The following is a 54,839-nucleotide window of genomic DNA, read 5'->3' on the forward strand; positions in this document are numbered from 1 at the left end:
ATGCCGGCCAGCGGCCCCTCGGCGGCGGCTTTGAACAGGGCGTTCACCTCCTCGGCGGAGGTTTCGCGGTCCAGCTCGAAGACGCAATCGGTGATCGAGGCGTTCAGCAGCGGCACCCGCACGGCATGGCCGTTCAGCTTTCCGGTCAGCTCCGGATAGATCAGCGTGATCGCGGTGGCACTGCCCGTGGTGGTCGGGATCAGCGAGTTCAGCGCCGAGCGCGCCCGGCGCAGATCCTTGGCAGGCCGGTCCACGATGGTCTGTGTGTTGGTCACATCATGGATGGTGGTGATCGAGCCGTGCTTGATGCCAAAACCTTCGTGCAGGACCTTGACCACCGGCGCCAGGCAGTTGGTGGTGCAGCTGGCGGCAGTCACGATGCGGTGGCGCCGCGGCTCATAGGTCTCATGGTTTACGCCATAAACGATATTCGCCGCATCGCCGTCCTTCACAGGCGCCGACACGACCACTTTTTTTACGCCCGCCTCGAAATAGGGCGCCAGTTTGGCTTCGGTCTTGAACACGCCAGTGCAGTCGATCACCACATCCACGCCGTCCAGCGGCAGGTCTTCTATCCGGCGGCTGCAATGCACCGGCAGGCGGGTGCCGTCGATGGTGATGCTTTCGTCGTCAAAGCTGAAATCGGCTGACCAGCGGCCATGGACGGTGTCGAACTCCAGCAGATGCGCGTGCATCTCGGGTGAGCCGACAGCGTCATTGATCCAGGCGATCTGAACGCCGCTTTCCAACAGCGGTTTCAGTGCCAGCTTGCCCATCCGGCCCAGGCCGTTCAACGCGTATACAGTCATGATCTTTCCTTCGTTTTCCAAGTGGCCCGTCAGAGCGGCCCGTCAGAGGGTCAGCGCGATGTCGTCCACCGCCTTTTGCAAAGACACCCGGTCCAGCTCGGCAATCGGCAGCGCGGCAAAGGCCTGGATCCGGTTCTTCAGCGTGCCGTAGGCCTGCTGAAAGGCGAGGCTCCGTTCCGCATCGCTGCCCTCGGCCTTGACCGGGTCCGGCATACCCCAATGCCCTGAAAGCGGCTGCCCCTCCCAGGTCGGACATTCCTCGTTTGCGGCTTGGTCGCAGACGGTGAAGACAAAATCGAACTTGGGCGCGCCGTCGACCATGAACTCGCTGACATTCTTGGACCGGAGCGGCGCCACATCGTGCCCCTTGGCACGCAGCGTCTCGACCGCAATGGGGTTCAGCTCGGACGACGGTTTGGTGCCTGCCGAAAAGACATTGAAGCGATCCCCGCCAATGCTGCGCAGCAGCGTTTCGGCAAAGATCGAGCGGGCAGAATTGCCAGTGCAGATAAACAGTACGTTGTAACGCGGGTCCGGCATGGTGGGGTCCTCTGGTTTCAGATCGGGCTGGACAGGCAGGCACAACTCCGGGCGACCCCGGCAGCAGTCAAAGAACAGCGCGTCCATGGTCTCGCGGATGCCACCCAGATCCGCCTGATAGTACAGCCAGGTTCCTTCGCGGGCCTGTGTGACCAGCCCTGCCTGCATCAAAGCAGAGAGATATGACGACAATGTGCTGGATTTCACATCCAGCGCTGCGCCGATCTCCCCGGCGGGAACACGGTCTGGATAACGGCGCATCAGCAGCCGGAACACGGACAGGCGCTGGGGGTGCCCCAGAACGGACAGACGGAGGGGAATCGTTTTTTCCATATTTCGGGTTTTATCGAAATATTGAGGTCAGGCAAGAGAGAAATGGCCGGTTGCCCCGCCCACAGTTTCGGTCGAGCGGTTGCCATCGGGCGCGAACACGGCTCTACTCCCCAAAGTTACCTGCCGGCCGAACCGCCGGGAGAGGCTACGGAGCGCATGATGACGAACACCCCCACCTTGACCGGTCTTTTGAACCAGCCGTTTGGCGCCGCGCCGCCGCCCCTGCCGCACGGGCCGTTCCGGTTCTTTGCGCTGGACGTGGAGACGGCCAATCATGATCGCGGCAGCATTTGCCAAGTGGGCGTGGCCTGCGTCCGGCAGGACGATACGATCGAAACCTGGTCAACGCTGGTCAACCCTCTCACGAACCGATGGGTTTTCAGCGGCTTGCACGGCATCACGGCGGCCATGGTGCGGGCAGCGCCGACCATTTGCCGCGTCCTGGATCTGTTGGAGCCGGCGCTGAGCGGTCGCACCGTTTACCAGCACTCGGGGTTCGACCGCAGCGCCATCCGGGCCGCCTGCGCCGGGTTGCAGCGCGCCGAGCCGCAGTGGGGCTGGCAGAACAGCGTCAGCGTCGCGCGCCGGGCCTGGCCCGAGCTGAAGGGCAACGGCGGTCACGGGCTCGCATCCCTCAAGACCTATCTGGGCTTGGATTTCGAACACCATGACGCGGGCGAGGATGCCCGCGCAGCCGCCGAGGTGGTCCTGCACGCCGAAGCTTGCAGGCGCTAGGGTCTCACAGAACCCCGTGACGTCCGATCGGCAGCATCATCGGTCGCCCCGACACCGGATCCGGCACCACCCGGCAATCGAGGCCAAAGACCTCTGCCACCATGGCCGGGGTCAGGATCTCTTCGGGTGGGCCGGCGCGGTGCAGCTTCCCCCCCGCCATGGCCGCAAGCCAGTCGCAATAGCGCGCGGCCAGGTTCAGATCGTGCAGCACCATCACCACCGTCGTGCCGCGGTCGTGGTTCAGGTCGCGCAGCAGGTCCAGCACTTCGATCTGGTGGTTGATGTCCAGAAAGGTGGTCGGCTCGTCCAGCAACAGAATCCCGGTCTCCTGCGCCAGCGCCATGGCGATCCATACCCGCTGACGTTGCCCGCCCGACAGCTCATCCACGTCCCGGTCCGCCAGATCGGCGGTGCCAGTGGCCTCCAGCGCGGCCAGAACGGCGCGCTCGTCCGCTGCACTCCAGCGCGCGAACAGCCCCTGATGCGGGTGGCGACCACGCCCGACCAGATCCAGAACGGTGATCCCGTCTGGCGCAATCGGCGTCTGCGGCAGCAGGCCCAGATTTCGGGCCAGACTGCGCGGGGCTATGCGATGAATGTCCGCGCCATCCAACAGCACCCGTCCCCGCTCCGGCGGCAGCAGCCGCGACAGCGCGCGCAAGAAGGTCGATTTGCCGCAGGCGTTGGCGCCAACAATGCCGGTTATCCGCCCCTTCGGCACCTCGAAATTTACGCCGCGCAGCACGCTGCGGCCACCATATCCGGCGTGCAGGTTTTCGGCGCTTAGCTGTTTCAGGTTCGGGCGCATCAGGCGGTTCCTTTCCGGTGCATGTGGACAATCAGGTAGAGCAGATAGGGCGCGCCCAGCACACCTGTGACGATGCCCACCGGATAGCGCGCGGGCAGCAGGATCTGCCCGGTGAAATCGGCCAGCACCACCAGCAGCGCCCCCACCAGCGCCGACAGGATCAGCAGCGGCCCGCCCGCGCGGGTCAGGCGGCTGGCGATGGGGCGTGCCAGAAAGGCAACGAAGGAAATCGGCCCGCAGACCGCAGTTGCAACGGCGATCACGCCCACGGCCGACAGCACCACCAGCAGGCGGCTGCGCGCTACCGCAACCCCGATGGCGGCGGCGGTGTCATCCCCCATCTGCAACGCCGCCAGGGCGCGGCTCTGCGTCAGCAGCAGCCCCCCCAACAGCAGCAAGGCCACCGCCAGCGGCACGGACTGGTCCAGCGTGGCACCGTTGAGGGTGCCGCTCAGCCAGCGCAGCGCCTCCTGCAGGCTCCAGCTCGGCGCCTTGGACAGGGCATAGGCGACAAAGCTGTTGAGCATGGCGGCGATGCCGATCCCCACCAGGATCAGCCGCCCGCCAGCCACCCCGTCACGCCAGGCCAGCAGATAGATCGCCGCGGCCACCACCAATGCTGCCAGCACCGCGAAGACCGCGATCCAGACACCGCTCACCCCCAGGAACACGATACCGCCCACCGCGGCGGCACTGGCCCCGGCCGAAATGCCGATGATGTCGGGGCTGGCCAGCGGATTGCGCAGCAGCACCTGAAAAGCGGCCCCCGCCAGTCCAAAACCCACCCCCGCAAGCGCCCCCACCAGCGCGCGCGGCATCCGCAGCTCGCGCACGGTAAAGGTCTCGCCCGGCACCGTGCCGCCTGCCAGCACGCGCAGCACGTCCAGCGGCGCGGTGACCGACTGGCCCACGGTCAGGGTCAGCGCAATTCCGGCCAGCACCAAGCCCGCGATCAGCCAGGTGACCCGCAGCAGCCCGCGCCTGCGGGCCAGGCGCATGCGGCGGAACGTCTGCAGCGGCGGCAGGTCAGGCGGCGCAACGCCTGCTTGGACAGAAGAGTGCATCACAGCTCACGGATCCTTTTGCGGCGGACAATGGCAATGAAGACAGGGGCGCCGACAAAGGCGGTGACGACCCCGGCCTCCAGCTCTGACGGGCGGACCAACATGCGGCCGACAACATCCGCCAGCAGCAGCAGGATAGCGCCGCCCAGCGCGCTCAGCGGCAGCAGGGTCCGGTGGTCCACCCCTGCCAGCAGACGGCAGGCATGTGGCACCACCAGCCCGACAAAGCCGATCGGCCCGCACACCGCGGTCGCCGCGCCGCACAGGATGACCGCCCCCAGCGCCGCCGCCATGCGGGCCACGGCGACCCGTTCGCCCAACGCCGCTGCGGCCTCGTCCCCCAGTGCCAGCAGGTTGAGGTTGCGCGCTGACAGCAGTGACAGCAGCGTTCCGACTGCCAGGAATGGCAGCATCGGCAGGATGGCATCATAGGTCGCACCGCCCACGCCACCGATCTGCCAACTTTGGACACCCTCAGCGATATCGCCGCGCGGCAGGATGATCGCCACCGTGAAGGAAGCCAACGCCACGGAGGCTGCAGCCCCCGCCAGCGCCAGTTTCAGCGGCGAGGCCCCGCCGCGCCCCAGGCTGGCGACCGCATAGACAAAGCAGGCCGCCACCGAGGCGCCGCCGATCCCCGCCCACAGGAACCCGACGCGCGACTGCATGTCGAACCAGGCGACGCCGATGACCACCGCCATGGCCGCACCCGCGTTGCCCCCCAGGATACCCGGATCAGCCAATGGGTTGCGGGTCACCCCTTGCATCACTGCACCAGCCAGCCCCAGACCGGCCCCGGCCAGTGCCGCCAGCAGGGTGCGCGGCATGCGCATCTGCACCACCGCCTGCTCCAGCGTCTCGGCCTGCCCGTGCAGGCCCGCCCATACGTCCTGCCAAGCCACCGGCCGTGCCCCCCAGGCCAGAGAGGCCAGACCGGCCAGCCCCAACACCAGCAACAACAGCGCACCACTCCAGCCGGCGCCGAGCCAGCCCAGGCGCGACCTCGGCTGGCGTGCGGCAGCCGCGCCGCGGGTACGGGCGCCTGCAATGCTCATTCGGCCTGCCGTGCAGCTTTGGCCAGGCGGCTGACGTAGCTGTCCAGAACCCATTCGATTGCCAGCGGCGTCGGGTTGGCGCCGGTGCCTAACGGGTCATTGTTCATCAGCACCAGGGCGTCATTGCGGATCACCGGCATGCGCGCCGTCAACGGGTTGCTGCGCAGGCTATCCAACAGATCGTCATTACCATAGGTCACGGCGATGTCGACATCGGTGAACTCGTCGATCCGCTCGACGCTGATCTCCCCCGCGTACCGCCCCGGTTTGCTGGCCTCGCGCACGCTTTGCGGCGAGACCATGCCCAGATCCTCAAAGAACTGCACCCGCGGGTCATTGGCGGAATAGAAACGGATTACGCTCAGATCGCGTGCCCGCAGGTGGGTGATGAACATTGCTCGTTTGCCCTTGATCTCGGGATGTTTGGCAACCGCATCAGCGATGCGGCGTTCGATGCGGGCGATCAACGCCTCTCCATCCGCCGCCCGGCCCATGGCGGTGGCATTCAGGCGGATCGTTTCGCGCCAGGTGATCGCCCAGGGGCCGACGGTGTAGGCCACGACCGGTGCAATCTTGCTCAGCGTGGCATAGTCGGACGGGCTGATGCCGGAATAGGCCGCAAGGATCAGGTCCGGTTTGGTCGCCGCCACCGCTTCGAAATCAATGCCGTCCCCCTCGTCGAACAGCGCGGGCATCTCTGCGCCGAGGTCTGCCAATCGTGCCTCTACCCAGGGAAAGACGCCGTTGCTGTCGTCATCACCGAAGTTGACCTTGGCAAACCCCACCGGCACCACCCCAAGCGCCAACGGCACCTCGTGGTTGCTCCAGCCCACGGCGGCGATGCGTGTGGGTTTCTCTGGCACTATGGTGGTGCCCAGCGCGTGTTCGATCCGAACTGGAAAATCATCGGCCCGCAAGGATGTTGCCATCGTCAGCGCAATGGACAAAACCGCCAGGACCGTCGGCAAAATCGCCAGCCGCACCGGCACCCGCATCGTCTTTCGCATCGTCACTCTCCTGTGTTCAGATCAGCCCTTGGCGGTGCCGGTAACCGCCGCGCAGGCCGCCGGTCAACCGATGCCGGCGGAGCGCAGGTCAGTTTCCCGACAAAAACACTAAACAAACCGCAGGAACCAACCAAAAAAGTGGATTCCTACAATACCGGCCTGCCCCCGGCTGCGTAGAGAGCGCCGCGAACGAAGGGAAAGCCACGTCCCGGCTGTCGGCAGACAGAGCCGCGGCACCAGCGCCACCGACTTCACCTTCCGGTCCAGCCCGCAGCCGCGCGCAGGCCGCCTCAAACCGCATCTGCGGACAACCACTCACACTCCTACGGGTACAGTAGAATGCAATCTGACTTTTCGACCCTTTCCGGCGACGGCAGCAGCAAGGCCCGCCGTCTGACAACGGTCCTTCTGGGCTGTTCCGCCCTCACCTGCGCCCCGGCACTGGCGCTGGCGCAAGACAGCACGGCCGCCAGCGTGACGCTGGAAACAATCACCGTGCAGTCAGGGGACGACAGCACCACCTTCGTCGCCGAGGAAACCGCTGCGGGATCAGGCCTGTCTGCCGATATTCTGGACACGGCGGCGACGGTGTCGGTGGTAACTGCCCGCGAAATCAAGGCCCGCGGTGCCGAGACCATCGAACAGGTGGTGAACTATACGCCTGGGGTGGTGACGGACTACTACGGCGCCGACCACCGCTTCGACTATTTCCGGGTACGCGGCTTTGACGCCTATACCTACCGCGACGGGTTGCGCATCGGCAGCAACTTTGGCGGTGTGCGCGAGGAACCTTATGCCTTTGACCGGGTGGAAGTGGTGAAGGGCGCCAACTCCACCACCTTCGGCGTCTCTGACCCCGGCGGTGCCGTGAACTTTGTCAGCAAGACGCCAAAGTCCGGCCGCTATGGCGAGGCCTACCTGTCCTTTGGCAGTTTCAACAAGGCAGAAGTCGGCTTTGATTTTGGTGACGACCTGAACGACACCGGCACGCTGGCCTATCGTCTGGTCGGAGTGCTGCGCGATGCGGATGCCGAATGGGATTACTCGCAGGACGATGAGAGCTATCTGGCCGCCAGCCTCGCCTGGCGCCCCTCGGACACCACCAGCCTGGTGTTCAGCCTCGACCACCTGAACCGCGACTCCGTGCCCGGTGGCGGCGGCCATCCAGTAAACACCGATTTCGACGCCAGCCGCTACTTCGGTGAGCCGGATTTCAATTACCGCGGCATCGACCGCACCACCGCCACGCTGATGTTCGATCATGAATTCGGCAGCGGTCTGCAACTGGGCGTCTCTGCCCGCTACACCGACCTGGAGTCGGACTTCGGCTATGTCTACCTGGATGACCGCGGCAGCCCCGGAGATGGCTCCACCGACCGGGCGCTTTTCGCCAGCGACAGCGCGGGCGAGGATTTTGTGCTGAATGCCAACCTGCAATACAACGCAATGATCGGCTCGGTGCGCAGCCGGACCCTGGCCGGGATCGAATACACAGACGCCAGCACAGACAGCATGAACTGGTGGACACCCGCGGATCCGATCACCGACCCTGACACCTTTACCTACACCGGCGGCTACAGCCTGGACGGGCTGGCCCCTTACCGCAACCGCCGGACCGAAACCACGACCAAGAGCGTGTACCTGCAACAGGAATTGACCTTCAGCGACCGTCTGATCACCAACCTTGGCCTGCGCTATGACGACGGCGAAACCATCCAGACCAATCTGTTCAACGGCGCGGTCAGCCGCGGCGAATACGACGACACCACGGCGCGCCTTGGCCTGACCTACAAGATCACGCCTGATCTGTCCGTCTACGGCAACTACGCCGAATCCATCGTTCCGGCAGGGCTGACGGTGGAACCAGAGCGCGGCGAGCAGCTGGAAGCGGGCGTGAAGTACCGCCCGGCCGGCGGGCGCGCTTTGCTGACAGCCTCGGTTTATGATCTGACCAAGTTCAACATGACCGTGACCAATCCCAACACCATGCTGGAAGAAACCATCGGCGAATCCCGTGTGCGCGGCATCGATCTGGAAGCCAAGGTCGACCTGTTTCGGAACGTCTCGGTCATCGCGGGCTATTCCCATATGGATTCGGAGATCGTCAACGATGGCGATGGCGGCAATGGTGGCAACGCGTTGCAGTTCGTGCCCGACAACATGGCCTCGGTCTGGGTGAACTATACGCTGCCGGGTCAGGGCGCGCGCGGCGATATGACCTTTGGCCTGGGCGCGCGCTACACCGGGGCGATGTGGTTCGACAATGCCAACACCCGCGAAGGAGAGTCCTTCACCGTGGTCGATGCGGCGTTTTCCTATGACCTGGCAGCGGACACCAGCCTGCAGCTGAATGTGACCAACCTGCTGGACGAAAAGCATGTGACCGGCGGCATCGGGGCCAATTGGTATTCCCCCGCCCGCACCGTCAGCGCCACGCTGACCCGCCGCTGGTAAACGTCATGGCGCCCGCACAGGCATTTGTCCGGGCGCCATACCGCTCACCGCAACGCGATCACCCGCTGAGCGAGCGACGCCAGTTGGCGGGGGTCTGCCCCGCCACCGTGCGAAACACCTTGGTGAAATGCGATTGATCGGCGAAGCCGAGACGCCCGGCGATCTCCGCGACGCTCAGCCCGGTTTCCCGCAGCAGTTCCTGAGCGCTGCGCACCCGCTGCTCTTTTTGCCATTGCAGGGGCGACATGCCAGTTGTGCTTTTGAAGGCATGCGAGAACCAGCTTTCCGACAGCCCCACGACCGCCGCCATGTCAGACACCGGCATCCGCCGCCCGCCGCGTTTGGCAAAGGCGGAGTTCAGCTTTTGCATCTGATAGGATGTCAGCCGCCCCGCGCAGCGTTGCGGTGCCGCCAGTTCCGGCGACAGGGCCGCCATCAGCGCGGCGCGGGCGAGGCTTTCGAAGTAGAGATCATCATGCGCGGCGTTGGAAATCTCGTGGATCAGAAGCGTTGCCAGGCTGTGGATCTGCGGCGTGCTGGCGCGCTCCAACATCCGGCTCATCAGCGATTCGGCCAGGTTCTCGCCCAATGCGGGCACCAGGTCATTTCGCAGCCAAGTTGGGTCAAAATGCAGATCCAGATGCCGAAACTCCAGCCCTGCAGTGAAATAGCTGCGCAGCGTGAACCCCGCTGGCACATAGACGATGCCCGAAACCGGCCGTCCCGCCCACTTGGGATCCGCGCCGCCTTCGCAGACCTGCACGCTGGACATGTCATCCGTGAACAGCATCAGTCGCGGCACATCCGACCAATAGGTGCCGCTTGCCCCGCGACCGGCTTTGGCCTGCCAATGCAGCCCAAGCACCCCATTGCAAAACCGCGAAACCGCGGGATCTGTGACCTCGACTCCGGCCGTTCGCCCCCGAAAATTCTGAAGCAGCGTCATCTTCGTATTCCTTGCCTGACACGAATGGATGAACTGCTGGCGGGTGACCCTGGCGCCGCGAAATGCTGACGCAGCGGCCCATGCTGGCTGGCAAGTTTCCGGCAGCCACCATACAGCGATCGCATCAGGATTTCCAAGGGCCCCGCGACAGGTCCGTCCTGCCCCCTGATATCTGCCCTGCCACTGCCCTGCATCTGCCCCTCACCCGGCCCTGCGCGGCCCGTCGCGACGGACCTGGGACGCGGCGGAGCTCAGGCGCAGTACAGGTCCTTGCGGTTCTGGCGGTGGCGGCTGACCAGTTTTTTCTGCTGTTCGCGCGACGGGACTTTGCGCGCCGGTGTCGGGTCCGACCGGCCATGGGCCGCGTCTGGGAAGATGGCCATGAACTCCTGACGCGCCGCTTTGCTCAGCGCAGCAATCGTTTTTCGGTTCGCTAGAAAACTCTCGGTCGGGGCACCGTCGGCAAAGACAATTTCGTGCGCGCCTAGAACCAGGTGGAAGTATTCGACCTCCTCCAACGCGTCACACACATCGACCCCCGACAGGCTGGTCAGCCGTATCGCGGCGACCATGACCGTGTCGCAGTCAAACATGCGTCGCACGATGCTGGAGCGCACCACCATCCGATGCTGACGCGACACCAGCAGGTCTTTGACCGGCACACCATCCCCCAAAGCGTCGGCGGCAATGCGCACCGGATACAGCTTATGGTTCCGCGCCAGCTCCTGCCGCGTGATCCGGCGGCGCAGAACCAGCCGCACACGCTGAAACCCATTGTCCAGTGTCTGCACCATGTCGCCCTGGCGCAGTTCTTCCACCGGAACCGCGCCTGCCTGCGTGGTCACCAGTGTTCCGCGGGTCAGGCAGGCCACCGCGGTCGGGACCAGATCGCCGTCAACCTTCATCGAGTCGATATCGGAATTCCACTTCAGGTCGCCCAGAAACCCGCCTTCGGGCAATCCGGTAAAGTCGACGACCATGGTGGTGAACAGATCCCCCTGCGCGGGGCTGCCTTGCAGATTGACGATACCGGAGTACGTGACGGCGAGCTCACCGGTCATCGTGTCGTGTTCCGGGGCAAGGTGAAACGGGAAACCGTTTTTCGACCCTGCCGTGGACCCGCCCGCCGGGTCGTCATCGGTGGTAAAGGTCGTATCAAACACTGAGCTGGCGGGTTGCAGGTCAATTTCCAGCGACGTCAGCATCTTGGTCGCCGACAGCTCGTGCCATTCGTTGCCATAGAACAGGTCCACCCCCTGCCCATTCGCCCCCCCATTGGTATAGGGGTCAAGCGCCTCCCAAGTCAGGACCTCGGTCGTGCCGTCAGCATAGGTGGCCACGATTCTTGCCCCGTCCAGATCGACGCCGCGGGACATCGTATCCTCTCGGATGCCATGCACGCTTTCATGCGGGCTTTCCTCGGTTCTGAGGATATCAATGCCTGGCACGTCACATATCTCCCAATGTCTGCATACCGTGTGCGACCACTCAGGGCCATCGGAACGGCGCAGCGGGCACGCCCCCCCAGTTATGGCAAGGCTGTGCCCCAAATACCCGGAACGCGGTAGACCTTGCGTATCAAGGCGACATTAATAAGGCATATTTGGCCCCTGCCTGTGACAAGCCAGACCTCCGGCGGCCTTGGCCCGGCAGCGCCTGACAGCCACGGCGCGGTGGCGTTGCGGCCTGAGGCCTGAGGCCAGGTTTAAGGCGGGATGCGACTGCCATCCCACGCCATGCAGCTGCCGCTGTCGGCGGGCGTCAGCTGTTCGATCACGGCGATCATCCGGCTGACGGAGACCTGCGGCGAGAACAACTGTCCTTGGGCGAGGTTCCTTTGAAATGGCTGGGACAATGCGCTGTCGACGGTGCCCGGGTGCAATCCCACGGCGATAGCCTCCGGGTTGCGACGGCGGATCTCTATCGCGGCCGTGCGAATAATCATGTTCAGCGCCGCCTTGGACGCCCGATAGGAATACCAACCGCCAAGGTGATTGTCCGAAATGCTGCCAACCCGGGCGGAGAGGGCCGCGAAAACCGCACGCCTGTCACGAGGCAGCAAAGGCAGAAAATGCTTGGCGATCAGGGTCGGGGCAACCGTATTGGCCGAATACAGCGTCAGCAGTTTTTCGGCGCTCAGCTCCCGCAGCGACTTTTCCGGCATCACACCGTCCTGATGCAGGATCCCTCCCGCCACGATGACCAGATCCACCGGGCCGATGCGGGCAACCTGTTCCGCCGCGTTTTGCAGGCTGTCTTCCTTTAGATAATCCACCTCAACCGCGCGTACGCCAGCCATGGTGGTATCTTTCGGGCTGCGGGACATGCTGTGAATGCAGGCCTCCGGGTATCTCCCGGCCAGTTCACCAACAAAGGCGGAGCCGATCGCGCCGGACGCGCCGCTGACAACGATATTGTGCATGGCTGACCACTTTCCTGCTGAGGGTTGCGTTTTATACGGCGCGCAATTGCAGCTGGATCAGTTTTTCTCACCGCGCCGCCCACCCGCGCCATTGCTGCTGCGATAAAATCGTCGCGCGCCATGATCCAACTTCCACACCACCCCGTATCCGGACTATGCTGACACTAAACATGGACAGGTCACCCGATAAAAATGTCGTGCTTCGGGCATCCCCTGGGGGCAAAGCAGCAGTGTCAAAAGACAACTCGTACTCGCAGCTGACAGTCTGGCTTCTGTCGGTGCGCGATCACCGCGACCGCGCGGCTTTTGGAGCAATGTTCGACTATCTCGCGCCGCGGCTGAAAGGGTTTGTCATTCGCTGCGGTGCCCGACCCGTACTGGCCGAAGAGATCGTGCAGGACGTCATGCTGACAATCTGGCGCAAGGCGGCGATGTTTGACCCGCACAAGGCACAGGCGTCTGCCTGGATTTACCAGATTGCCCGCAATCGTCATATCGATATTGTCCGCAAGGAAAGCCGCCCGTTGCCTGACGAATTGGCCGAAGACCCCGAACGCGAACCCGATGCCAGCCAGATCCTCGCGCTCGAACAGGAGACCCTGAAGCTGAAACAGGCCATCGCGCAGCTGCACCCCGATCAGAAAGAGATGATCGAAAAGGCCTATATTGGCGATCTGACCCATCAGGAAATCAGCACCCAGACCGGCTTGCCGCTGGGCACAGTGAAGTCGCGCATACGCCTTGGACTTGGGCGGTTGCGCAAGGAACTAAAAGGATTGCGTTGAATGTCTGCAATCACTCATCACATCCCCGACCCGATGATCGCAGCCTATGCGGCGGGTCAGCTGCCGCATGCCTTTTCCATGGTTGTCGCCAGCCATCTGTCGCTGTGCCGCGATTGCCGGGCAGCCCTTGGTGCGCATCAGGCAGTCGGCGGCGCGCTGTTGGAAGAAGCCACCTGCGTGGCGATGTCACAGGGTGCCAAATCGGAACTCATCGCGCGGCTTGACCAACCCGCCCCGCCAGAGCCGATCTATGACGCCCAGGGCATCTATCCGGGTCCGGTGATGCAGTCGCTGAAAGGGCAGTCGCCACGTTGGAGAACACTGGGCATGGGGGTTCGGCAGAACATCCTGTTCGAAGATGAGGCCGGTTCTGCCCGTCTGCTGTATATTCCGGCGGGCCAGGCGGTGCCGGATCACAGTCACAACGGGCTGGAACTCACACTGGTGTTGCAAGGCAGTTTCAGCGACGAGACCGGGCGCTTTGGTGTCGGGGATGTCGAAATCGGCGATGAAACGCTGGATCATACGCCGGTTGCGGATGCGGGCGATCCCTGCATCTGCCTTGCGGCGACCGATGCGCCGCTGAGGTTCAGGGCCTTCATGCCACGCCTGCTGCAACCCTTGTTCCGGATCTGACAGCAGCCGTCACTTGCCGCGATAGACCAGCCAGTCGGGCAAAAGGTCGAACGCCTTGATCGCATAAGAAAAGGGGCGTGGAAAATCCGTCCGGAACCGGCGGGACCGCATGGCGGCAACGACATGTTTGGCTGCGTCCTCCGGTTTCATCATCTGTGGCATCTTGAAGCTGTTCTTCTCCGTAAGCCGGGTCTTGATAAAGCCTGGATTGACGACGCGCACGGTGACGCCGCTGCCTTTCAGATCATGGCGCATGGTCTCTGCCAGGCTGATCACGGCCGCTTTGCTGGCACCATAACCGATGGAGGCAGGCAGCCCCCGGTATCCGGCCAAAGAACCGATCAGCGTGATGTCACCCTGTCCGGCCTTCACGAAACCCGGGATCACCTGCCCCAGCACCCGCAGCGCCCCGATGAAGTTCACGTCGCTCATCGTCAGAACCGCGTCGCTGTCCCAGTCTTGGGTGCGCATCGGCTCATAGTCGCCTGCGTTGTAGACGAGACCATCCAACGCCCCCGCCTTCTTTGCGGCCTCCGCAACAGAGGTCATGTCGGTTACATCCAGCACCACCGGCTGTGCCTGACGCAGCTCCCCGGCCAGGGTCTCCAGCGCGTCCGCGGATCGCGCCGACAGGATCAGCCGCGCCCCGGCCCGGTCCAACTGACGCGCCACCTCGCGGCCCAGGCCGTGGCTGGCTCCGACAAGCCAGATCGTCTTGCCTGAAAACTGCGTCATAGCTTTCCTCCCGAAAAAGTCGAACTGTCGGACACCAACGGCTCCGGCGGTTCCGGTTTGCGCAGGAACGGCGCGCGCTTCAGCCACAGCTTGAAAGCCTGCCAGTAGATCAACGCCACCACGCGCACTGGCCCCAGCGGCCTGCGCAGGGCGGCACCAAGCAGGCGACCACTGGTCATGGGGCGGCGCGGGCCAACCAGCGTCGCCAACACGCCTTCGCTTCCATTGGTATACCAGATACGGATATCAAAGGCCTGCGCCGTCATCCCGAAGCTGAACCGATAGCGTCCGGCCACCTGCTGGAACGGTGAGACATGCATCAGCTTCTGCGCCTCGATCACTTCGCGGCGGCGGATCGGACGGAAATCGGGGTGCGCCGCGAAATAGCAGTGACGGTGACCAAAGGTGTTGTTCACCTCGGCAACAAAGGCGCGCGGGCTGCCGTCCTTGAGCGCAATCCAGAAGCTGACAGGGTTGAAGTGAAACCACAGGAAGCTCGGTTGCGTCAGCAGCAACAGCTGCGCCCCGTCCAGCGGAAACCCGCGCCGTGTCAGTTCGGCGCGAAACCACGCCACGCCGCGCCCAGCCCCACGCGGGCCACCGTGATGGCGGTCGTGGATCGCGAACAGGTTGAACCGGTTGCGCGACAAAAGCGGCGGCGCGCCATCGGTCATATCGGTCAGAACGTAGTCCACCCCGTAGCGAAAGGCGTTCTTCAATCGCCCCCGGCGCCCATGAAACGTTTGTGCTGCAACATGTTCGATCATGCATCCAATACGCAGTCACAGCAGCCCCGGATCACCAACTGGGGTCGATTTTTCACAGCTCGGGTGATCCGCCTCCCCGTTCGGCGCGTAAACAGTCCAAACAACCGCAAGGGAAAACCGACGCATGCTGGATCAAACACAGGGACCACGCCGCAAGATTGCCATCGTCGGGGCCGGCATATCCGGGATGTCTGCAGCCTATTACCTGGCAGCTCACCATGATGTAACCTTGTTCGAAGCCGCCCCGCGGCTAGGCGGGCACGCGCGCACTGTCCTGGCGGGAAAGCACGGCGATCAGCCGGTGGATACCGGCTTCATCGTTTTCAACTATGCCACCTACCCCTATCTCACCCGATTGTTCCGTGAACTGGATGTGCCGGTCATCAAGAGCGAAATGAGCTTTTGCGCCAGCATCGACGATGGGCGGCTGGAATACGGGCTGAACAGCCTGCGGATGCTGACGGCGCAAAGACGCAACTTGCTGCGGCCGCGGTTCCACAAGATGGTCGCGGACATCGTGCGCTTCGGCAAACGTGCTGAGGCCGCCGCCACGGATGATGACAAAACCATCGGGGAGTTGGTGGAGGAACTGAACCTCGGCACGTGGTTTCGCGATCACTATCTGTTGCCGATGTGCGGCGCGATCTGGTCGACACCGGTCGAGGATGTGGATGCCTTTCCGGCAAAATCTCTCGTTCGCTTCTTTCGCAACCATGCACTGCTGGCCGGGACCGGCAAGCATCAGTGGTGGACCATCAGCGGAGGCAGCATCGAATATGTCCGCCGTCTGGAGCGAGCACTGATCGCGCGCGGCTGTGACATCCGCACCGGCAGTCCTGTTCGCCATGTCAGCCGTCAGACAACAGGCGTTGTGCTGCAGGCCGAAGGGGCGGATCCGCGCCTGTTCGACGATATCATCCTGGCCTGTCATTCTGACCAGGCGCTGGCGATCCTCGGCACAGAGGCCACGGCGGGCGAGGCCGCCGCGCTGGGGGCAATCCGCTATCAACCCAACACGGCCGTGCTGCACTGCGACGAGGGGCAGATGCCGAAACGCCGCAACTGCTGGTCCAGCTGGGCCTACCGCAGTCAGGACGGCGGGGTTGGCGTCACCTATTGGATGAACCGGCTACAGAACATTCCCGAAAGCGACCCGCTGTTCGTGACGCTGAACCCCACCCGGCCCATTCCCGCCGAAAAGGTCTACGATCGGGTAGAGTTCTCTCACCCCGTCTTCGACAAGGCCGCCTTGCGCGCGCAGCAGCAGATCCGGGCGATGCAGGGCCAGAACAACACCTGGTTTGCAGGCGCCTACAACCGCCACGGTTTTCACGAAGACGGCATCGCCAGCGCCATGCGGATCGTCCGCATGATCAACTCACGCACATCGCACCCGGCCACAGGAGCAGAACATGGCATTCACGGACAAGGCCCTTCAATCGCAATTCCTGGCGACCTGCGCACGCCTGCGTGACGGGCGGCTGACGCTGCGCACCCCGGACGGTGCGCGGTATGAATTCGGCGACCGCGGCCCCGAGGCTGAAATGCAGATCCATGACTGGGCTGCGGTGTCGGCAATGGCGGCGCATGGCCAGGTCGGCCTGGGCGAGGCCTATGTGCAGGGGCTGTGGGACACGCCCTCCGTCGACGGTCTGATGCAGCTGGCGATGCGCAATCGCGCCCAGATGGGCAGCTACGATCAGGCAAGCCCCCTGAACCGGGCCAAATTCCGTATTGTCGACACTCTGCTGCGCGCCAATTCCAGACGCGGCGCGCGCAAGAACATCCGCGCGCATTATGATGTCGGAAATGAATTCTATCAGCTGTGGCTGGACGACGGCATGACCTACTCTTCCGGTCTGTTCGGACCTGATGGGGATGATCTGGCACAGGCGCAAACCCGCAAGAACGCCCGCATACTGTCGCGACTGGGGAGCGGCGAACGGTTGCTGGAAATCGGCTGCGGCTGGGGTGGCTTTGCCGAACAGGCCAGTGCCGAGGGGCGCGAGGTTACCGGCGTCACCATCTCGCGCAACCAGCACAGCTACGCCGAAAGCCGCCTTGACGGCCGCGCTGACATTCAACTGCGCGACTACCGCGACATCGATGGCAAATTCAGCAGCATCGTCTCGATCGAGATGATCGAAGCTGTTGGCGAACGCTACTGGCCCAGCTATTTTGCCAAGCTCAAGAGCAGCCTCGCCGAAGGCGGTCGCGTGCTGTTGCAGGCAATCACCGTTGGGGACGACTTCTTCCCGACCTACCGGAGCTCATCCGACTACATTCGCCAGTATGTCTTTCCCGGTGGCATGCTTCTGTCGGATCGGGTGATCGCAGAGCAGGCGAAAGCGGCCGGACTGAAAGTCGCGGACAGTTTTGCGTTTGGCCAGGACTATGCCCGCACCTGCCGGATCTGGGCCCAGCGGCTGACCGATCAGAAGCGGCGGATCGCGCAGCTGGGTCACGGGGAGACCTTCTTTCGCAACTGGCAGTATTATCTGGAGATCTGCGCGGCCTCCTTTGCGATCGGCCACACCAATGTCGTTCAGGTGGAGCTGACCCATGCGTAGGCTGGCGCTGACCCTCTGCCTTTTGGCGGCTCCGACGGTTGGCTTCGCGTCCTCAGTCCACAACCTGCTGCCCGGGGCGGAGCAGCGCGGCGCGGCGACCTTCCGCCTCCTTGGCCTGCCGGTGTATCAGGCAAGGCTGTTCACCAGGGGCGCGGCGCCATTGGACTGGACCCAGGATTTCGGAATTGAGCTGACCTATCAGCGACGGCTGAGTCAGGATGATCTGATCGTGGCGACCTTGCGGGAAGTGCGGCGTCTGGGCTACCCGGCGCCAGACCGGGCCCGGCTTCAGCCCTGTTTTCAGAGCGTCGCGCCCGGTGACCGCTATCTCGCCGTCAGCCGCGGACCGGACAGGATCCTGTTCCTGCGCAACGGGCGCACCGTTTGCACGCTGGCCCAGACGGGCATTACACGCGGCTTCATGTCAATTTTTGTCGGCGAGAACACCCGCTCTGCCCGCTTCACCGGCGCTCTTCTGGGGTGATGATGCTTTACCCGCGGGTCAGCCTTTATGCCATGATGCTCGCCGCGGCGGGGATCCCGCTTTATATCCACCTGCCGCAGTTCGCCTCGCTGGAATTGGGCATCGGTCTGGGAGCGCTTGGCGGTATCCTGTTGGGGATACGGCTGTTCGACCTCGTTCAGGATCCACTTATCGGCTGGGCGATCGATCGCTGGCCGCAGGCGCAGCTTTGGTTCGCGCTGGCTGCTGCGGCCGGGCTGGCCATCGGCTTTCCGCTGCTGTTCGGCCTGACCGAAGGACCATTGGTGACGCTCCGGCTGGTGCTGGTGCTGTTGCTGCTGTTTTCGGCCTATAGCCTCGGGATGATCCTGCTTTATGGCCGCAGTGCCACCCTGGCCAAACGCACAGGGCCGCAGGAGCTGCTGACGCTAGCGGCCTTCCGCGAAGCGGGAATGCTGAGCGGGGTCATTTTGGCGGCCGTGGCACCGGCGGTTCTGGTCGGGCTTGGTGCCTCGGGCCGGGGGTATGCAGCGTTCGGTGCCCTGCTGGGCGGTTTCGCCCTGTTCACCGCGATTGCGACCTGGCCGGTCTGGCGTCGCCCGGCTGTCACCGGGCAGCCTTTGACAGCTATGGCGCTGACCGAGGCTGGAGCCGCGCGCCTTCTGGCCCTCGCGGTGCTCAACAGCCTGCCGGTGGCGCTGACTTCCACCCTGTTTCTGTTCTTCGTCGAGGACCGGCTGCAACTACCCGGATACGCCGGGGCGCTGCTGGTTCTGTTTTTCTTGTGCGCCGGGCTCAGCGTGCCGCTGTGGGCGCGTGTCAGCCGCCGGGTCGGGCCAAAGCGGACCCTGCTTGTGGCCATGCCGCTGGCCATTGCCAGCTTTGCCGGTGCCGCGCTGCTGGGGCCTGGCGGCCTGCTCGGTTTTGCGCTGATCTGCGCGGCCTCAGGCGCCGCGCTGGGCGCCGACATGGTTTTGCTGCCCGCCATGTTCAGCATCGCGCTGACACAGGCTGGGCTCAATGCCTCCGCCGCTTTCGGCATCTGGTCCTTCGCGGGCAAGCTGGCACTGGCGCTGGCCGCCGCCCTTGCCCTGCCCCTGCTGCAAATGCAGGGTTTCCAGCCCGGCACGGACAACAGCGCACAGGCGCTGGATGCGTTGACCATCGCCTACGCCATCCTCCCCTGCATTCTGAAAATGGCTGCCTTCGCCCTCGCCCTGACCCTCCCCTCAGAAAGAGCCACCGCATGAAACTTCTGACCATATGCCTTACGCTTCTGCTCATCGCGATGATCGCGAGACACTACCTGTTCAGCTTTCGCGCCCAATCGCCCGAGGATTATTCCGAAACCACCCCGCAATTCGTTCTGACCGAGCACCTGTCTGGTACCTTCCTGTCGGAAGGTGTGATCTTTGGCCCCGACGGTAAGATGGCCAACAGGTTTACCGCCAAAATGGTCGGCGACTGGCAGGGCGACACCGGAACGCTGAGCGAAGAATTCACCTATTCCAACGGCACCACGCAAAGCCGCAAATGGCACCTGACGCTTGGCCCCGGCAACAGCTTCACCGCATCTGCGGATGACATCGTCGGTACGGCACAGGGCACAGTCTCCGGCTCGACCGTGCGTCTCAGCTATGAAATCATCCTGCCGGAACGCTCTGGCGGGCATCGCCTGAAGGCAACCGACTGGCTGTACCTGACCGCCGATGGGGTCATCATGAACCGGGCCGAGATGCGCAAGTTCGGTGTTCGGGTTGCCGAACTGGTCGCCACCATGCGGCCGCAATAGGCTGCGAGGAGAGCCCAAGATGACCGCTGACCAGTCACCGGACTGCACCCGCAATCTGATCGTCATCCTTGGCGACCAGCTGAGCCGCAACATCTCGTCTCTGCAAGACGCTGACCGGGCTCGGGACGTCGTCCTGATGGCCGAAGTCTCGCAAGAGGCGCGTTATGTTCACCACCACAAGAAAAAGATCGCATTCCTGTTCTCGGCCATGCGCCATTTCGCGCAGGAGTTGGAGTCAGGCGGCTGGCAGCTGCGCTATGTGGAACTGGACGATCCTGACAACGCAGGCTGCTTGACCGCTGAGATCGACCGCGCCTGCATCGCGCACCGCATTGCGCAGGTCGTGATCACCGAACCTGGCGAATACAGGCTGAAATCTGCGTTTCTTAACTGGGCGGAGGCGACGGACACCCCGCTCGACATGCGCCTGGACAGCCGGTTTCTGTGCAGCCATGACCAGTTCCAAAAATGGGCAGAGGGGCGCAAGCAGCTGCGGATGGAATATTTCTACCGCGAGATGCGCCGCGGGACCGGGCTGCTGATGCAGGGAGACAAACCTGAAGGTGGCAAATGGAACTACGACCACGACAATCGTAAACCCGCCGCGGGTGACTTGTTCCTGCCCCGCCCAGCGCAAACGCCCCCGGATGCCATCACGCAGCAAGTGCTCGACCTCGTGGAGACCCGCTTTGGCGACCACTTCGGCGACCTGCACCCGTTCTGGTTCGCCGTCACGCGGGACGGCGCCCTGGAGGCGCTCGAAAGTTTCGTGGCCGAAGCGTTGCCCAGTTTTGGCGACTATCAGGACGCGATGCTGGAGGGGGAACGGTTCCTCTATCATTCCGTGCTGTCACATTACATCAACGCAGGGCTGTTGGAGCCGTTGGAGGTCTGCCGCCGGGTGGAGCGCGCCTATTACGAAGGCCATGCGCCGCTCAATGCGGTCGAAGGCTTCATCCGCCAGATCATCGGCTGGCGCGAATACATGCGCGGGGTCTACTGGCTTCATATGCCGGGCTATACCGAACAAAACTTCTTTGAGGCGTCGCGCCCGTTGCCGGAGTTCTACTGGACCGGCGAGACCGACATGGCCTGTCTGGCGGACGCCATCACTCAGACGCGACAGGAGGCCTACGCCCATCACATTCAGCGTCTGATGGTGACGGGGAATTTTGCCATGCTGGCCGGCGTCGACCCGCATGAAGTGCATGAATGGTACCTGGCCGTTTATGCCGACGCATATGAGTGGGTCGAGGCACCAAATGTGATCGGGATGAGCCAGTTTGCCGATGGCGGCCTTCTGGGATCGAAACCCTATGCCGCCAGCGGCAACTACATCAACAAGATGTCGGATCACTGCGCCGCCTGCCGCTACGACGTGAAACAAAAGACAGGTGACGATGCGTGCCCGTTCAATCCGCTCTACTGGGACTTTCTGAACCGCAACGCGGACAAGCTGCGCGACAATCCCCGCCTGCGCCAGGTCTACCGCACCTGGGACAGGATGAGCGCCGAACGGCAGGACGAATATCTGGACAGCGCTCGACAGGTGGTGGAACGCCACTTGGCATCCTGAGCGTCAGGGCAGCGCCGCGCCGGTCAAGAAGCACCTGCTTTGTTGTCTCCCTTCTTTGTGATGATCACGCACCGCGATCAAAAAGCTGCCCGAACTGGTCGAAGGCGTCATCCACCCCCGCCATGCGCAGCATGTGCCAGGCCAGCACAGTGTTGCTCGACAAGACCGGAACGCCAGTCTGCGCTTCGGCCAGCGGGATGATCTCCAGACAGCGCAGGTTGGTGCAGGAGACGAACACCGCGTCACAGGGCGCTTCGGCCGCCACTGTTTCGATCGCCCCGAGAATCGAAGCCGGGGTGATCCGGGCGACGACACTATCTCTGCTTTCTTCGAATGAGCCAAAACCCGCGACCATCAGCCCGGCCTCCTCGAGCTTGGCCCGCATACGTGCGGACACCTCAGGGATATAGGGCGTGACAAACCCCAGCCGTCGCACAGGCAGCGCCCGGCAGGCCGCGATCAGGGCTGCAAGCGGGTCGGTGACCTGTGCCCCTGGACAGACGGTGCGGACAGCGGCCGCAACCCGGTCAGAGCCGATCACGGTCGAAGCCGAGGTGCAGCCAAACCCAATCGCATCGAATTTGAGCGATGGCGGCAGCAGACGCGCAGAGGCCGGCAGATCCTTTTCCATCAGAATCAACGTCTCGGGCCGGATTTCTGGCGCCATGGCGATCCGGCTGTGATACAGCGCAACCCCCGCACGGTCCATGATACGGGCAAATTCCGGCTCCATCGTCTCGTCGGTTTCGAGCACGATCAGGCCCAGGTTCGCCCGCGTTCCAATTCCACGGTCGGTCTGAAAGTCGAGTTTCATGTCCAGTCCTCAGATAACGGGCAGGTCAGGCGCAGCGCGGTCGGTCAGAAGCTCCGCCCCTGACGCGCGCACCACGACGACTTCTTCATGCACCATGATGCGGCCAGCGCCGTAGTTGAGCGAGGGCTCCAGCGTCAGCACCATGTTCTCGGTGATTTCGGTGGTATCCCATGCCGCGTGCGAGGGCCATTCGGTCAGCTGCATGCCCAGCCCATGGCCCAGACGGCCAACCTCCCCGCCCTTGGGGTCAAGCTCGGCGATCACCTGGTGCATGGCGCTGAACAGGTCGCGGCAGGTTGCACCGGGCCGTGCTGCGGCGATCCCCGCTTCGGTCGCGCGCCACAGCACGTCATATGCCCGGCGCGAGGCATCATCAGCGCTGCCAATGGCATAATTTCTGTCGAAGTCGCAGAAATACCCATCCCAGGTGGCACCGGTGTCGAGCATCAGAATGTCCCCCTGCGCCAAGGGGCGGCACGAGGGCGGCGAAATCACATCTGTGTAGCCGCCGGTGTCAGCGCCGCCGACGAGATACGGCACGTCATCGGCCCCTTGCGCCAGCGCCTCGCGCCGGAAGGCGCGGAACAGCTCTTCGAGCGGCATGCCATCCCGCGCGATTTCAGGGACCCGCGCGAATGTTTGCGCGCCGATGGCGCAGATATGCGCGATTTTGTCGATCTCGGCGGCGGTTTTCACCATCCGCAAGTCACGCAGGATCCCGGTTGCATCGGTAACGTGCACCCCGTCCAGCGCCCCCACGAGCCGCTCATAATCATTCAGCGGCATTCTCAGGTGGGTCTCGTGGCCCTTCATCACCCCGATGATTTCCCCCCGCTTTGCATGGGGGGACAGGAGGTCGATCAGCAGGCTGATACCATCATCCTGTGGCGCGGGCGCGCTCCAGGTCCGGATGTCGTCGATCCAGGTGCGCCGCATCAGCTCGGCCCCGATTTCCGGGATGACCGCAACGGGTTTTCCCGCGCCTGGCACAAACAGGAACCAGGGCCGCGTCGGGCTTTGCCAGAACAGCGTGTGATAGCCACTGAAGTAGCGCACCTCCGGTTCGGTGGTCAGCAACAGGCCCGCGATACCGGCCTCAGCCATCCTTGCCTGCGCACGCGCGGTTCGGGCGGCGAAATCCTCTTGGGGAAAACCACGCTTTGGAGCCTTCATGATGCAATGCTTTCGTGCGACGGCAGCCGGTCCTTCACCAGCTGGACCCAGAACGCCACCCCGATGGGCAGCAGCGCGTCGTTGAAATCATAGTCCGAGGCGTGAAGCGGGCGGCCATGTACCCCGGCGTCGCCGTTGCCCAGCAACAGGAAGCCACCCGGCACAACGGAGGCGAACTGCGCAAAATCCTCTGAAAAGCTCATCGGCGCGCGGTCGCGCAGCACTGGGCATCCGACCGCCTCGGCGGCGAGATAGACGGCATCGACGGGTGCCTGTGCATTGATCGTTTCAGCAAACTGGGTATCGAAAGTGACCGCGGCGCTGATCCCATGCGCCGCGCCGATGCCTTCTGCGATCTGGCGCATGAAGGTCTCAATTGACTTGCGATCGTCGGACGAACGGGCGCGAAAATCCCCCTTGAGGGTGGCGTTTCCCGGCAGCACGTTGCGCTGACCGTCGGTCAGAATTTCGGTAACCGAAACCACGGCTCCCGAGGTCGGCGCAAGCTTGCGCGCGACGATGGTTTGCAGGGAAAGCACGATCTCGGCACCGACCGTGATCACATCGACACCGGCCTGCGGCATAGAAGCATGGCCCCCCCGGCCCTTCAGCGTGATCTCGAACAGGGTTTCGCTGTTGCAGATAATGCCTGCCCGGGTCGACACTTGGCCCAGCGGTGCACCCGGAAGATTGTGAATCTCATAAATCTCGTCGATCGGAAAGCGGTCCAGAACGCCTTCGTCAATCATCGCGCGGGCCCCCAGACCGTGCTCTTCATTGGGTTGGAACAGAAAGACGACGGTGCCATCAAAGTCCCTGCCCCGTGCCAGTTCCTCGGCCGCACCAAGCAGCATGGTGGTGTGGCCGTCATGGCCGCAGGCGTGCATCACGCCTGGGATTCTTGACACGTAATCGTGACTGGATGTCTCCGTGATCGGCAAGGCGTCCATGTCGGCGCGCAGCCCGATCGTCTTGGAACCATCGCCAGCGCGCAGCACGCCGACCACACCTGCGCCTTCGTGCACCTCAATCCCCAGGGCGCGAAGATGATTGGCGACAAAGGCCTTGGTCCGGCTCTCCTGAAAGCCCAGCTCGGGGTGCTGGTGCAGGTCCCGCCGGATGGCTGTCAGTCTCGTCCCAAGGTCTGTCATGTTTGCACCTGCCGCAGAGTTTACCCGGTGATACACAAGGAGCTTGCGCAAGAGACATCGAGTTTCGGCCTGAACGCGAGAATTTTTCTCATCCTTCAGGTTAGTTCAGACCAATATCGACAATCGCCCTGTACCAGGCCCCGGTCCGTGGCGCGAATCCACCCAGCGCCGCCCTCAGATAGGCAAACTGAGTCCGACCTTGGCGCGGTCCATCGTGACAGAGGTGCGAAACCGGCGAACGTTGGAGTTTTCAAAGAACAGCCTGTGGGTCAGGGCTTCGAAATCCTGCATGTCCTTGGCCGTGCAAATCAGGATGAAATCCGCCTCTCCAGTCACGTAGTAGCACTGCTGCACCTGTGGCTCCGCCTTGGCGCGTTTGCGAAACAGGTCGAGCTGCTGCAACGTCTCCCGGTCCAGTTCGACCAGCACGATAAAAGTCATCTTGTAGTCGAAATACGCCGGATCGAGGATGGCCACTTCTTCGCGGATCAGCTTGGACTCCCGCAGCCGTTTCAGCCGTCGCTGCACCGAAGGAACCGAAAGGTTGCAGGCCTGCGACAGACGCTCAAGCCCGACCCGGCAATCGCTCTGAAGAACCCGCAGAATGGTCAGATCTGCATCATCGAGCGTCAGACTCATGACATTTCCCCGCAGTCTCAGCGTCCAAAGTGAAAGAATTTCTCGATAGTACCGCCCAGAATGAAATCTGCATAGTGCCCGGCTGAGCTAAAAACGCTCCATGCCCAACGGAGAACCAGACATGCCCGAGACCAAGAGCCTCAGCTTCCAACCAGACGTGGAACGCGCGATGGCGTTCTTTCTCGCCCAGGACCGCTACTCGGCGTCCCCCCTGACGGAGATCGCAGGCCCCGACGGTCTGACGGTTCTGACCAAGGACGAGACCGGGCGCATGGGGCTGGGTGCGTTCAAGGCGCTCGGTGCGCCTTATGCCGTGGCCTGTCTCTTGGCGCAGGCCTGGAAGGCCAAGACTGGCGAGACACTGGCGCCCGCCCGGATGGGCCACGCGGACATGCGGACCTTTGCCGCAACACACACCTTTGTCTGCGCCAGTGCCGGCAACCATGGCATGGGCGTGGCGGCAGGCGCGCGCGACATGGGCGCCAAGGCCCGCATTCACCTGGCCGCAACGGTACCGGCAGGCTTTGCCGCCCGGCTGGAGGCACTGGGCGCTGAGGTCGTGCGCTCTGGCGACGTCTACGAAGACAGCGTGGCCGCAGCCCTTGCCGATGCAGAGCGCACCGGTGCCACGCTGCTGGCTGACGGAACATGGCAAGGCTATACCGAGATCCCGAAGTGGGTGATGGAGGGCTACTGCATCATCGCCGAGGAGTTGCGCACCGCGTTTGAAGCAGCGGGTCGCTGGCCCACCCATGTCTACCTGCAGGCGGGTGTCGGCGGGTTGGCTGCCGCCATGGCGCATATGATCCGCGCAAACTGGGCCGAACAACCTGAGCTGATCGTCGTCGAACCCGAAGCCGCCGCCTGTCTCCGGGCGAGCCACAAGGCGGGCAGACCGGTCCGCGGCGACGGGCCGCAATCCAACATGGGGCGTCTTGACTGCAAGGACCCCTCAATCGTGGCCTGGCACGTGCTAGAACGCTGCGACGTGCAGTATGAAACCCTGTCCGAAGCGGAGGGTCAGGCCGCTGCCGACGCGTTGGCCACGCGCGGCGTTGCGACCACACCATCCGGCGCGGCTGGATACGCGGCACTTTGCAGACATTCTGTCGGCTCCAGGGGCGCGGCTGACTTTCGACCGCTCATCATCGTCTCTGAAGGCGTCGCCTAGGCGGCGCAGCGGCGGACCTTCGCGCAAACCAGACCGACGATGCAACCTATCGCGCACTGAAGCGTTGTCACCCCGACTCGAATTGGGCGATCAGGAAGGTATCAGACATGAAGACCGGAACATTCAAATCCACCACCGCAATTGCCGTGATGCTGTCACTCGCAGCGCCGATGCCGACGCTGGCCCAGGGAAAACGGGCCGAAATCGACCTCGACACGATGACCGCCGCAGAGATTTCGCAGGTGGTTTCCAAATGCAAAAAACGTGCGGACCGCCGTGATAAAAAGATTAGCGCCGGGGAAGATCCCCAGGAAAAGCGCGGCCAAATGGCGAAATTCTGCGCGGCATACGGCAGCGGCAGCTTCGACGATTTGCTGCCGGAGGACCTCAGGTCGGCTGCCATTCTGGGCGCCGATAACGCACTTGCGACCGAGGCTGAGAGCGTCGACGTCGGTGCCGGTGCTGAGCTGGAAGCAGAGGCAAATGTAGAGACGGAAGCCAACCAAGGCGGCTCGGCTGAGACCACAGCCAATGTGGACGCTGCAGTAGAAACCGGGGCCGATGCTGCGGCGGCGCCGGAATCCCAAGCCAGCGCGGCAGAGGCCAATTCGGCAGGTGCGGCGGCCGAGGGGGACCCCGAGGCGTCAGGCTCGGCCCCTCAGGCGGTAGCGGAAACCGAACCCACCGCCCAAGCCGAAGCGGAGGCCGAGGCGGACGCTGAGGTGGAAACTGAGGCTGAGGCAGACCCGCAACCCGACACCGCGGAAGCCGTCACCCCTGAAGTGCAAAAAATGGACGGCCAGGCCCAGGCCGATGCGGTGGCGGCAGTCAACGACGCGCCCGCAGCTGCGGCCGCCGCGTCGGGAGAGACTGACGGCGAAGCTGAGGTTATCGAAGAAACCGTGACCGAAGAAACCTCGCGCAGCTCAGACGAGGAATTCGAAACCACCGTGGACGAGGCTGCGGCACCCGCGCCACAGGCTGCCCCCGCCCCTGCGACGGCGGGTGACGATGACGGCCTGTCTGACATCCAGCGGGCCGCATTGCTGGGACTGGGCGCCCTGGCCGTTGGCAAATTGCTGAATTCGGGTGAAAAAGTTGTCAGCAACTCTGGCGACCGCGCGGTGGTTGAGCAGGACGGACAGTACAGGGTTTTGAAAAACGACGACGCCCTGCTGCGCCAGCCCGGGTCTGATGTGACCACCTATCGGTTCAAGGACGGCTCGACGCGCACCGTGGTCGTGCGTGGAAACGGGGTTGAGGTGGAAACGATCCGCGCCGCGGACGGCCGCGTGCTGCGCCGCACCCGAACGCTGGAAGATGGCCGCACCGTCGTGTTGTTCGACGACACCCAAAAAGCCGAAGAAGTCGTGGTGAATGAGCTGCCCCAGACCAACACGGACACCGGGGAGAACATCAGGTACCGCAATGTCGACGCTGATGAGCTTGCAGCCGCTTTGGCCGCGCAGGACAACAAGGCTGCCATGCGCCGCTTTTCGCTGTCCCAGGTGCGCGGCATCGACGCGGTGCGCCGCCTGGTACCCGAAATCAATGTCGACTCCATCAATTTCGAAACCGGGTCGGCCGTGATCCGGGCAGAAGAAGCACAAGAACTCGCGGCACTGGGCAACGCGTTGCGTAGCCTGATCGACCAGAACCCGAGCGAGGTGTTCCTGATCGAGGGGCATACCGACGCAGTTGGATCAGCGTCCTACAACCTTGCGCTGTCGGACCGCCGGGCGGAAACGGTGGCATTGGCGCTGACTGAGTATTTCGACGTGCCGCCGGAGAACCTGGTGATCCAAGGATATGGCGAAGCGGATCTGGCCGTTCAGACATCAACGGCTGAGCGCGCCAACCGCCGCGCCGCGGTGCGCCGGATCACCCCGCTGTTGCAAAGCAAACGCTGACATCCAGATCTTGCAGGGCCGCCCGATGGGCGGCCCCCTTCGTGCCAGGAACGGATGGTCGGCGCACATCTGAACGGGCAAATCGTCGCGAAACTCTGACACGCCTCTTGGATGCCCTACAGGGATCTTTCCCCTGTGCGAACACAGCGCCCGCCCGGTTGCGGCGGAGCACCGACACACCGCTTCCCCGTCACGATTGTTCACGGTCTCTGACAGACTTGAACGCCGGGCGATCAGCGCAGCGCCGGATCCAGGCCTGCACAGCGGGCTGCGTCGGCGATGCGTCTGGCAGCCAATGAAACGGGCTCGACAGCAGCAGGTCCACCGCCGAATATTCCTCTCCGAGGAGATACGGCTGGCGTTCCAGTGGCTCGGCCAGACGGGCAAACATGGCGTCCAGATCCCGGAAGGTTGTGTGCAATACCGGATGTTCGATCTTTGCCCAGTCAAGCACCAGCACCGGCTCCATCACCCCTTGGTAATAGAACAACCAGCTTAGATACGCACCGCGCTGAGGATGGCCGACGGGACGTCCCAGCCCAGCCGCAGGGAACTTGTCTGTCAGATAAGCGACAATGGCACCGCGCTCGCGCAGGCTGTCCTCGCCGTCTGTCAGGTAGGGCACCTTCTTTTCCGGGTGTGGGTTGCGCGGGTCCGGACCGCCACTGCCATCCTGACGGGCGACCGTGACGTCCAACACGTCAATGTCATGGGCGGCTCCCAGCTCCTCAATCAGGACGAGGATCGAAGATGAGCGGGAGTTTGGGGCGTGATACAGTGTTGGCATGGTGGCTTCCTGAAAAATTGTGTGAGCCTTGACTTAGCTGCGGACTGCTGACAGTTCCCGTCAGCAGGGCACGCTCCGATCGCCTCTTGCGCCTGATGGACAGGCTGCGCCGCCTGCCTGCGCCAGTGACCGCCGCGCGACTGGCAGCAGAGACCGACGTGTCCAAGCGGCAGCTCTACAGGGATATCGCCACGCTGCGAGCGGGCGGTGCCCTGATCGACGGCGAGGCCGGAGTTGGCTACCGGTTGACCGAGGATCCTGCCCTGCCCCCCCAAAGCTTTTCCCGGCTGGAAATCGAGGCACTGGTCCTCGCTGTCGGAGAATTGCGCCAGACAGGGGACGCAGCCCTGGAGGAGGCCGGCCGCTCGGCGCTAGCCCGCATTATTGCCACGCTCGCCGACAGCCAATCACAGCAAGCGATGCACACGATCCTGCGCAGTTTTCGCCCGCCGCCTGCCCGCGTGGAGCCATCCGTGGACATGGCCCTTCTGCGTCGCGCGTGCTGGGAGGAACTTGCGCTGGACCTGCGTTATCGAGACCTCAACGGGAAAATCACGCAGCGCGAAGTCTGGCCTCTTGGCATCAGCTACTCGGACGGGACATTGAAGGTACTGGTCTGGTGCTGTCTAAGGCAGGACTGGCGCGTGTTTCACGCCACCGGGATCGAGATCGCATCTCCCAACGGTCGCAGTTTCCGCCCGCGTCGCGTGTCCCTGCTGCGGGACTATGCGGCGCGACGAGCCGCTCCCGCCCCGCTGGATGGCACCTAGTAAAGACGGAGCCGAACCGCGGGCTGCCCTTGTCCACCTCTGGGTCAATTCGCGGTGATACGCTCGGCATGTCTTCGCGGCAGGCGATGCAACTCGGATCACAACAGGCCGCACGTTGGCACCACACCCGTGAATCATCCCAGTATGGCAGGTCGGCAGCGTCAGATTTTCAATGAATTTTATGGTACCGCCTCCCTGGCTTGAACAGGGGACCTCTGGATCCACAATCCAGCGCTCTAACCAACTGAGCTAAGGCGGCACTGAGGGGGCATTTATAGCACGCTCCGAGGGGGTGCAAGAGGTTTTTTCACCTTTCTGTCACGCGGTGGAAAAGACCGCGACGCGCCCCTGACGAACCGGTTCAAAAAACCAGCGTCGGGCCGAGGAGTTATCCACAAGCCTCTACAAAGGCGACGAATTTCCGCAGGACTGCTGCCGCGTGGCGGCGCACTGTCCGGTCAGACACGCCCCCCCTCATCCGGGGCGTGAAAGCGCACGCTCCAGGTCTGCTCGACCAAGTCCCGGCCGTAGTTGCGCATCGGGCGGCATTGCTGAATCTGCCAGCCAAACGCGCGGTACAGGGCGCCGGCGGCTTCATGGCTCTGACAGGTCTTCAGCAGCATACCCTGATAGCCCGCGGCGCGGGCGAAGCCCATGCAGCTGCGCAGCAATTGCTTACCCAGCCCCTGGCCCCGCGCCTCGGGCGTCAGCAGAAACAGGCGCAGCCTTGCGGTTTGCGCATCCTCGCGCATGCAAAAGATAGAGCCCAGCCGACGGCCGTCGCGTTCTGCCAGCCAGCCGCGTTCACAGGCGGGGTCGTGGTTGACGCAAAAGCCGTGCAAAAGCTCCGACACCACCGCTGCAAAACTGCTGTCGAACCCGGCCTCTTGCGCATAGAGATCCCGGTGGCGGGCGACCAGCCACTGCATGTCGCCTGAGGCGAATCGGCGCAAAGACGCGTCTGTCATGAGAGCAGTGTAGCCGAAAGGCCGCTTGCCTTTCAGCCATCCGCGAGCTAGCACCGGCTGCAATCCGCTGGCTGGCTTGGGAGTGCAAAATGAGTATCAACACCGAACGCGATGTAGAAGCAAATCTGCAAATTGGCCCCACCGATCAGGGCATGGTGCGGATTTTTGTCCAAGCCGGCGAGGTCGAGATCCCGATGGACTTCGATCCCGAGGAGGCCGAAGAAATCGCCGACGAGATCCGTGCCGCTGCGCAGGCCGCGCGAAGCGTCACATAAACTCCCTTTCACGTCTCTCACAACCGGCGCGGCGGCGCCGCCCGCCATCACGACTGCCGCAGGTGAAACGCTGCTCGTAAGACCGCCGCAGGCGGGCTGCGCGGTCCAAGACTGAACGGTTTCCCGGTGCAACCGGGACACCCGAAGGCGCGGGAGATCTCCCCCGGCCTAGAAGCTGCCTGCTCCAGAAGAGGATCCGCGCGGATCGGGGCCATCAGTCTCGCCCCCCTCGGTCGTAGCTCCCCCCAGCAACAGCCCATCGTGGCCCGGTTGGGGATCGCGCAGACCATGCAGGCGCCGTGCCGCGTCCATGGCAAATTTCTGAACCAGCTTCTTGCGCCGCGCCGCCGGCAGCTTGTCCTCTGGCGCCATGCGCAGGATCTCCGCATCATAGGGATCTGCCACGATCAACCCGGTTCCCTCCGGCAGCAGCTCTGTCGGAAACGCCATGTCCACAGCCCAGAAGAAGCGATCACACCATTCCAAGTAGCCCTGCCACTTGTGGTCGGCCTGGTAATCGGCACGGCTGGACTTGCATTCGATCACCCAGAGCTCTCCCTTGGGGCCCAGCGCCATCACATCGACGCGCAAGCCACGGGCAGGCACAAATTCCTCCAACGGCGCATAGCCCAGCGTGCGCAGGTATCGCGAGACCCCGCGGGCCAGCTTTTGTCCGGGTTGCAGCACAGCTTCCATGGCACAAATGTGAACAATAGGAGAACAAAAGGCAAGCTGGCAATTCCAGTTGACATGATACCCTGTGGTACTGCATTGTTGTGATACCATAAGGTATCCCATATTGGATCTACATGACCGACCCCACGCAGAACGCTTTTCGCGCCCTCGCCGATCCGACCCGGCGCAGCATCATTCGGCTGCTGATGCAGCAAGACATGACAATCGCCGCGCTGACCGGCCATTTCGACATGACGCGCGCGGCGGTGAAAAAACATCTGACGGTGCTGTCCGATGGCGGGCTGATCACCGTTCAGGCCCGCGGGCGGGAGCGCATCAATTGCCTCAACCCGGCGGGGCTGGCACCGGTTCTGGACTGGCTCAGCCTGTTTGACCAGTTTTGGGACCAGCGCCTCGACACGTTGAAAACTCTAGTTGAAAGGAGGTCCGAATGACCCCGACTGTGCTGGAAAAGACCATCTACCTGCGAGCCGCCCCTGCGGAGATCTGGGCCTTCCTGACCGAGCCGGACAAGCTGGAGCAATGGTTCCATCGCCCCGGCGTCGCGCTGCGCGCGGGCGAGACCTACGAGATGTGCGGTGGAAGTGGCATTGTCATTTCCGGCCGGGTGCTGGCGGCAGAACCTTACAGCCGACTGGAGTACACGTTTCACGTCCCCCCCATGGGTGGTATCACCAGCACTGTCACCTGGACCTTGCAGCCGGTGGCGGGCGGCACCCAACTGCAGCTGCGGCACGACGGGCTGCCGCAGGGCGCCGAGAGCTTTAGCCTCGCGTTGGCGCTGGATCAGGGCTGGGACGAACATTTTGTCGGCCTGCGCCGGGCATTCCATGCGGAAGTTGCGGCCTGACCCCTTGTGCAAACCCGCCCGGAGCCTTACCTAGATCCGTGGCGGGTTCTGCCCTTCTCGTGACAGGCAGCATTCCGGTGGCCTTAAGCAATTCCGAGGGAGCTGGCTCTGTACGGATCCTGGTCCGTTTACCTGGCGCCCACCTGTATATACAGGTCCTCGGGAATCAAAGCCGCACGGTTGACTGGTGGTTCCCGCCGCTTCCCGCCCTGCCGCTTCGTTCCGGTTTGGATACGGCTGCGCCTTGCGCGGCTGGGACGTTTCGCGCGCAGGCCCTGCCGATGGCGCCTCTGTTCAATGAAAAACCGCGCCTTCCTTCGGAAAGCGCGGCGCAAGTGCAAAGAACACGCTGGCCCGTCCGGGCCAAGCGTTCAGCGGCGGCGCAGCTGGCGCTGCTGCTGCGTAGGTGCCTCGGCCGTGACCCGCACCGGCTGCAGCTGATGCGCCACCGGGGTTCCGCCGCGGGGACCTCCGGCCTTGTCGGCCATCGCCATCACCGCCCAGGCGAACTGCACGCCGGCAAAGACAATGCCGTGCAGGAACCACAACAGGAAAACCGCCAGCAGTCCGGTGTCGGAACCGGCGACCAACGACCACAGGTTCATCACGTTGAACCACAGCAGAACCGCCACAAAGGCCGCAGCAAGGCCAAAGCCGATCAGCACGTTGCGGATATACATCTTCACCAGTTCGGGCATGGGTGTCCTCCAGAATTACCACTTCAGGTTAGCAGTCTTTTTGGTGCCGTCCAGCGGATCCGGCGGGCATGAGCGGATTTTGTCGCACGCAGCGCGGAACAAAAAAAACGCGCCCTTGAGGGCGCGTTCACAATCATACCGGACGGCCCCGCCCCCTGATGCGGAGCGGCGGCGGTCAGAACGCCTCGGGCTTTGCCTCTCGGGCCATGTGGTCCAACACGGCGTTGACAAACTTCGGCTCCTTGCCTTCGGGAAAGAAGGCGCGGGCGATGTCGACGAATTCGTTGATCACCACCTTAGGCGGGGTGTCGGACTGGGTCAGCTCGGCACCGGCAGCGCGGAACAGCGCACGCAGGGTCGGGTCGATCCGCCCGATCGGCCATTTCGCCACCAGCGCGCGGTCGGTCATCTGGTCGATCGGCGCTTGGTAGTTCACTGCGTCGCGCACCAGTTTGCGAAAGATCTTGGTGTCGCCTTCGACCATCTCGTCGCCCTCGTAAACGGCGGCGAAACGGTGGTCTTCGAATTCGACGATCACCTGGTCAAACGTCTGACTGCTCTGCTCCATCTGGAACAGCGCCTGCAGCGCGTAAAGCCGTGCTGCCGATCTCATCTGGGTCTTGGCGTTGCCCTTGGGGCGACTGTCCTGGGTGCTCATGCGCTGGTGGGTCCGTTGTCTGTACCGGCAATCCTGTAGGCCCCTGCGGGGGCCTTGAATCCGATGCCTTTGGTCTGATCGCCCCACTTACGCGTGAGCGCGATCAGATGCAAGGCCGCAGCCGCAGCGCCGCCGCCTTTGTTCTGATCGGCGGTATCAGCGCGCACCTCGGCCTGCTTGCGGTTTTCCACCGTCAGGATGCCATTGCCGATGCACAGGCCCTGCAGACCCATCAGCTGGATCGCGCGGGAGCTGTCGTTGCAGACGGTTTCATAATGCGTGGTCTCGCCGCGGATTACGCAACCCAACGCCACGTAGCCGTCAAAGTTCGAGGTCCGATCCGCAATGGCAATCGCGGTGGGGATTTCCAGCGCGCCGGGCACCTCAACGACCTCATAGCTGCCGCCAGCCGCTTCAATCTCAGCCGCGGCACCCGCTACCAGATTGTCAGCGATATCTTTGTAGTAGGGCGACACCACGATCAGCAGCTTCACCGGCTTATCGAACTCTGCGCGCGGCAAGATGTAGTGGCTTTCATGTCCGGCCATATCAAGCCTCCTTCAGGATAGAACGGCTGCCGGTAATCGACAGCCCGTAGGCGTCCAGCCCGACATATTTGGTCGAGGGCGAGTCGGTCAGCAGGATCAGGTCGCGCAGGCCGAGGCTCGACAGGATCTGGGCGCCGATGCCGGTCTGCTTGATGGTCACCGTGCGCGGTCCGCCCTCGTCGTTAGCATAAAGCGCGTTGCGCGGCTGGCGGAACAGGGTGACAACACCCCTGCCCTCCTCGGCGATGATCTCCATCGCGCGGGGCAGCTGGCGGGCGGATTTGGGGCCCAGACCCAGAATGTCGGTCGCCTCATGCAGCGCATGGGTGCGCACCAGTACTGGCTCCGGCGTACTGATGTCGCCCTTGATCATCACCACGTGTTCGATACCGTGGGTCTGGTCGGTGAACAGCCGCATCTCCCATTCGCCGCCGAACTCCGAGGTCACCGTCTCGCGCGCGGTTTCGACCACCAGATTGTCATTGCGGGCGCGATAAGCGATCAGATCGGCGATGGTGCCGATCTTCAGCCCGTGCTTGGCGGCATAGTCCACCAGGTCAGGCAGCCGCGCCATGGTGCCGTCTTCCTTCATGATCTCGCAGATCACCGACGACGGGTAGAGCCCCGCCAGCCGCGACACGTCGCAGCCAGCCTCAGTGTGGCCTGCGCGCACCAGCACGCCGCCGCGGCGGGCGCGCAGGGGGAACACATGGCCCGGCGTGGCAATGTCGGCGGCGGTTTTGGCGGGGTCGATGGCGGTCGCCACGGTCAGCGCCCGGTCGGCGGCAGAGATGCCGGTGGAGACGCCCTCGCGGGCCTCGATCGACACGGTAAAGGCGGTCTCATGGCGCGAGGAGTTGTGCATCGCCATCATCGGCAGGCCCAGTTCTTCGATCCGCTCGGCCGGCAGGGTGAGGCAGATCAGCCCGCGGCCGTGGGTGGCCATGAAGTTGATCGCCGCCGCATCCGCGGCCTGTGCGGGGATCACCAGATCGCCCTCATTCTCGCGGTCTTCGTGGTCGACCAGAATGAACATGCGGCCCTGGCGGGCGTCTTCGATGATGTCTTCAATCGGGCTGATGGCGTCGCGCAGCCGCGCCTCAACCGGCCCTGGTGTTTCAAAGCTCATATGGCAGCCTTTCGATGCGCATGGGCAGCACGTATGGCACTGCGGGTTCTGTTTCAGCCAGATAGCCCACAGCCGCGGCAAATGCCAGTCCCGCAAGCGGCATGAGAGCGGCCGGAGGCGGCCTGTGCGTTGCCGCACAGTCAGGTCCAGGGGCCTTTGCGCCGGACCCGATTGACCGACGTGATCGTACGAACGGCGAGTTCCAGGCGGTACCGCGCGCCGCGCCAGCGGCGCGCCCGGCCCAACACCTCCGGCGGCATGCCCATGCAGCCCGAGGGGGCGGGAGGCCCCCGGCGGCGGCTCAGGGGCGCTGCCCCTCGGCCTTGCGGCCCCCCCCCGAAGTATTTTCAACAAGAAAGAGGCCGCGGGCCCGCGGTGTCAGCCGACTTCGTTCAACCGCGCCACGTAGCGGGCCAGCGTATCGATTTCGAGGTTGATGTGGGCGCCAACTGCCATGTCGCCCCAATTGGTAACTTCTTTGGTGTGCGGAATGAAGTTGATGCCGAACTCGCAGCCGTCGACATCATTCACCGTCAGCGAGGTGCCGTTCAAGGCCACAGACCCTTTGGGGGCAATGAACCGCGCCAGTTCCTGGGGTGCACGCAGGGTGACGCGGGTGCTGTCGCCTTCATCCGCGATGGCGATGATCTCGGCCACGCCGTCGATATGGCCCGACACGATATGGCCGCCCAGCTCGTCGCCGACCTTCAGCGCGCGTTCCAGGTTCACCCGCTTGCCCGGAACCCAACCGCCCAGGTTGGTCTTGGAGACGGTCTCGGCCGAGATCTGCACGTCGTACCAATCCTCCCCCAGCTCCACCACGGTCAGGCAGACCCCGTCCGAGGCGATGGAGGCGCCCATGTCGATGGTGGCAGTGTCATAGCTGGTGCGGATGCGGGCGCGCAGGTCGCCCTGCTGCTCCAGTTCAACGATGGTGCCGACGTCGGTGATGATGCCTGTGAACATATGCCCGCTCCTGACGGTAAGAGATCTGTCACCGGCAGAGGTAGCCAAGCCGCACGATCTCTACAAGCCCCGGCTTGCCATCCCCCCGCTGCCAGCCATAGTTTCGCCCCAGTCAAATGTTAATCAGACGTTGAGACAGCCACCGTATTCTGCCGCCCGAGATGCCTGACCAAATCATGACTCGACGCCACTTCCTGTTTCTGCAAGGCCCGCACGGGCCGTTCTTTGCCGCCCTTGGCCGCATGCTGAAATCGGCTGGCTGCGCGGTGTCGCGGGTGGGGTTCAACGCAGGCGATCGCGCCTTTTGGCGCGACAGGGAAAGCTACGTGGCCTTTACCCAGCGGCCCAGCGATTGGCCCAGTTTTCTGAATGACCTGCTGGCGCAGCGCAGCATCACCGATATCGTGCTCTATGGCGACACCCGCCCGATCCACGCGGCCGCCGTGATCGCGGCGCGGGCGCGCGGGATCACCGTGCATGTGTTCGAGGAAGGCTACCTGCGCCCCTATTGGGTGACTTATGAACGCAATGGCGCAAACGGGCATTCGCGTCTGTTGGAGATGACCGTAGCGGACATGCAGGTGGCGCTGGAACGCTCCGACATGGAACAGCCGTTGCCCCCGGCGCATTGGGGTGACATGCGTCAGCATATTTTCTACGGCGCACTCTACCATTGGTTCGTGATGTTCAGAAACCGCGCCTACCGCAATTTCCGCCCCCATCGCACGTTGGCCGTGACCAAGGAGTTCCAACTCTATCTCAAACGGCTGGTGCTGATGCCGTTTCAGGCGCTAGAGCGGCGGCTGGCGGAAAGACGCATCCGCAACGGCGGCTTCCCCTACCATCTGGCGCTGCTGCAGTTGGAGCATGACAGCTCCTTTCAGAACCATTCTCCGTTTGCCAGCATGGGCGACTTCCTGGCGGAGGTGATCCGCGGCTTTGCCGACGGCGCGCCGCGCCACCATCACCTGGTCATCAAGGCGCACCCGCTGGAGGATGGCCGCGCCCAGGTGCGCCGCACCCTGCGCCGCCTGGCAAAGGACCACGGCATAGCCGACCGGGTGCACTACGTGCGCGGCGGCAAGCTGGCGCAGCTGCTGAACGAGGCCCGCACCGCGGTCACCGTCAACTCCACCGCCGGCCAGCAGGTACTGTGGCGCGGCATTCCGCTGCGGATCTTTGGCCGCGCTGTTTATGGCAAGCCGGAATTTGTCTCGGAGCAGCCATTGGCCGAGTTTTTTGCCAGGCCCAGTCGCCCGGACGCCCGGGCCTACAAGGATTACCGCCGCTTTTTGCTGGAAACCTCACAGGTGCCGGGCGGGTTCTATTCGCGCAAGGGCCGACGTCAGCTGCTGCGCCAGGTGGCCGACATGATGCTGGCGCCAGAGGATCCTTATGACGCGCTGCGGCTGGGCACAGCGGCACCACGGCAACAGTTGCGCCTGGTGACCTGAGAGCCCATCACCCGAAGGCTGGATTTTTCCCTGTGCCTTGGTTAACTTGACCGTAAAACTTGAGGCAAACAACAATTGGTCGAGGAGACCGAGCAGTGAATTCCGTTCCCTTTCGGTGGGCGCGCCCCGTGGCGTTGCTGGCGGCCGTGGCCCTGGCCGCGTCCTGCGGGCTGCCCAAAGTCGGCCCCAACAAGCGCCAGATCTTCGCCGGCTCCGTCCAGCGCGAAGGTGACGCCTTCATCGTCACGGTCAATGACCGTGTCGCCCGCGCCACCGCCGTGGCCCCGGCACTGGGATTTCCCAGTAGCCTCACCAGCGCAGGGCGGTTGACCTCCGATACCATCCGCCCCGGCGACGTGCTGGGATTGACTGTCTGGGAGAACGTCGATGACGGACTTCTGGCTGCCGAATCCACCAACTCCACCATTCTCGAAGAGGTACAGGTCGACAGTGCCGGCTATATCTTCGTGCCCTATGCAGGGCGCCTGCGCGCTGCCGGAAACACGCCGGATCAGCTGCGCGCGACGATCACCAAAAAGCTTGAGGACCAGACCCCGGACCCGCAGGTGCAGGTGCGTCGACTGGCCGGTGATGGCGCCACCGTAAGCCTTTCAGGCGCGGTCGGGGGGCAAGGCGTCTACCCGATCGAGCGTCCGACCCGGACCCTGTCGTCGATGCTGGCCAATGCAGGCGGCGTCACGATCCAGCCCGAGATTGCACAGGTCACCGTGATCCGCGGCAAGGAAAAGGGCAAGATCTGGTTCCAGGACCTGTTCGATCACCCGGAACTGGATATCGCCCTGCGCGGCGGTGACCGCATCCTCGTCGAGGAGGACACCCGCTCCTTTACCGCGCTTGGCGCGACCTCCGCTCAGGCACGGGTGCCGTTTGAGAGCCAGGACCTGTCAGCGCTGGAAGCCATTGCCCAGGTTGGCGGGCTGATCTCCACAGCCTCGGATCCGACCGGGGTTTTTGTGCTGCGCAACGAGCCGGCGGAGATTGCCAATCAGGTGCTGGGCCGCGATGACCTGATCGGCGCGCAGCGCATGGTTTACGTGCTGAACCTGACCCAGCCGAACGGCCTGTTCATCGCGCGGGATTTCGTGATTCGCGATGACGACACGCTCTATGTCACCGAAGCGCCCTACACGCAGTGGACCAAGACCATCTCCCTGCTGGTCTCTCCGGTGGCGTCCGTTTCCAGCACCGCCGCCGTGTTTGAATGAAGCCGACCACAGGTCAACAGAAAGCCGGGAGCGATGCGTCCCGGCTTTTTGTTTACAACGGCGGCTTTCTTACCCAACGGCGAGTGCGGCGGATCTTGCAACTGTCCGGCTACAGCGTTCGGCTGGGACTGCCCGGCGCCGACGATCTGGTGGGCGTCTGGGGCGCCTCGCCCACTGCATCGCGCGGGCTGACGGTGGCAGCGCGGCGCGGCTGCGGGGTGCTGCGGGTCGAGGATGCGCTGCTGCGCTCAATGCATCCCGGACGCGCGGGCGAGCCGCCCGTGGGGCTGCTGCTGGACCGCAGCGGCGTGCATTTCGATGCCCGTCAGCCGTCGGAGCTGGAACAGCTTCTAGCCTCGCATCCGCTGGACGACTCGCATCTGATGCAGCGCGCCCGCGACGCCATCGCGCGTCTGCAGGAAGCGCATCTGAGCAAGTACAACGCCTTTGATCCCACCGCCGCACCGCCCGATCCCGGCTATGTGCTGGTGGTGGATCAGGCGCGTGAGGATGCCTCGGTGCGCGCCTCTGGGGCGGATCGGGCGCGGTTCCTGGAGATGCTGGCCTTTGCCCAGGAGGAACATCCCGGCGCGCGGGTGCTGATCAAGACCCATCCGGAGGCCCTGCGGGGCTACCGCGCCGGCTATTACGAGGCCGCCGACGCACAGGGGCGGGTGGAGCTGTTCACCGGCACGCCTTCGCCTTGGGCGCTGCTGGAGGGTGCGGTGGGCGTCTATACCGTATCCTCGCAGCTCGGGTTCGAGGCGATCCTGGCGGGCCACCGCCCGCGTGTTTTTGGCCAGCCATTCTATGCCGGTTGGGGGCTGAGCGCCGACGACGCGCCGCCCGCGCGGCGTCAGCGGCGGCTGACGCGGGCGCAGCTGTTTGCGGCGGCAATGATCCTGTATCCCAAGTGGTACGATCCCTTCCGCGACACACTGTGTGAGCTGGAAACCGTTCTGGACAATCTGGAAGCCCAGGCGCGGGCCTGGCGGCAGGACCACCGTGGCTGGGTGGCCTCGGGGATGCGCCTGTGGAAGCGCAAGCCGCTGCAACGCTTCTTCGGCGCCGAACGGCGCGTGCTATTTTCTGATGACGCGAACCGGGCAACACGGACCGGGCGCAGCCGCATGATCTGGGCAGGCAAGGCCACCGCAGCGGATGCACCGGCGGTACGAGTCGAGGATGGCTTTCTGCGCTCGCGCGGGCTGGGCGCGGAGCTGGTGCCGCCACTGTCGCTGGTGACCGACGCGCAGGGGATCTATTACGACCCGCGCCAGCCCTCGGACCTGGACCTTCTGATCGCCCGCCGCACCCACCTGACGCAGGCTCAGGAGCGGCGCGTCGAACGACTGGTCGCGTCGCTGGTTCGGGACCAGCTGTCGAAATACAATCTTGGCGGCGCCTGCCCACCCCTGCCGCAGGGCCACCGCATCCTGGTGCCGGGGCAGGTCGAGGATGATGCTTCGATCTTATGCGGCGCCGCTGAGGTGCGCAGCAATCTGGATCTGCTGCGCGCCGCGCGCGCCGCCAACCCCGAAGCCGTTCTCATCTACAAGCCTCACCCCGACGTGGAGGCGGGGCTGCGCCGGGGCAAGATCGATGCAAGCGCACTGGCCGATGTGGTAGCCACACACGCGGATCCGGTGGCCCTGCTGGATTCGGTGCAGGAGGTTTGGACGATGACCTCCCTCCTCGGGTTCGAGGCACTGCTGCGCGGGGTGGAGGTCACCACGCTGGGGATGCCGTTCTATGCTGGCTGGGGGCTTACCCGTGACCAGGCCACGCCGCCGCCCTGGCGCAATGTTCAGGTGCCTGTGGCCGGGTTGGTGCATGCTGCCCTGATCGATTATCCACGCTATTTCGACCCGGTGACCGGCCAGCCCTGTCCGGCAGAAGTGGCAGCGCTGCGTCTGCGCGAGGGGGCGATGCCGCATCCCGGCTACGGCAATCGGCTGCTGGCCAAACTGCAAGGGCTGTTTGCCACCCACGCGCACCTCTGGCGATAACACAGCGGCTCCGCGCGCGACCGCACCGGGCCACGCCCGCGCCCGCAGGCTGCGTTGGCTGGCGCCAGCGCCACCTTGGCGGCCTTGGGCGTGGCCCGGCAACGGGCGAGAGAGCCGTGTCGCCATCGCGACAGCGAGAGCCACTAGCGCAGTGCGCGGGTCCAGCGGTGCAGGATGTCGGCGCCAAGGGGGCGGGTCTCGACCAGGTCGAAACGTGGTGCTTCCTCAAGCCGACCGACGCCCAACGCGCCGATCGAAGGCAACCCCTCGGCCCCAATCCCCAGACCCGCCGTAACGCCGATCAGCTCATCCACCAGATCAAATGCCAACAGCGACGCCGCCAGGGCGCTGCCACCTTCGCAGAACACCCGCGTCAGACCCGCCTGCCCCAACTGTTGCAAGACGTCCGCAGCATCCAGCTGCACCCCGTGCGACGCGCAAGGGATCATGCGCGCGCCCAGACCTTCCCACGCCTGCAGACGCTCCGGATCGGCACCATGGCCATGACAGAGCCAGACCGGCACATCCCGCGCCGTGCGCGCCAATTGCCCCATCAGGGGCAGATCCAGATGGCGCGAGATCACCACCCGCACCGGCTGCTGGTCGATACCAAGGTCGCGCACCGTCAGCGAAGGATCATCCGCCCGCGCGGTGCCACCGCCCACCATCACCGCATCGTGACGGGCGCGCATCGCGTGCACAGCGCGCCGCGCCTCCGGTCCGGTGATCCATTTGCTCTGCCCTGATCCGGTGGCAATGCGGCCATCAAAACTGCTGGCCAGCTTCAGCGTGACCAGCGGGCGGCCCTGTTCTGTCTTGAGAAAGAAACCGGCATGATCGCGCGCCGCCTGCGCCGCCCAGACGCCAGTGGTCACCTCGATCCCGGCGTCACGCAGCATTTGAAAGCCCTGCCCGGACACACGTGGATCGCTGTCCTCGATCGCCGCGACAACCCGTGCCACCCCGGCGTTTATCAGCGCCTTTGCACAGGGCGGTGTCTTGCCCTGATGGGCGCAGGGCTCCAAAGTAACATAGACCGTGGCGCCGCGCGCCGCCTCACCGGCCTGCGCCAGCGCCTCGGTCTCGGCGTGCGGGCGCCCGCCGGGGTTGGTCCAGCCGCGACCGACCACCCGGCCGGCCTTGACGATGACACAGCCCACAGCCGGGTTCGGCCAGCAGTTGCCCTGCCCCCGCCGCCCCAGGGACAGCGCCAGCGCCATGAAGCGATGATCCCTGTCCATTATTCTTCCGGCGAGACTGGCGGGCGCAGCTCGTGGACAAAATCCTCGAAATCATCTGCTGCCTGGAAATTCTTGTAGACGCTGGCGAAACGCACGTAGGCAACGGTATCGATGCGGGCCAGCGCCTCCATCACGATTTCGCCGATTTTCTTGGAGGGAATGTCGGTCTCGCCCATGCTTTCCAGCCGCCGCACGATGCCAGAGATCATCTGGTCGATGCGCTCCGGTTCAATCGGGCGCTTCTGCATCGAGATGCGGATCGAGCGTTCCAGCTTGTCGCGGTCGAAGTCCTCGCGCTTGCCGTTGGTCTTGATCACCACGAGGTCGCGCAGTTGCACACGTTCGTAGGTCGTGAACCGACCGCCACAGGCCGGGCAGAAGCGGCGCCGCCGGATCGATACGTGATCTTCGGCGGGGCGTGAATCCTTGACCTGGGTGTCGATGTTTCCGCAAAATGGGCAGCGCATCCGCCTGCTCCCTCAATCCTGTCAGCCTGTAATTTGTGCCCGGGCCGCCCCGGTTATCCACAACTATAGGCCACCCTCCAGACTTTGGGTAGAGTTGATTTTTGGCCGCTAGATAAAGAGGTTCACCGCAGGTTCACCCAAGATGCACCGCCACCCGCCGCTGGTGTGGGGCCCTGCGGTGTTCAACCAGATAGACGCCCTGCCAAGTGCCCAGAACCGGCGCGCCGTCACGGACGGGGATAGACAGGCTCACGGGCATCATCGCCGCCTTGATATGGGCGGGCATATCGTCCGGGCCTTCGTAGGTGTGGCGCAAATAGGCCATGGACGGATCATCCGCGGGTGGCACCAGCCGGTTGAAAAAGGCCAGCAGATCCGTCTGCACCTCCGGGTCGGCGTTCTCCTGCACCAGGAGCGAGCAGGAGGTGTGGCGGACAAACAGCGTCAGCAAGCCGCTTTGTCGCGGCATGTCCCGCAGCCAGCCGTGCAGCTCGGCTGTAAACTCATACAACCCCAGCCCATGCGTGGTGATGACAAACTCGTGCTGCGTCATGTGCCCCGCGCCCGCTCAGCCGAAGGGACGCGGGAAAATGGTGTCCCGGCAGTTGCCAAACGCATGAGTCACGTTGCGACTGTAGCCGGGCTGCAAAATATTGGTGATGACCCCCGCCCCGATTGGCCGCACCCCCAGCTGGTCCGGCGTCACCGTGAACTGCACCGCCGAGCGCGCGCCGCCTGACGCGGCGGCCCCGATGTCGCGCAGCACGTAGATCTCCGTGTCCCGAGGCAGCCGCAGCCCACGGCGGGCATAATCGCCAACAGCGCACCAGTAGTCGTCCTTGAAGCGGACAGGCCGCCCTTTGACTTCGATGATGCCACTGGACAGGGACACAGCCGTCAGGCCGTTGATGGCAACAAATTCCCCCGACGCGGCCTGCGCCGACGATTGGGTCTGCGGCGCGTCACAGGCGGTCAGTGCCGCGCAGGACAGAGCCGCCGCCGCGGTCTTGAAAAACGGGCTCATGCAGGCCTCCTCACCAGGATGCGCAGGTTCTCGCACTGTCGTTCGGCACCCTGCACTGTCTGCGAATCTCCCGGCTTGAAACGGTTGATGCGCATCAGCCAGGGTTGCGGTTCTGCCTGTGGCACTGGCCGCAGCGAAAACACCACGGTTGATTTACGATCCACGGCTTCGCCACGCCCCATGCCGCGCGCAACATAGACCCGATCGCCCCATCCCGCGCCCCGCGCCCGGCGGGCATATTCACCCGCCGCGCACCAATAGGCATCCCGCACGGCACCGATCTCGGGCACCACCTCGAAACGGTCGTCCGCCAATCTGTATACTTGGGCACCATGCATCGTGTGAAACACGGTGTCCGGAGACTGCACGCAAGCCGCCGTCAAGGGCACAAGGGCGCATGCGGCGCGTTTGAGGATGTCGCTGATACTGCCCATTCCGGCCTCCGAACCTCGACGCGGCCTGGCATGGACGCGCCTGCCCCAGTATCGGCGCTGCTCGGGGTGCGAGGCAAGTTACGTCTCGGTTATCTGCGTCAAGGACGGCGAACACAAGCCCTCCTTGCCTGGGGATTGCGACTGCCTGTCGGAGACATCACGCCCCGATGCTGCGCTTACCAACCACCGGAAAGGGAATGATTTCAGCGCTTTGAAGGTTGGAGCTCAGCACCTCTTCAAGCACTGCAAGGGCCGCAGGATTGGGGGCGGCGCCGGTTTCCGGATGAAATTTCTCCCGTGCCTGCTGACGCAGAAATTCACGGGTTTCGCGCACGCCCATCTGTTTCAGCTGATCCTGCTGGCAGGCCATGGCCTCAACCATGAAATGATTTGCAGTGACCAGATCGTTCAGCGCGCGCAGCCGCTCGGACAGCGCCGTAAGGGCGGCATTCATGTCGGTATGTGCAGACATCTTTCCCCCAGAAAGGTCAACGAGCGATGCCGAAAATCTACCGGCCGTCGCGCAGCGCGGCAACGAAAGTGTTAGCAAATGGTTAACGCCGCAGATCCAGCTCCGGCATCTCCACATGGCCGTGATAGCGCACCAGCAGGCCGATGCGCGGCAGGCTGGCGGAGATGTCAAAGCCGAAGTGGCCCTGCGGCGATTGCGCGGTGGCAAAGGCAAACCGCCCGGACCGGTCATGGCGCAGCATGAAGCGGAAGAAGCCGGAGCACAGCACACAGGTGCCGTCAAAGACGATGAGGTCCTGCACGTCAGGTTCGGGGATAATCATCATGCGCGTTCGACAGTCCATTCGATGCAGCCCGGTCGCAGGGAAACATGCCTGCATTGCAGAAGGTTGACCAGCATTGGAGCTGCATGTCCATCGGCGCCGATAAAACATGCGCCCCACGAGGCGCCTTTTACCATAAGTGTTGCAAACCAAAATGTTGGTCGGCCAATGTCTGGCCAGTTGCATCGCAAGACAACAAGAAAAACTCGGACAACCGGGAAAAAAAGTGTGGGAACAATCACGAAGAAGTCGTCGTCGCGCGGCAAGGTCACAGGGACCTGACGACAAAAAGCCCTTCAAGTGTGATGGGTGCGGTAGAGCCTCGGACATCAGAAACAAAAAGGCGATCGTCGTTGGGTATTGGCGCCTGCGTCGGACGTCCCACCGGAACTCGCAAAAGATGCCTGTTCAACACCTTGCATCGCACAATCCACCTCCGGGCAGAACTTGTGGCCGTTGCGAACATCCCGGTCGCACTGGACCAGGGCCTGCCACGACTTGGCTGCATTTCGAGCTCTAGGAACGACCGGATGGGCGTCCGATACAATGGCACATGGTCTGCAACGTCGCCTGTCACATCCCGGCAATGACCTTATCCAGGGTCGCCGGATAATCCCGCACGCGTACGCCGGTTGCATTGTAGATCGCATTGGTGATCGCCGCCGCCGCGCCGCAGATGCCGAGTTCGCCAATGCCCTTGGCCTGCAAGGGGTTTGCCCAATCATCGCGCTCTTCCAGCAGGTCGACCGTCAGCTGCGGCACGTCGGCGTTCACCGGAATGTGGTATTCCGCCAGATTGTGGTTCGCCACATGGCCATCGCGCGGATCAAAGGCCAGCTCTTCGGTCAGCGCTATGCCGATGCCGAAGGTCATTCCGCCCAGACATTGCGAACGCGCCGTTTTGGCGTTCAGGATCCGCCCGGCCGCAAAACTGCCGTGCATGCGCCGCACGCGGGTCTCGCCCGAGGCTGCGTGAACGGCAACTTCGGCGAAGTAGGCTCCAAACGTGGCCTGGCGCACGGCGTCCGACGTATCGCCCGGTTGCACATGGCCCAGCTTTGCGATCTCGTCACCTTGCAGAACCTCGCTCAGCGTCTTGGTCTGATTGGCATAGGTCGCGCGACCGTCTTTCAGCATCAGGTCCGGCTCGCTCACCTCCAGCCGGTCGGCCAGCTGGCGGCGGATCGCTTCGCAGGCGACATAGACCGATGTCCCGCTGGACGCCGCGCCCCAGGATCCGCCGGAGCCGGCGGCCGGGGGCAAGGTGGTGTCGCCAAGGATCACATCGATCTTGTCGCGTGGCAGGCCCAGCATGTCGCCGGCAATCTGGCCGAGGATCGCATAGGTGCCGGTGCCAATGTCCGTCATGTCCGTCTCAACCCGCGCCGTGCCGTCGGGCAGCAGGGTAACGCGAGCCTGGCTTTCCATAAACACGTTGACGCGCGCAGCAGAGGCCATGCCGTAGCCAATCAGCCAGTCGCCCTCGCGCCGGTCCCTCACGCTGGGACGATCGGCCCAGCCAAAGGCCTCGGCGCCGCTTTCCAGCGCTTCGCGGAACCTGCGGGAGGAATAGTCCTTGCCGCTTTCGGGGTCTTTCTCGGGAATGTTGCGAAGGCGGAGTTCGACAGGGTCGATGCCGATCTCATGCGCCAGTTCATCCATCGCGTTTTCCAGCACGGTGACACCCACGGCTTCGCCCGGCGCGCGGACGGACCCGGCGCACATCCGATGCACACGCGCCAGCTCAAGCGACATTTGGCGGTTGGCCCCGGCATACAGGAAATGCGAGGCTTGCAGCACCGGCTCGGCGAAGGTCTCTCCCGGCAGATTCGACACACGGGCATCATGGCCCAAACCGCTCAGTCGGCCGTCGGCGTCGGCGGCGAGACGCACCCTTTGGCGGGTTTCGGACCGTCGCATCGTGGCTTCGTAAACCTGCGGACGCTGCAAAGCGACGGACACCGGACGGCCCAGCTCCTGTGCCGCGATGGCGGCGGCGACGGCTTCTGGCGCCAGCCCCAGCTTGGAGCCAAAGCCGCCGCCCACATAAGGGGATATTATGCGGACCCGGTCAGGGTGGATGCCCAGCGAATCTGCCAGTTCATTGCGGTTGTATTTCAGCATTTGATAGCTGCCGCGCAGGGTCAGGTCCTCGCCCTCCCATGAGGCGATGGCGGCGTGTGGCTCCATCGGGGAGCTGGAATGCGAAGGTGTAGTATAAACCACGTCCACATGATGCGCGGCACCCCGCATGGCGCCTTCCAGGTCGCCTTGATCCAGCGTTTGACCTTCCTGCCGCTCGACCGCGGCGGTCGCCGGATCGACGGGCACCATCTCCCCGTTCTCCAGCGTGACCTGCAACGTCTGCGCGGCATGGCGCGCCTGCTCGAAACTTTCGGCGACGACAACGGCGATCAGTTGGCCAAGGTACGCCACGTGCTGCGCGCCTTGGATCGGGGCCGCGTTCGCCGTGCCCTGGGCGGGGTTGCGCAGCAGGCGAGCATCCTGGATCACCGTCAGAACGCCGGGCATCGCTTCCACTTCATCCCTGTTGGACAGCACGACCCGGCCACTGTTGCCCGGCGCACGGACCATGACACCGTGCGCCATGCCCTCGACCTGCCATTCATCTGCATAGGTTGCGGTGCCTGTGACCTTCCGCGGCCCCTCGGGCCTATCAAGCGCCGCGCCGACGAGCCCCTGCCCCATGTCATCCAGCCGCCGTTGCGTTGCGGGGGCGTCCATTTTGAAATGCTCGGTCATGCCTGTGCCTCCTGCGTCAGCTCCGACAGCACCGACACCAGCGTACGGCGGGCAAGAGGGAGCTTGAAATCATTGTCGCCAAAGCCCTGCGCTTCGGCGAGCAGCAGATCTGCGGCCTTGTCAAACAGCGCTTCCGACGGAGCCTCACCAACCAAAAGGGCTTCGACCTGCGCATCGCGCCAGGGTTTTGGTGCCAGGCCGCCAAAGGCCAGATCCGCCCGGGTAATTTTGCCATTTTTCATCGCCACGATCCCGGCGACCGAGACCAAGGCAAATGCATAAGACGCCCGATCGCGGACCTTGCGGTAGGTTTGACGCCCGTCAACCGGCGCGGGCAGCACGACGGCGGTAATCAGCTCACCGGCCTCCAGCACGGTCTCACGGTCCGGCCGGTCGCCGGGAAGAAGATAAAGCTCATCAAGTGTGAGGCGGCGGGCCGTGCCGTCCTCTTTCAAGGTCTCCACCTCTGCCCCAAGCGCGCGCAGGGCGACGGCCATGTCGCTGGGATGGGTGGCGATGCAATGCTCTGAGGTGCCCAGAATGGCAAGAATGCGGTTGATGCCCTCGCGCGCAGCGCAGCCGCTGCCCGGCTCCCGCTTGTTGCAGGCCATTGCACGGTCGTAGAAATACAGGCATCGCGTGCGTTGCAGAAGGTTGCCCCCGGTGGTCGCCTTGTTGCGCAGCTGACCACTGGCGCCAGCAAGCAGGGCGCGGCTCAGCACCGGCCAATCTCGGCGCACGTGGGGATCGTTGGCAAGATCGCTGTTGGTCACCAAGGCACCAATCCGCAGACCGGCGTCTTCAGTGCCTTCGATCTCGTTCAGCTCCAATCGGTTGATGTCGATCAGGGTGTCGGGTGCCACCACCTCCAGCTTCATCAGGTCAAGCAGATTGGTGCCGCCAGCGATAAAGGTGCCGCCGCCTGCCGCGTCGCGCGTCGCGCCCTCGGTGCTTTCGGCGCGAATGTAATCGAAAGGTCTCATGCGCTCTCCCCTGCGGCTTTGCGGATTGCTGCGACGATGTTGGGATAAGCCGAACACCGGCAGAGATTGCCGCTCATGCGTTCCGATATTTCCTCGGTGGTGAGCTGTGCCCCGCCTTCAAGATCACCCGTCACATGGCTCGGCCATCCGTCTTTGATCTCTTCCAGCATCGCCGTGGCCGAGCAGATCTGTCCGGGCGTGCAATAGCCGCACTGGAACCCGTCTTCGCTGATGAAAGCCGCTTGTAGCGCGCTGAGGTTGTCTGGCTGGCCGATGCCTTCGATTGTCGTCACCTCGTCGCCGTCATGCATGCAAGCCAGCGTGAGGCAAGCATTTATGCGCCGCCCGTTGATCATAACCGTGCACGCCCCGCATTGCCCGTGGTCGCAGCCCTTTTTGCTGCCCGTCAGCCCGAGGTGATGGCGCAGGGCATCCAGCAGGGTGGTCCTTGGATCAAGCTCCAGTCGGTGCTGCGTGCCATTGATTGTCAGACTAGTTTGCACGGGCGCGTCCTCCGATTTGATCCGGGCTTGATAGACTAACCAGCGCAGCCCCCCTTGGTTCCGCGTTTTCGGACCAACGTCGCTCACTTCTTTACCCACGCTCCGCGACCTGCCGGTCGACGTGCCGCGCCAAGCGGCTTTGACCAGGCAGTTTGAGGCAGTAAAATTTCGTCGCAACGCGGCTCCGGCAACCTGACCGCTCGCGCTCCATACTTTGCGGATCAACTCTGTCTACGGCCTTCCCGCCTGCGCCCGCTGGCTCAGCGGGGTCTTCAGCCGGGCGTAGACGCCGCCTGGCTGGATGCGCAGACATCGGCACTTCGCCCGCACAACTGCATCACGCCAAGAAACGTCGCTGAACTTGCCTGCCCGCATCATGGCGTTCCACCGTCAAAACCAGGGAAGAAGGCATTCACCACCCATGGGGCTATTTCAGTCGCGCCTCGCGCAGCGGAGACGACCGCTCGACGACCCAGTCCACAAACATTTGACACTCGTAGCTGACAGGAGCCTCCGGGCAGGTGACATAGATTGCCTGATCCGTGTATATTTCGAGATCAACAGATCGCACCAGACGCCCGTCTTGCAGATAGGGGGCTGCGAAGAATCCCGAGACCAGCGCATGTCCCATACCATTTGCTGCAAGTTCGAGCGCGGCGATACTCTGGTCCACGCTGAGTGCCGGGGCTTGTGTCGGCGGCGGCAGGTTCTCCTGACGGAAAAACTGATGCCAGTTGTCGGCCACACCGATGATCTCTATCAAAGATGAACCTCGCAACGCAGTGAGCGTCCCACACCCGGGTCTGAGGTCCGGGTGGCAGACCGGCAGAACGGGATCACGGCTCAAAAGCGTGGCTTGTTGCCCTGGCAAGTCCCCGTCTCCGAAGCGAATTTCGATGTCCAGCTGGTTCGATTGGATTGCGCTGGCCCAGGTGCCTACGTGGAGTTGCACGTTGATCTCCGGATAACGAGTCCGAAAATCTGGCAACTGCTTCAGCAGCCAGAGCTGTGCAAATGTCGGCAGACAGCGGATCCGCACCGGGCGCGTGTCTCTTGTGCCGAAAACATCCCGCGTACCCAGCCGCAGCGCTTCGAAGGCTTTGATGATCCACGGCAGATATAGCTCCCCCATCGCGGTCAGCTCCATGGGCCGCTTCTCGCGGGAAAACAACTGATAGCCCAATTGCTCCTCGAGCGACCGCACCTGATGGCTGACCGCGGCGGGTGTGAGCCCAAGTTCACTGCCAGCACTGGAAAAGTTGCCGTTTCGAGAGGCCGCCTCAAACGCGCGCAGCCAGGGTAAGGGAGGTATGTCGTTCACGAGGCGCGCCTGCATTTCAAATTATTCCACGGCTACATCAAATGATTATTTGTTTAAATAACGCCAGCTCTTTGTGCCAGAACCACCGTGAAAGTTTGCAGGGAACGGCATGAATAACTTCGACTACATCATCGTGGGGGCGGGCTCCGCAGGCTGTGTTCTGGCGGAACGGCTGAGCGCCTCCGGGCGCTACAAGGTTCTGGTGCTGGAGGCCGGCGGGCGCGGCTGGTCGCCGTGGATTGCCCTGCCGCTGGGCTACGGCAAGACGTTTTTTGACCCCAAGGTGAACTGGAAGTACCATACCGAGCCGGAAGCGGCGCTGGCCGGGCGCAGCGGCTACTGGCCACGCGGCAAGGTGGTGGGCGGCTCTGGTGCCATCAATGCGCTGGTCTACGCACGCGGTCTGCCGCAGGACTTTGATGACTGGGCGGCGGCCGGGGCGGCGGGCTGGGACTGGGAAACCGCGCGCCGGACTTATGAGGCGATGGAAACCCGGCTCGGTATCAATGGCGCGGGCCAGGGCAGCGGACCGCTGCATGTGCAGGATGTTTCGGATCAGATCCACCCTGCCACCCGGCATTTCTTTGCGGCCGCGCAAGAACTGGGGCTACCTCGCACCAAAGATATTAACGGCAGCGCATGCGAGGGTGCCGCGGCCTACCGGATCAACACCAGCGGCGGCCGCCGGATGCACTCGGCGCGGGCCTTCCTGAAACCGGCACTGAAGCGGGCCAACGTCACCCTGATGACCGGGGTGCAAGCCGAGCGGATCATAGTCGAGGGCAAGCGCGCCGCTGCCGTACAGGTGGTGCGAGAGGGCAAGACGCAGACCCTGCGTGCGGGCCGCGAAATCATCCTGTCGGCGGGTGCCGTGACGTCGCCGCGGCTGCTGCAGCTGTCCGGCATCGGACCGGCGGACTTGCTGAAATCCCACGGCATCACGCCGCTGATGGATGCGCCGCATGTGGGCGGCAATCTGCAGGACCATCTGGGGATAAACTACTACTTCCGAGCCACCGAACCCACGCTGAACAATATTCTGCGCCCGTTGACCGGCAAGCTGCGCGCGGCGCTACAATACGCGCTGACCCGGCGCGGGCCGCTGGCGCTGTCGGTGAACCAGTGCGGCGGTTTTTTCCGGTCCGGCCCGGATCAGGCCCATCCCGACCAGCAGCTGTATTTCAACCCGGTCACCTATACCACCACGCCGAATGGCAGGCGCACGGTGGTGCAGCCCGATCCGTTTCCGGGTTTCATCATCGGTTTTCAGCCGGCCCGCCCCACCAGCCGCGGCCGCATCGACATCAGCGCCGCCGACCCAGCCGCCGCGCCCCGCATCCGGCCCAATTCTCTGGCCACCGAAGAGGACCGCGCGCAGGTCGTGGCAGGTGGCCGCCTGTGCCAGCGGATGATCACCACCACGGCGCTGGACGGACTGGTGGAGTCGGCGATGGACCCGGACCTGCGGCGCATGGACGACGACCAGATCCTGGCCGATTTCCGCGAACGCTGCGGCACCGTCTTCCACCCGGTTGGCACCTGCCGCATGGGGCAGGACGCCCGGACATCCGTGGTCAGTCCACGGCTGAAGGTGCATGGGATGCACGGGCTTCGGGTCGTCGACGCCTCGGTTTTTCCCAACTTGACCTCGGGCAACACCAATGCCCCGACCATGATGCTGGCGCACCGCGCCGCTGATCTTATTCTGGAGGACGCATGAGCACGCCCTATTCCATGTCCGGCGCAGTGCCGGTTGCCAACACCCGCGGCAAGGACGACACCGGGCCGCGCATCCGCCGGATCGAAACCTTCTGCACACCGCTGATCGGCTTTGTGCGGGTCACCGCCGAGGACGGCAGCACCGGCTGGGGGCAGGTGTCCACCTACAGCAGCGATCTGACCAGCGAGATCCTGCACCGCCAGGTGGCGCCCTGGGCGCTGGGGCGCGGCATGGACGCGCTGGAAGAGGTGATCGCCGAGATCCCGCTGCGCGAGCACAAGTTCCCCGGCACCTATCTACGCCGGGCCATGGCCGGGCTCGACACCGCTGTCTGGGACTGGCGCGGCAAGGCCGCGGGCGAACCCGTGGCGGCGCTGCTGGGCGGCTCGGCCGGGCCGGTGCGGGCCTATGCGTCCTCCATGCGGCGTGACATCACGCCCGAGGATGAAGCCGCGCGGATGATGAGACTGCGCGACGAACACGGCTTTGACGCCTTCAAGGTACGCGTCGGCGCCGAATGCGGCCAAGACCGCGACGAATGGGACGGTCGGACCGAGGCGATCATCCCCGCCATCCGCAGGGCCATGGGTCCGGATGCGGCCCTGCTGGTTGACGGCAACTCTGGTTTCGGCCCGGCCCGCGCCGTCGAGGTGGGCCGGATGCTGGAAGCCAACGGCTATGAGCATTTCGAGGAGCCGTGCCCTTATTGGGAACTGGAGCAGACCGCCGAGGTCACGCGTGAGCTGTCAATCGACGTGGCCGGCGGCGAACAGGACTGGGACCTGCAGCAATGGAAGCGCATTGTCGCACTGCGCGCGGTCGACATCATCCAACCCGACATCCTGTATCTGGGCGGCATGGTGCGCAGCATGGAGGTGGCCCGCATGGGTCACGCCGCCGGACTGCCCTGCACCCCCCATGCGGCCAACCTGTCGCTGGTGACCCTGTTCACCATGCATCTGATGCGTGCGGTGCCCAATCCGGGCCGATACCTCGAATTCTCGATCGAGGGCGATGACTACTACCCGTGGCAGCGGGAGCTGTTCCGCAACGACCCCTTCACAATCACGGACGGCCAGGCGGCTGTTACCGATGCTCCCGGCTGGGGCGTCGAGATCTGCCCCGAATGGCTGGCCAAATCCACCTACAAATGCAGCGAGGACGCATGATGACCTCCGACCAGATGATTTCCACCTATTTCGAAACCGGCACGCTGCCGGATCTGCCGCGCGATCACTTCATTGATGGCACGTTTGTTGCCCCCGACAGCGGCAACCGCATGGAAAGCTTCGATCCGGGCACCGGCGAGGCCTTTGCCGATTTCGCCGCCGGCACCGCGACCGACGTCGACCGCGCAGTGACCAGCGCTGCCGCCGGGTTCGAGGTCTGGCGCAGCACGCCGCCCGCGCGCCGCTGCGCCATCCTGAACGAGGTGGCGCGCCTGATGCGGGCCGAGGCCGACCAGCTGGCAGTGATCGAAAGCCTCGACAGCGGCAAGTCCCTCGCCGAGGCGCAGGGCGATGTCGCAGGCTCGGCCCGCCTGTTTGAGTATTACGCGGGCGCAGCGGACAAACTGGACGGGCGCAGCGTCAACCTCGGCAACGGCAACGCCGCCTTCACTCTGCGCGAACCGGTGGGCGTGACGGCGCATATCGTGCCCTGGAACTATCCGACCTCGACGCTGGTGCGTGGTATTGCCCCGGCGCTGGCGGCGGGGTGTTCCGCCGTGGTGAAACCTGCGGAAACAACACCGTTCACGGCACTGTTGATCGCCGAGCTGCTGGTGCGCGCGGGTGTGCCTGCGGGCGTGGTCAACGTGGTTACCGGAACCGGTATCGAGGCCGGCGCCCCGCTGGTTACCGATCCGCGGGTGCGGCACGTCACCTTTACCGGTTCGGTTGCGACCGGCGTGGGGGTCATGCAGAACGTGGCCCCCAATGTAACCGGGCTGACGCTGGAACTGGGCGGCAAATCGCCGCTGGTGGCCTTTGGCGACGCCGACGCAGAGGCGGTGGCCGACGGCGCGCTCTGGGCGATCTTCTCGAATTCGGGTCAAATCTGCTCGGCCGGGTCACGGCTGGTGATCCACCGCGATCTGCACGACGCGGTGCTGGAGCGGCTGGTGAAAAAGGCGCAGGCCTTGCGCTTTGGCCATGGCCTGCGCAATCCGGACATGGGCGCGGTCAACTCCGAACGCCAT

General features: G+C 64.0%; 56 protein-coding genes and 1 tRNA gene (2 of these 57 only partly in view). 22 read left to right on the forward strand and 35 right to left on the reverse strand.

Annotation, left to right across the window (positions count from 1 at the left end; genetic code table 11):
• Both AC0IPL_RS16765 and AC0IPL_RS16770 read right to left on the reverse strand, forming a co-directional pair.
• A protein-coding gene (locus AC0IPL_RS16765) for an ArsJ-associated glyceraldehyde-3-phosphate dehydrogenase (protein ID WP_474275893.1) crosses the window boundary here: on the reverse strand, window positions 1-809 show its 5' portion. Its footprint begins 190 nt before the window's first position; the window shows 809 of its 999 coding nt (coding positions 1-809); its start codon is at window positions 807-809; its stop codon lies off the left edge, out of view.
• 42 nt (window positions 810-851) lie between these two features.
• Window positions 852-1,682 (reverse strand): arsenate reductase/protein-tyrosine-phosphatase family protein, encoded by an 831-nt coding sequence (locus AC0IPL_RS16770; protein ID WP_474275896.1) that lies wholly within the window; start codon window positions 1,680-1,682, stop codon window positions 852-854.
• Window positions 1,683-1,841: 159 nt separating this feature from the next.
• On the opposite strand from AC0IPL_RS16770, the gene AC0IPL_RS16775 reads away from it, so the two are divergent.
• Entirely contained in the window at window positions 1,842-2,417 is a 576-nt protein-coding gene (locus AC0IPL_RS16775) for an exonuclease domain-containing protein (RefSeq protein ID WP_474275898.1), read from the forward strand.
• Between the two features lie 4 nt (window positions 2,418-2,421).
• Here AC0IPL_RS16775 and AC0IPL_RS16780 read toward each other — a convergent pair whose 3' ends face one another.
• The 4 genes from AC0IPL_RS16780 to AC0IPL_RS16795 are packed head-to-tail and all read right to left on the reverse strand — an operon-like array spanning window position 2,422 to window position 6,351.
• A complete protein-coding gene (locus AC0IPL_RS16780) occupies window positions 2,422-3,225 on the reverse strand; it encodes an ABC transporter ATP-binding protein (protein WP_474275901.1) in 804 nt (267 codons plus the stop codon).
• On the reverse strand, window positions 3,225-4,289 hold the full coding sequence (locus AC0IPL_RS16785) for a FecCD family ABC transporter permease (protein WP_474275903.1): 1,065 nt from the start codon (window positions 4,287-4,289) through the stop codon (window positions 3,225-3,227). Before AC0IPL_RS16785 ends, AC0IPL_RS16780 begins: the two co-directional genes overlap by 1 nt.
• Complete coding sequence (locus tag AC0IPL_RS16790; RefSeq protein WP_474275906.1) at window positions 4,289-5,344, reverse strand: FecCD family ABC transporter permease; 1,056 nt, start codon at window positions 5,342-5,344, stop codon at window positions 4,289-4,291. Before AC0IPL_RS16790 ends, AC0IPL_RS16785 begins: the two co-directional genes overlap by 1 nt.
• Complete coding sequence (locus AC0IPL_RS16795) at window positions 5,341-6,351, reverse strand: iron-siderophore ABC transporter substrate-binding protein (RefSeq protein ID WP_474275909.1); 1,011 nt, start codon at window positions 6,349-6,351, stop codon at window positions 5,341-5,343. The genes AC0IPL_RS16790 and AC0IPL_RS16795 overlap by 4 nt, the downstream gene beginning before the upstream one ends.
• A gap of 339 nt (window positions 6,352-6,690) precedes the next feature.
• Here AC0IPL_RS16795 and AC0IPL_RS16800 point away from each other — a divergent pair, with 339 nt between their 5' ends.
• Window positions 6,691-8,805, forward strand: coding sequence for a TonB-dependent siderophore receptor (locus tag AC0IPL_RS16800; RefSeq protein WP_474275911.1), 2,115 nt, complete (start codon window positions 6,691-6,693; stop codon window positions 8,803-8,805).
• A 58-nt stretch (window positions 8,806-8,863) separates the two neighbouring features.
• On the opposite strand, the gene AC0IPL_RS16805 is transcribed toward AC0IPL_RS16800, so the two are convergent.
• The 3 genes from AC0IPL_RS16805 to AC0IPL_RS16815 all read right to left on the reverse strand — a co-directional run bounded on the left by AC0IPL_RS16805 (window position 8,864) and on the right by AC0IPL_RS16815 (window position 12,173).
• Entirely contained in the window at window positions 8,864-9,751 is an 888-nt protein-coding gene (locus AC0IPL_RS16805) for a helix-turn-helix domain-containing protein (protein ID WP_474275913.1), read from the reverse strand.
• Between the two features lie 251 nt (window positions 9,752-10,002).
• On the reverse strand, window positions 10,003-11,199 hold the full coding sequence (locus AC0IPL_RS16810; RefSeq protein WP_474275915.1) for a Hint domain-containing protein: 1,197 nt from the start codon (window positions 11,197-11,199) through the stop codon (window positions 10,003-10,005).
• 257 nt (window positions 11,200-11,456) lie between these two features.
• Window positions 11,457-12,173, reverse strand: a complete 717-nt coding sequence (locus AC0IPL_RS16815; RefSeq protein ID WP_474275918.1) for an SDR family NAD(P)-dependent oxidoreductase — start codon at window positions 12,171-12,173, stop codon at window positions 11,457-11,459.
• Window positions 12,174-12,403: 230 nt separating this feature from the next.
• On the opposite strand from AC0IPL_RS16815, the gene AC0IPL_RS16820 reads away from it, so the two are divergent.
• Together AC0IPL_RS16820 and AC0IPL_RS16825 are read left to right on the forward strand one after the other, a co-directional pair.
• Entirely contained in the window at window positions 12,404-12,958 is a 555-nt protein-coding gene (locus AC0IPL_RS16820; RefSeq protein WP_474275920.1) for a sigma-70 family RNA polymerase sigma factor, read from the forward strand.
• Window positions 12,959-13,594, forward strand: a complete 636-nt coding sequence (locus AC0IPL_RS16825) for a ChrR family anti-sigma-E factor (protein WP_474275922.1) — start codon at window positions 12,959-12,961, stop codon at window positions 13,592-13,594.
• 9 nt (window positions 13,595-13,603) lie between these two features.
• On the opposite strand, the gene AC0IPL_RS16830 is transcribed toward AC0IPL_RS16825, so the two are convergent.
• Both AC0IPL_RS16830 and AC0IPL_RS16835 read right to left on the reverse strand, forming a co-directional pair.
• A complete protein-coding gene (locus tag AC0IPL_RS16830) occupies window positions 13,604-14,329 on the reverse strand; it encodes an SDR family NAD(P)-dependent oxidoreductase (protein ID WP_474275925.1) in 726 nt (241 codons plus the stop codon).
• Window positions 14,326-15,096 carry a DUF1365 domain-containing protein gene (locus AC0IPL_RS16835; RefSeq protein WP_474275927.1) on the reverse strand — a complete coding sequence of 257 codons (771 nt, stop codon included), beginning with the start codon at window positions 15,094-15,096 and terminating at the stop codon, window positions 14,326-14,328. Before AC0IPL_RS16835 ends, AC0IPL_RS16830 begins: the two co-directional genes overlap by 4 nt.
• A gap of 124 nt (window positions 15,097-15,220) precedes the next feature.
• Here AC0IPL_RS16835 and AC0IPL_RS16840 point away from each other — a divergent pair, with 124 nt between their 5' ends.
• Genes AC0IPL_RS16840 through AC0IPL_RS16865 form a run of 6 tightly spaced genes read left to right on the forward strand, consistent with a single transcriptional unit; the run spans window position 15,221 to window position 21,497 of the window.
• Entirely contained in the window at window positions 15,221-16,570 is a 1,350-nt protein-coding gene (locus AC0IPL_RS16840; protein ID WP_474275930.1) for an NAD(P)/FAD-dependent oxidoreductase, read from the forward strand.
• The gene (locus tag AC0IPL_RS16845) at window positions 16,509-17,666 is read left to right on the forward strand and encodes a class I SAM-dependent methyltransferase (protein WP_474275932.1); all 1,158 of its coding nucleotides are present in this window, start codon (window positions 16,509-16,511) and stop codon (window positions 17,664-17,666) included. Before AC0IPL_RS16840 ends, AC0IPL_RS16845 begins: the two co-directional genes overlap by 62 nt.
• A complete protein-coding gene (locus AC0IPL_RS16850) occupies window positions 17,659-18,150 on the forward strand; it encodes a hypothetical protein (RefSeq protein ID WP_474275934.1) in 492 nt (163 codons plus the stop codon). The genes AC0IPL_RS16845 and AC0IPL_RS16850 overlap by 8 nt, the downstream gene beginning before the upstream one ends.
• Window positions 18,151-18,152: 2 nt before the next feature.
• On the forward strand, window positions 18,153-19,379 hold the full coding sequence (locus AC0IPL_RS16855) for an MFS transporter (protein ID WP_474275937.1): 1,227 nt from the start codon (window positions 18,153-18,155) through the stop codon (window positions 19,377-19,379).
• The gene (locus tag AC0IPL_RS16860) at window positions 19,376-19,921 is read left to right on the forward strand and encodes a DUF3833 domain-containing protein (protein ID WP_474275939.1); all 546 of its coding nucleotides are present in this window, start codon (window positions 19,376-19,378) and stop codon (window positions 19,919-19,921) included. Before AC0IPL_RS16855 ends, AC0IPL_RS16860 begins: the two co-directional genes overlap by 4 nt.
• 19 nt (window positions 19,922-19,940) lie before the next feature.
• Entirely contained in the window at window positions 19,941-21,497 is a 1,557-nt protein-coding gene (locus AC0IPL_RS16865; protein ID WP_474275941.1) for a cryptochrome/photolyase family protein, read from the forward strand.
• Between the two features lie 64 nt (window positions 21,498-21,561).
• On the opposite strand, the gene AC0IPL_RS16870 is transcribed toward AC0IPL_RS16865, so the two are convergent.
• From AC0IPL_RS16870 to AC0IPL_RS16885, 4 genes are all read right to left on the reverse strand, one after another.
• Window positions 21,562-22,311, reverse strand: a complete 750-nt coding sequence (locus AC0IPL_RS16870) for a maleate cis-trans isomerase family protein (protein WP_474275943.1) — start codon at window positions 22,309-22,311, stop codon at window positions 21,562-21,564.
• Window positions 22,312-22,320: 9 nt separating this feature from the next.
• Window positions 22,321-23,484: a M24 family metallopeptidase gene (locus AC0IPL_RS16875; protein WP_474275945.1), complete on the reverse strand. Its 1,164-nt coding sequence runs from the start codon at window positions 23,482-23,484 to the stop codon at window positions 22,321-22,323.
• Window positions 23,481-24,635, reverse strand: a complete 1,155-nt coding sequence (locus tag AC0IPL_RS16880) for an amidohydrolase (protein ID WP_474275948.1) — start codon at window positions 24,633-24,635, stop codon at window positions 23,481-23,483. Before AC0IPL_RS16880 ends, AC0IPL_RS16875 begins: the two co-directional genes overlap by 4 nt.
• 174 nt (window positions 24,636-24,809) lie before the next feature.
• Window positions 24,810-25,274, reverse strand: a complete 465-nt coding sequence (locus AC0IPL_RS16885; RefSeq protein WP_474275951.1) for an Lrp/AsnC family transcriptional regulator — start codon at window positions 25,272-25,274, stop codon at window positions 24,810-24,812.
• Window positions 25,275-25,395: 121 nt separating this feature from the next.
• Here AC0IPL_RS16885 and AC0IPL_RS16890 point away from each other — a divergent pair, with 121 nt between their 5' ends.
• On the forward strand, window positions 25,396-26,445 hold the full coding sequence (locus AC0IPL_RS16890; RefSeq protein ID WP_474275953.1) for a pyridoxal-phosphate dependent enzyme: 1,050 nt from the start codon (window positions 25,396-25,398) through the stop codon (window positions 26,443-26,445).
• 107 nt (window positions 26,446-26,552) lie between these two features.
• Window positions 26,553-28,355, forward strand: a complete 1,803-nt coding sequence (locus tag AC0IPL_RS16895; protein WP_474275955.1) for an OmpA family protein — start codon at window positions 26,553-26,555, stop codon at window positions 28,353-28,355.
• 190 nt (window positions 28,356-28,545) lie between these two features.
• Here the strand turns inward: AC0IPL_RS16895 and AC0IPL_RS16900 are convergent, their stop codons facing one another.
• Complete coding sequence (locus AC0IPL_RS16900; RefSeq protein ID WP_474275957.1) at window positions 28,546-29,142, reverse strand: glutathione S-transferase family protein; 597 nt, start codon at window positions 29,140-29,142, stop codon at window positions 28,546-28,548.
• 47 nt (window positions 29,143-29,189) lie between these two features.
• Here AC0IPL_RS16900 and AC0IPL_RS16905 point away from each other — a divergent pair, with 47 nt between their 5' ends.
• Complete coding sequence (locus AC0IPL_RS16905) at window positions 29,190-29,912, forward strand: helix-turn-helix transcriptional regulator (protein ID WP_474276059.1); 723 nt, start codon at window positions 29,190-29,192, stop codon at window positions 29,910-29,912.
• Between the two features lie 182 nt (window positions 29,913-30,094).
• Here the strand turns inward: AC0IPL_RS16905 and AC0IPL_RS16910 are convergent.
• Both AC0IPL_RS16910 and AC0IPL_RS16915 read right to left on the reverse strand, forming a co-directional pair.
• Window positions 30,095-30,171, reverse strand: a tRNA-His gene (locus AC0IPL_RS16910).
• A gap of 199 nt (window positions 30,172-30,370) precedes the next feature.
• Complete coding sequence (locus AC0IPL_RS16915; protein WP_474275960.1) at window positions 30,371-30,841, reverse strand: GNAT family N-acetyltransferase; 471 nt, start codon at window positions 30,839-30,841, stop codon at window positions 30,371-30,373.
• 128 nt (window positions 30,842-30,969) lie between these two features.
• On the opposite strand from AC0IPL_RS16915, the gene AC0IPL_RS16920 reads away from it, so the two are divergent.
• Window positions 30,970-31,155, forward strand: a complete 186-nt coding sequence (locus tag AC0IPL_RS16920) for a DUF6324 family protein (protein WP_474275962.1) — start codon at window positions 30,970-30,972, stop codon at window positions 31,153-31,155.
• A 168-nt stretch (window positions 31,156-31,323) separates the two neighbouring features.
• On the opposite strand, the gene AC0IPL_RS16925 is transcribed toward AC0IPL_RS16920, so the two are convergent.
• Window positions 31,324-31,851, reverse strand: a complete 528-nt coding sequence (locus tag AC0IPL_RS16925) for an MmcB family DNA repair protein (RefSeq protein ID WP_474275965.1) — start codon at window positions 31,849-31,851, stop codon at window positions 31,324-31,326.
• A gap of 113 nt (window positions 31,852-31,964) precedes the next feature.
• On the opposite strand from AC0IPL_RS16925, the gene AC0IPL_RS16930 reads away from it, so the two are divergent.
• Complete coding sequence (locus tag AC0IPL_RS16930; protein ID WP_474275967.1) at window positions 31,965-32,285, forward strand: ArsR/SmtB family transcription factor; 321 nt, start codon at window positions 31,965-31,967, stop codon at window positions 32,283-32,285.
• Entirely contained in the window at window positions 32,282-32,701 is a 420-nt protein-coding gene (locus AC0IPL_RS16935; protein ID WP_474275969.1) for an SRPBCC family protein, read from the forward strand. The genes AC0IPL_RS16930 and AC0IPL_RS16935 overlap by 4 nt, the downstream gene beginning before the upstream one ends.
• A gap of 371 nt (window positions 32,702-33,072) precedes the next feature.
• On the opposite strand, the gene AC0IPL_RS16940 is transcribed toward AC0IPL_RS16935, so the two are convergent.
• The 5 genes from AC0IPL_RS16940 to AC0IPL_RS16960 form a co-directional block, all read right to left on the reverse strand.
• On the reverse strand, window positions 33,073-33,399 hold the full coding sequence (locus tag AC0IPL_RS16940) for a hypothetical protein (protein ID WP_474275971.1): 327 nt from the start codon (window positions 33,397-33,399) through the stop codon (window positions 33,073-33,075).
• Window positions 33,400-33,574: 175 nt separating this feature from the next.
• Window positions 33,575-34,057, reverse strand: a complete 483-nt coding sequence (gene nusB, locus AC0IPL_RS16945; protein ID WP_474275974.1) for a transcription antitermination factor NusB — start codon at window positions 34,055-34,057, stop codon at window positions 33,575-33,577.
• A complete protein-coding gene (locus AC0IPL_RS16950; protein WP_474275976.1) occupies window positions 34,054-34,605 on the reverse strand; it encodes a 6,7-dimethyl-8-ribityllumazine synthase in 552 nt (183 codons plus the stop codon). The genes nusB and AC0IPL_RS16950 overlap by 4 nt, the downstream gene beginning before the upstream one ends.
• 1 nt (window position 34,606) lies before the next feature.
• The gene (gene ribB / locus AC0IPL_RS16955) at window positions 34,607-35,734 is read right to left on the reverse strand and encodes a 3,4-dihydroxy-2-butanone-4-phosphate synthase (protein WP_474275978.1); all 1,128 of its coding nucleotides are present in this window, start codon (window positions 35,732-35,734) and stop codon (window positions 34,607-34,609) included.
• A gap of 378 nt (window positions 35,735-36,112) precedes the next feature.
• Window positions 36,113-36,700: a riboflavin synthase gene (locus tag AC0IPL_RS16960; protein ID WP_474275981.1), complete on the reverse strand. Its 588-nt coding sequence runs from the start codon at window positions 36,698-36,700 to the stop codon at window positions 36,113-36,115.
• A gap of 176 nt (window positions 36,701-36,876) precedes the next feature.
• Between AC0IPL_RS16960 and AC0IPL_RS16965 the strand changes: the two genes are divergently transcribed.
• The 3 genes from AC0IPL_RS16965 (at window position 36,877) to AC0IPL_RS16975 (ending at window position 41,389) form a co-directional block, all read left to right on the forward strand.
• Window positions 36,877-38,154: a capsule biosynthesis protein gene (locus AC0IPL_RS16965; protein ID WP_474275984.1), complete on the forward strand. Its 1,278-nt coding sequence runs from the start codon at window positions 36,877-36,879 to the stop codon at window positions 38,152-38,154.
• Between the two features lie 95 nt (window positions 38,155-38,249).
• Window positions 38,250-39,380 (forward strand): polysaccharide biosynthesis/export family protein, encoded by a 1,131-nt coding sequence (locus tag AC0IPL_RS16970; protein ID WP_474275986.1) that lies wholly within the window; start codon window positions 38,250-38,252, stop codon window positions 39,378-39,380.
• Window positions 39,377-41,389 carry a capsular polysaccharide biosynthesis protein gene (locus AC0IPL_RS16975; protein ID WP_474275988.1) on the forward strand — a complete coding sequence of 671 codons (2,013 nt, stop codon included), beginning with the start codon at window positions 39,377-39,379 and terminating at the stop codon, window positions 41,387-41,389. Before AC0IPL_RS16970 ends, AC0IPL_RS16975 begins: the two co-directional genes overlap by 4 nt.
• 143 nt (window positions 41,390-41,532) lie before the next feature.
• Here AC0IPL_RS16975 and ribD read toward each other — a convergent pair whose 3' ends face one another.
• The 11 genes from ribD to AC0IPL_RS17030 form a co-directional block, all read right to left on the reverse strand.
• On the reverse strand, window positions 41,533-42,630 hold the full coding sequence (ribD, locus tag AC0IPL_RS16980) for a bifunctional diaminohydroxyphosphoribosylaminopyrimidine deaminase/5-amino-6-(5-phosphoribosylamino)uracil reductase RibD (protein ID WP_474275990.1): 1,098 nt from the start codon (window positions 42,628-42,630) through the stop codon (window positions 41,533-41,535).
• Complete coding sequence (gene nrdR / locus AC0IPL_RS16985) at window positions 42,630-43,097, reverse strand: transcriptional regulator NrdR (protein WP_474275992.1); 468 nt, start codon at window positions 43,095-43,097, stop codon at window positions 42,630-42,632. The genes ribD and nrdR overlap by 1 nt, the downstream gene beginning before the upstream one ends.
• A gap of 133 nt (window positions 43,098-43,230) precedes the next feature.
• Window positions 43,231-43,650 carry a secondary thiamine-phosphate synthase enzyme YjbQ gene (locus AC0IPL_RS16990; RefSeq protein WP_474275994.1) on the reverse strand — a complete coding sequence of 140 codons (420 nt, stop codon included), beginning with the start codon at window positions 43,648-43,650 and terminating at the stop codon, window positions 43,231-43,233.
• A 15-nt stretch (window positions 43,651-43,665) separates the two neighbouring features.
• Entirely contained in the window at window positions 43,666-44,121 is a 456-nt protein-coding gene (locus AC0IPL_RS16995; protein ID WP_474275996.1) for a hypothetical protein, read from the reverse strand.
• Complete coding sequence (locus tag AC0IPL_RS17000; protein WP_474275998.1) at window positions 44,118-44,555, reverse strand: hypothetical protein; 438 nt, start codon at window positions 44,553-44,555, stop codon at window positions 44,118-44,120. The genes AC0IPL_RS16995 and AC0IPL_RS17000 overlap by 4 nt, the downstream gene beginning before the upstream one ends.
• 157 nt (window positions 44,556-44,712) lie before the next feature.
• Window positions 44,713-45,027: a hypothetical protein gene (locus tag AC0IPL_RS17005; protein WP_474276000.1), complete on the reverse strand. Its 315-nt coding sequence runs from the start codon at window positions 45,025-45,027 to the stop codon at window positions 44,713-44,715.
• Window positions 45,028-45,109: 82 nt separating this feature from the next.
• The gene (locus AC0IPL_RS17010) at window positions 45,110-45,352 is read right to left on the reverse strand and encodes a DCC1-like thiol-disulfide oxidoreductase family protein (protein ID WP_474276002.1); all 243 of its coding nucleotides are present in this window, start codon (window positions 45,350-45,352) and stop codon (window positions 45,110-45,112) included.
• A gap of 570 nt (window positions 45,353-45,922) precedes the next feature.
• Entirely contained in the window at window positions 45,923-48,112 is a 2,190-nt protein-coding gene (locus AC0IPL_RS17015; protein WP_474276005.1) for a xanthine dehydrogenase family protein molybdopterin-binding subunit, read from the reverse strand.
• The gene (locus tag AC0IPL_RS17020) at window positions 48,109-49,095 is read right to left on the reverse strand and encodes an FAD binding domain-containing protein (protein ID WP_474276007.1); all 987 of its coding nucleotides are present in this window, start codon (window positions 49,093-49,095) and stop codon (window positions 48,109-48,111) included. The genes AC0IPL_RS17015 and AC0IPL_RS17020 overlap by 4 nt, the downstream gene beginning before the upstream one ends.
• Complete coding sequence (locus tag AC0IPL_RS17025) at window positions 49,092-49,598, reverse strand: 2Fe-2S iron-sulfur cluster-binding protein (RefSeq protein WP_474276061.1); 507 nt, start codon at window positions 49,596-49,598, stop codon at window positions 49,092-49,094. The genes AC0IPL_RS17020 and AC0IPL_RS17025 overlap by 4 nt, the downstream gene beginning before the upstream one ends.
• Before the next feature lie 427 nt (window positions 49,599-50,025).
• Entirely contained in the window at window positions 50,026-50,919 is an 894-nt protein-coding gene (locus tag AC0IPL_RS17030) for a LysR substrate-binding domain-containing protein (RefSeq protein WP_474276009.1), read from the reverse strand.
• A 109-nt stretch (window positions 50,920-51,028) separates the two neighbouring features.
• On the opposite strand from AC0IPL_RS17030, the gene AC0IPL_RS17035 reads away from it, so the two are divergent.
• The 3 genes in view from AC0IPL_RS17035 to AC0IPL_RS17045 are tightly spaced (each overlapping or abutting the next) and all read left to right on the forward strand, a layout consistent with a single transcriptional unit that may run on beyond the window.
• Complete coding sequence (locus tag AC0IPL_RS17035) at window positions 51,029-52,639, forward strand: GMC family oxidoreductase (RefSeq protein WP_474276011.1); 1,611 nt, start codon at window positions 51,029-51,031, stop codon at window positions 52,637-52,639.
• The gene (locus AC0IPL_RS17040) at window positions 52,636-53,808 is read left to right on the forward strand and encodes a mandelate racemase/muconate lactonizing enzyme family protein (RefSeq protein WP_474276014.1); all 1,173 of its coding nucleotides are present in this window, start codon (window positions 52,636-52,638) and stop codon (window positions 53,806-53,808) included. Before AC0IPL_RS17035 ends, AC0IPL_RS17040 begins: the two co-directional genes overlap by 4 nt.
• Window positions 53,805-54,839, forward strand: partial view of an aldehyde dehydrogenase family protein gene (locus tag AC0IPL_RS17045; RefSeq protein WP_474276017.1) — the 5' portion only. It continues 453 nt past the right edge of the window; only the first 1,035 of its 1,488 coding nucleotides appear in the window; it begins with the start codon at window positions 53,805-53,807; its stop codon lies off the right edge, out of view. Before AC0IPL_RS17040 ends, AC0IPL_RS17045 begins: the two co-directional genes overlap by 4 nt.

The sequence above is a fragment of the Leisingera sp. SA32 genome, assembly GCF_056033425.1.

Coding starts and splice junctions, on each gene's coding strand:
- AC0IPL_RS16770 (WP_474275896.1), bottom strand. CDS start 1,682: ATGGAAAAAACGATTCCCCTCCGTCTGTCCGTTCTGGGGCACCCCCAG.
- AC0IPL_RS16775 (WP_474275898.1), top strand. CDS start 1,842: ATGACGAACACCCCCACCTTGACCGGTCTTTTGAACCAGCCGTTTGGC.
- AC0IPL_RS16780 (WP_474275901.1), bottom strand. CDS start 3,225: ATGCGCCCGAACCTGAAACAGCTAAGCGCCGAAAACCTGCACGCCGGA.
- AC0IPL_RS16785 (WP_474275903.1), bottom strand. CDS start 4,289: ATGCACTCTTCTGTCCAAGCAGGCGTTGCGCCGCCTGACCTGCCGCCG.
- AC0IPL_RS16790 (WP_474275906.1), bottom strand. CDS start 5,344: ATGAGCATTGCAGGCGCCCGTACCCGCGGCGCGGCTGCCGCACGCCAG.
- AC0IPL_RS16795 (WP_474275909.1), bottom strand. CDS start 6,351: ATGCGAAAGACGATGCGGGTGCCGGTGCGGCTGGCGATTTTGCCGACG.
- AC0IPL_RS16800 (WP_474275911.1), top strand. CDS start 6,691: ATGCAATCTGACTTTTCGACCCTTTCCGGCGACGGCAGCAGCAAGGCC.
- AC0IPL_RS16805 (WP_474275913.1), bottom strand. CDS start 9,751: ATGACGCTGCTTCAGAATTTTCGGGGGCGAACGGCCGGAGTCGAGGTC.
- AC0IPL_RS16815 (WP_474275918.1), bottom strand. CDS start 12,173: ATGCACAATATCGTTGTCAGCGGCGCGTCCGGCGCGATCGGCTCCGCC.
- AC0IPL_RS16825 (WP_474275922.1), top strand. CDS start 12,959: ATGTCTGCAATCACTCATCACATCCCCGACCCGATGATCGCAGCCTAT.
- AC0IPL_RS16830 (WP_474275925.1), bottom strand. CDS start 14,329: ATGACGCAGTTTTCAGGCAAGACGATCTGGCTTGTCGGAGCCAGCCAC.
- AC0IPL_RS16835 (WP_474275927.1), bottom strand. CDS start 15,096: ATGATCGAACATGTTGCAGCACAAACGTTTCATGGGCGCCGGGGGCGA.
- AC0IPL_RS16840 (WP_474275930.1), top strand. CDS start 15,221: ATGCTGGATCAAACACAGGGACCACGCCGCAAGATTGCCATCGTCGGG.
- AC0IPL_RS16845 (WP_474275932.1), top strand. CDS start 16,509: ATGGCATTCACGGACAAGGCCCTTCAATCGCAATTCCTGGCGACCTGC.
- AC0IPL_RS16850 (WP_474275934.1), top strand. CDS start 17,659: ATGCGTAGGCTGGCGCTGACCCTCTGCCTTTTGGCGGCTCCGACGGTT.
- AC0IPL_RS16855 (WP_474275937.1), top strand. CDS start 18,153: ATGCTTTACCCGCGGGTCAGCCTTTATGCCATGATGCTCGCCGCGGCG.
- AC0IPL_RS16860 (WP_474275939.1), top strand. CDS start 19,376: ATGAAACTTCTGACCATATGCCTTACGCTTCTGCTCATCGCGATGATC.
- AC0IPL_RS16865 (WP_474275941.1), top strand. CDS start 19,941: ATGACCGCTGACCAGTCACCGGACTGCACCCGCAATCTGATCGTCATC.
- AC0IPL_RS16870 (WP_474275943.1), bottom strand. CDS start 22,311: ATGAAACTCGACTTTCAGACCGACCGTGGAATTGGAACGCGGGCGAAC.
- AC0IPL_RS16875 (WP_474275945.1), bottom strand. CDS start 23,484: ATGAAGGCTCCAAAGCGTGGTTTTCCCCAAGAGGATTTCGCCGCCCGA.
- AC0IPL_RS16880 (WP_474275948.1), bottom strand. CDS start 24,635: ATGACAGACCTTGGGACGAGACTGACAGCCATCCGGCGGGACCTGCAC.
- AC0IPL_RS16885 (WP_474275951.1), bottom strand. CDS start 25,274: ATGAGTCTGACGCTCGATGATGCAGATCTGACCATTCTGCGGGTTCTT.
- AC0IPL_RS16890 (WP_474275953.1), top strand. CDS start 25,396: ATGCCCGAGACCAAGAGCCTCAGCTTCCAACCAGACGTGGAACGCGCG.
- AC0IPL_RS16895 (WP_474275955.1), top strand. CDS start 26,553: ATGAAGACCGGAACATTCAAATCCACCACCGCAATTGCCGTGATGCTG.
- AC0IPL_RS16900 (WP_474275957.1), bottom strand. CDS start 29,142: ATGCCAACACTGTATCACGCCCCAAACTCCCGCTCATCTTCGATCCTC.
- AC0IPL_RS16915 (WP_474275960.1), bottom strand. CDS start 30,841: ATGCAGTGGCTGGTCGCCCGCCACCGGGATCTCTATGCGCAAGAGGCC.
- AC0IPL_RS16920 (WP_474275962.1), top strand. CDS start 30,970: ATGAGTATCAACACCGAACGCGATGTAGAAGCAAATCTGCAAATTGGC.
- AC0IPL_RS16925 (WP_474275965.1), bottom strand. CDS start 31,851: ATGGAAGCTGTGCTGCAACCCGGACAAAAGCTGGCCCGCGGGGTCTCG.
- AC0IPL_RS16930 (WP_474275967.1), top strand. CDS start 31,965: ATGACCGACCCCACGCAGAACGCTTTTCGCGCCCTCGCCGATCCGACC.
- AC0IPL_RS16935 (WP_474275969.1), top strand. CDS start 32,282: ATGACCCCGACTGTGCTGGAAAAGACCATCTACCTGCGAGCCGCCCCT.
- AC0IPL_RS16940 (WP_474275971.1), bottom strand. CDS start 33,399: ATGCCCGAACTGGTGAAGATGTATATCCGCAACGTGCTGATCGGCTTT.
- nusB (WP_474275974.1), bottom strand. CDS start 34,057: ATGAGCACCCAGGACAGTCGCCCCAAGGGCAACGCCAAGACCCAGATG.
- AC0IPL_RS16950 (WP_474275976.1), bottom strand. CDS start 34,605: ATGGCCGGACATGAAAGCCACTACATCTTGCCGCGCGCAGAGTTCGAT.
- ribB (WP_474275978.1), bottom strand. CDS start 35,734: ATGAGCTTTGAAACACCAGGGCCGGTTGAGGCGCGGCTGCGCGACGCC.
- AC0IPL_RS16960 (WP_474275981.1), bottom strand. CDS start 36,700: ATGTTCACAGGCATCATCACCGACGTCGGCACCATCGTTGAACTGGAG.
- AC0IPL_RS16965 (WP_474275984.1), top strand. CDS start 36,877: ATGACTCGACGCCACTTCCTGTTTCTGCAAGGCCCGCACGGGCCGTTC.
- AC0IPL_RS16975 (WP_474275988.1), top strand. CDS start 39,377: ATGAAGCCGACCACAGGTCAACAGAAAGCCGGGAGCGATGCGTCCCGG.
- ribD (WP_474275990.1), bottom strand. CDS start 42,630: ATGGACAGGGATCATCGCTTCATGGCGCTGGCGCTGTCCCTGGGGCGG.
- nrdR (WP_474275992.1), bottom strand. CDS start 43,097: ATGCGCTGCCCATTTTGCGGAAACATCGACACCCAGGTCAAGGATTCA.
- AC0IPL_RS16990 (WP_474275994.1), bottom strand. CDS start 43,650: ATGACGCAGCACGAGTTTGTCATCACCACGCATGGGCTGGGGTTGTAT.
- AC0IPL_RS16995 (WP_474275996.1), bottom strand. CDS start 44,121: ATGAGCCCGTTTTTCAAGACCGCGGCGGCGGCTCTGTCCTGCGCGGCA.
- AC0IPL_RS17000 (WP_474275998.1), bottom strand. CDS start 44,555: ATGGGCAGTATCAGCGACATCCTCAAACGCGCCGCATGCGCCCTTGTG.
- AC0IPL_RS17005 (WP_474276000.1), bottom strand. CDS start 45,027: ATGTCTGCACATACCGACATGAATGCCGCCCTTACGGCGCTGTCCGAG.
- AC0IPL_RS17010 (WP_474276002.1), bottom strand. CDS start 45,352: ATGATGATTATCCCCGAACCTGACGTGCAGGACCTCATCGTCTTTGAC.
- AC0IPL_RS17015 (WP_474276005.1), bottom strand. CDS start 48,112: ATGACCGAGCATTTCAAAATGGACGCCCCCGCAACGCAACGGCGGCTG.
- AC0IPL_RS17020 (WP_474276007.1), bottom strand. CDS start 49,095: ATGAGACCTTTCGATTACATTCGCGCCGAAAGCACCGAGGGCGCGACG.
- AC0IPL_RS17035 (WP_474276011.1), top strand. CDS start 51,029: ATGAATAACTTCGACTACATCATCGTGGGGGCGGGCTCCGCAGGCTGT.
- AC0IPL_RS17040 (WP_474276014.1), top strand. CDS start 52,636: ATGAGCACGCCCTATTCCATGTCCGGCGCAGTGCCGGTTGCCAACACC.